Below are 50,633 nucleotides of genomic sequence, written 5' to 3'. Positions count from 1 at the left end.
TGTAGAAGTCCCTGAATTTCATCGGCACGTTGCTAGTGCGACGCGTCGATACACAGAATTTCTTGACGACCATAGAGCATTGGAACCACCTGATCCCATCCCGAACTCAGCAGTGAAACGATGCATCGCCGATGGTAGTGTGGGGTTTCCCCATGTGAGAGTAGGTCATCGTCAAGATTAAATTCCGAAACCCCTGTTTGCTAACGCAGACAGGGGTTTTGTCGTTTCAAGGGTGTAATAAACCTAGAAAAGCGAGAGCTCTCATACTGGACCTTGTACGACAACCATCTGTCGGTTTCCTACCTAAAACATAGAAACATCCTACAAATCGCTCAGTTTTGCCCTCGTCTGGCCGAAAGCCTGACGAGCCATGCGTGCACCGAAATAGAGCGGCCTAAGAAGCCGTCAGTACCCCTAATCGGAATGTTCCACTAGGCACGCTAACCCCCCTTTTGGCAAAAAGAAGTCGATGAAATGAATCTAAAGTTCAGTCATAAAATTCTGCTGGCCGCGTCAGGCGTCGTGGTTCTAGCCTTCGCGTTATTCACGCTTTACAACGATTATCTGCAGCGCAGCACCATCAAGCAGAACCTGGAGTCGTCCATTCAGCAATCTGGTGAACTCACCGCCAGCAGTGTGCAGAACTGGCTCAGCGGTCGAATACTGGTTCTCGAAAGTCTCACCCAAAACATTGCCCATCAGGGTAGTGGCGCCGACCTTCCCGGGTTGGTTGACCAAGCGGCGTTCACCTCAAACTTCCAGTTCACCTATGTTGGCCAAACCAACGGTGTATTTACCCAGCGCCCAGACGCCAAAATGCCTGACGGTTATGACCCCCGCCAGCGCCCTTGGTACAAGCAAGCTGTGGCTGCTGACAAGCCCATGCTTACGCCGCCCTATATGGCGGCAGTCGGTGGGCAGATCGTGACGATCGCCATGCCGGTAAAAAAGAACGGTGAATTGCTCGGCGTGGTCGGTGGTGACCTGAGCCTGCAAACCTTGGTGAAGATCATCAACTCAGTGGACTTTGGCGGAATCGGCCATGCCTTCCTGGTCAGCGGCGATGGCCAGGTCATCGTCAGTCCTGACCAAGACCAAGTGATGAAAAACCTTAAGGATATTTACCCTGGCACCCAGGTACGCATCGAAAAACTCAACCAAGACGTCGTTCTCAACGGCCAGGATCGCATCCTGTCATTCACGCCTATTAGTGGTTTGCCTGGCGCAGACTGGTACATCGGCTTGTCGATTGATAAAGACAAAGCCTATGCACCGTTGGGTAAATTCCGCACCTCTGCGTTGATTGCCATGTTGATTGCCGTGGTCGCGATTGCGGTGCTCTTGAGCCTGCTGATCCAGGTGTTGCTGCGACCACTGACGACCATGGGCGTGGCGATGCAAGACATCGCCCAAGGCGAAGGCGACCTGACCCGCCGCCTGGCCGTTACCAGTAAGGATGAATTCGGCGAAGTCGGCAGTGCATTCAATCAGTTCGTGGAGCGCATCCACGCTTCGATTAGCGAAGTGTCCTCGGCAACCCGCCACGTACACGACCTGTCACAGCGGGTGATGGCCTCATCCAATGCCTCGATCATCGGCTCCGACGAGCAAAGCGCGCGTACTAACAGCGTGGCGGCGGCGATCAACGAGCTCGGTGCCGCCACCCAGGAAATTGCACGTAACGCAGCCGATGCTTCACAGCACGCCAGTGGCGCCAGCGAGCAGGCTGATGATGGCCGCAAGGTGGTGGAGCAAACCATCCTGGCTATGTCGGCGTTGTCGCAGAAGATCAGCCTGTCCTGCACCCAGATCGAAACCCTGAATGCCAGCACCGATAACATCGGCCACATTCTCGATGTGATCAAAGGCATCTCCCAGCAGACCAACCTGCTGGCACTCAACGCTGCGATCGAAGCCGCACGCGCCGGTGAGGCCGGACGTGGGTTCGCGGTAGTCGCCGACGAGGTGCGCAACCTGGCCCACCGTACTCAGGAATCCGCCGAGGAGATCCACAAAATGATCACTTCGCTGCAAGTGGGCTCGCGTGAAGCGGTGACCACCATGAATGCCAGCCAAACCTCCAGCGAAGAAAGTGTGCAGGTTGCCAATCAGGCCGGTGAGCGCCTGGTCAGCGTGACGCAACGGATCGTTGAAATCGACGGTATGAACCAGTCCGTTGCCGCCGCCACCGAAGAGCAAACCGCAGTGGTCGAAACCCTCAACGTCGACATCAATCAGATCAACCTGCTCAACCAGCAGGGCGTGTCCAACCTCAATGAGACCCTCAAAGACTGTGATGCGTTGTCCCAGCAGGCGAATCGCCTGAAGCAACTGGTCGACAGTTTCAAGATCTGACCTGTGCATTGATGGGGCAGGAGCGAGCCGTCTCGCTCCTGCCGCTCAACCAAGCAGTTGGCGGACATTCTCCAGAGCAGTACGGGTGAAGGTCTGCACGAACTGTTCAAACCCGACCTGAGCGGGGTCCAACGGCTCGGCAATGACCGTCCATGTCACCCTGGAGCAATCCACTCCAAGTGCGTCCACACGGATCGCCGCCCACAACCGGGCAATACCCAGGGTGTTGTAGATCATGGTCCAGGTCATCTGCATGGCCTGCTCGTCCCGGCTATTGAGTTGCTCCACCACACAGTTGCCATCGCGGAAAAATTTCGTGCGTAAAGCGCCGATGCCTTGCCCTGTCATTTCGATACGTGTCAGGGCGGGGATAAACGCGTCGAAGCCCGAAAACTTCCCCACGATGTTCCACAAGTGGACGGCGCTACAGTCCATCACGACAGACGCCACTATCGGTTGGCCGTTGGGGTTGTAAATCAGCGTATCGGGATGCAGCGGTTTCATGAGTTGTCCTGAGGGTTCAAAGGAAGCCGATGGCCTTGAGGTAGTTGCAGCCTTTGCCGAGCAGCGCCGGGTTTTTCTCGGGATAGTGCGCGCCCATTTGTTCGACGCTGTGTCGTGCGTTGTCGTAGCGAATCATGGAGGTGTCGCAAATATCCTCATCCAGGCGACCCAGGTAAAACCCCAGCACGCCAAACAGCGCATTGTCCTCGCCTACGCTGTGCAACGCGCGTTGCCATCGAGCAATGCTCACTCGCTCGAAAACGTGGCCGGCCCGGCTAAATGCATCCAGGTAGTGCTGCCAACTCAAAGGCTGTGGGTTATGCAGGTTGAATACCCACTTCGCGGGTTCAAAGCGGGCGCCCTGGAAGGCGATGAAGCGAGCCAGGAAGTCCACCGGCATCAGGTCAAAGTTCAACTCCAGTCGAGGCACCAGGCCAAGTTGCAATGAGCCTTTGAGCATCAGCATCAAGCGATTTTTCTGCGGTTGGCAAACGCCGTTCTGGCTGTTGAAGCTGATGTTGCCGGGGCGATGGATGTTCACCCAGGCCCCGCGCTCCACAGCACGCCCCAATTGCCGCTCGGCGACCCATTTGGATAGGTTGTAGCCATTTTTGATGTACAGCGGCAGCGTAGGTGCGGCAGGTGCTTCAAGTACGCTCCCCTGGGTGTCGATGCTGCTCGAAGCCGACAGCGTCGAGACAAAATTCAGGACCTTCTTGCTGCGGGTCTCACATAGACGCAGGCATTCGAGTAGAGGGGCGACGTTGTCACGGGCCAGCGAGGCGTAGTCCATGACGTGATTGACCTGTGCCGCGTTATGCACCAGCACACCGAAGTCTTTGGCGAGCGTGTTGTACTCGTCACTGGCCAAACCCAGCCGGGGTCGGGCGATATCGGCAGCCAATACCCGCACACGGCTCAGGTCCAGATGCTCCAGGCGGTACTCGCGCAACGCCTGGGTAAATCGAGCCATTGCCGACTGCCCTGGGGTTTCACGTACCAGGCATGCCACCTCGGTTGCATTCGCGGCCAGCAGCGCCTCGACAATATGCACACCGACAAAACTGTTGGCACCCGTCACAATCACTTTGCGCGGATCGCCCGCGCGGCCCTCGGGCAATATCTCGACCCCCCACTCTTGTTGCGCATCCCTTTCCGGCTGGTCGGAGGGAGCATCGGGCCGTTCGCGTGTTTCCAAGAGTGTCGCGAGCGTACGGATCGTCGGCACTTCAATGAAGTGGCTCAGTGCGAAGCTACGACCGAATTGCTCGCGCGTGCGCAGTAACAAGGTCGACAACAAGATCGAATGGCCACCCAAGTCGAAGAAGCCCATATCGATACACACTTGCCCAACGGGCAAGGCCAACAGTTCGCTCCATAGGTGGATCAACTGTGTTTGCACAGGCGTGCGCACAGCGCTGCTGGCCACCGGCAAGACGGGCTGAAGGGGGAGTGCCAGCAACGACCCACGGTCGACCTTGCCGTTGCCGGAGTACGGCATGTTAGGCAACTCGCTCCAATAACCAGGCTGCATGTAATCGGGCAACCACTGCCGTGCATGGCGTTGCAAGTCGTTTATCGAGGCGCCCGGCTCGGGCTGGGAGACATAGCTGCGGATCCTGCTGTCGTGGTCGATCACCACCGCCACCTGGCGATACAGCCGACTGTTGCGCAAGCACTGCTCAATCTCTTGGGGCGTGACCCGGAAGCCGCGGATTTTCACCTGATCATCTCGGCGCCCGCCTAAGACGATCCCATCGGCGGTCCACTGCGCCGTGTCACCGCTGCGATAGGCTCGCAAGGCCCCGCCATCAGGCATGGTCAGTTCCACGAAAGCACTGCTCGTCTGCTGCGGTGCATTCACATACCCCAGGCTTACCCCCGGACCAACGATGTAGACCTCGCCCACCACCTGTTCATCCACCGGTTGCAGGTTGTCATCAAGGATCAGCACCTGACTGTTGGCGATGGGGCGGCCGATGTTGCGGTTGTTGTCGCTTGGACTGAACGTACGGTGGGTAACCAATACCGTGGCCTCCGTAGGGCCGTAGAGGTTGTGAACCTGGCACTGTCCCGCCAGGCGCTCGATCACATGGGGTTCGCACACATCGCCGCCAGTCAGCAGGTGTGTGAGACCCAGGGGTTGATCGAGGGGCAAGATGTTGAGCAGCGCGGGTGGTAGGAAGGCGTGGGTGACGCGTTGCAGGTGCAGCAGGGCCAGCAGCTGCCGAGGGTCGCGCCGTTGATCCGTGCTGGGCACGATCAGCTCGGCACCCGCGATCAGGGTGGGGAATATGTCGATCAGCGACGAATCGAAATCCAGCGGAGAAAACTGCAGGACACGGCTCTGTTCATCCAGGCTTATGCAGGACCTGAACCAGGCTGTGAAGTGCGCCAGGTTGCCTTGGCTGAGCGATACGCCCTTGGGTAGGCCGGTGGTGCCTGATGTGGAAAAGATCAGGCAGGGCGTGTCGAGGGCGCAGCGATGATGCACCAGCGGATGTGAAAGGTCGGTATCTTCGGCAACTGCCTCGCGAACATCCAATGAAACGAAGTTTTCGCGCAATGGGTGCCGGCCCGCATCGAGCAATAGGCGTGCGCCGGCGGCTTTGAGCAGTGCCTGATGACGATGAGGCGGCTGTTCCGGGCCGAGTGGCAGATACACCGCTCCACAACCCATTACCGCAAGCATGCTGGCGTAAAGCTCGATGGATTTTTCCAGGCACACCCCAACCACCACTGGCGTCTGCGCGATCTTCAGTAATGGGCGCAGCCGTTGCTGGATCTCCAGGGCCCGCAGGTGAAGCTGGCGGTAGCTCACAGGGTTGCCGGCGATATTCAGCGCCGACCGGTTAGCGAATGTGTAGAGGCTAGCCTGCAGCCGTTCGATCACCGGCACCTGTGCCTCCTGCATCACCGCCGGGTCTGCTGTACGGTTGAACCGGTGCAGAAACGCCAGTGCGTCAAGCCCGTTCAAGCCCTGCTCGGGCCAGTCATTGGCAACCGCGCTGGTAGAGAAATACCCAAGGTCCCGTGAGAAGTTACTGACCTGCAACGCCACCCATTGCACCAGCGCGTTCGTCACCTGTTGGCGCAGGCGCTGGCCGTTGCCGCTGGGCTCATCGGCAATATCCAGTACAGCCAGCAACCGCAGGTCGGCCACATAGGCGCGCAGTTGCAGCACGGGCAGCCCGCTGTCCGCAACCGGGCCAACACCTACGCGCAGGCTGAGTACCGGGGTGCGATCAGGGAGGATGTGGCGTGGCGCGCTGCCGTCATCCATCCACAGGTCGATATTCTCATCGCTCGAGACGTGCCCGTACTGCTCCAGCTCCTGCCGGACGGCGTGCAACGCGCTGCTCGCGCCGTTCCAGCCGATGACCAGGCGCCTCATGTCACCCTGCCTGGTACTGGCCAGCAGTCGCTCAAGGCCTGCACCACACTGGGTGTTTGCAGTAAGCCACTGTGTTGCAGAAAACCCTGGATATTGCCCATCAACGGGTGTCGGTGGGTGATGGGAAATGCCAGCGCGAGCACTTCATCGCGCAATGCATTGCGCAGGCTAGGGATTACGTCGAGGTGTTCGATCACCTGCAGGTCGAAGTCTTTTTGCAGGTCGTTCGTCAGGTAGTGCTTCAGGAACGTCGGTAGCACTTGGGCAATGTCGTCGCGATCACTCGGACTTGCGTCTTGCCAATACCGGCGCACCAGGTGCGTCCAGAATTGCGCGTGTCGACCTTCGTCAAACAGATGGTCGGCCATCAAGCCACGAATGGAGGCCTTGACGCTGTCATCCTTGGCGAAGGCTGCCACATCATGGGTCACGGTGTTTTCGGCGATGGCCACGCCAATCAGTTCTATTGCATCGTGCAGGCGGACTGGCGCCAGGGCTTGAGCCGCGGGCAGTGCACGGCTCAATTCGATTTCGGCGCGCAGGTCCAACGGTTGTATGCCGGTCGTGGCAATGGTTTGTTGCAGGAAGTCCAGCGCGACCAGCGCATGGTAGTCCTCGTCCACCACCACGGTCATCGCATCAATGCGGCAGGCAAGCGGAAAGGGCACCGAGAAGCGATTCTTGGCAATATTGCGCGCGGTCTTGTCGACGATCTCTGTTTCGAAAATCACTACGTCGTTGATGAATTTGTAGAAGCTTTGCACCAGCACGAAGTCCCGCCACTGTGGGCAGTGTTCGAGGAACGTCGCACTGAGTACCAAGGGTTGGCGGCAGAGCGGGTAAATCAGTTTTTCGTCGTTCTCCAGCAGGCGACGAGGACGTGTACGGATGGTCGCGCGGCGCTCCCAGTCGCCGAAAATGGCGGTGTAGGCGGCGGTATTCATGGCCGTACCTCCCGCAGTGAAGCCAGCACCTCGTCCAGGAACGTGATACGGCTTTCAACGGCGGCAAGGGCTGTGGCATTGGCTTGCTGTGGGTGCGCCGCGTCGGCGCTGACCAGGCGTTCGAGTAACTGCCCGGCGGCTGGCCCGTGATCTTCGGCGTCCAATTCGATGTGGCGCTTGAGATAGCTACAAAAGATGGGTGCCCGGCGATGGAGGAATTCATCCGATTGCAGGATGTGCGCGAACATCGCGGGAATGACACGCTCGCGACCGTGAAGAAACGCTGCCGCCACACAATGGGTGGGGGCGTGTGACGCAAGGTGCAACGTATCGCTGACAAAGCGGGCCACGCCGGGAGGCACCTCGACTTCACTCAAAGCCGCATGGGCTTGCATGCCTTGGCGTTGCAACGTGATGAAGTGATTGATCGGTACGGTATCTGCGCCCACTTCAGCCATGGCCTCCAGGTACAGTTCGAAGTGGCTGCAGTGGCCACTCTCGGGGTGTTCGTCCGACTCCTCACTCAGCACTATTTCGTTGATCAGGCGCGCCGCTTGCGGGTCGGCAGGTGGCAGCCAGGGTAGGCGAGTGCAGGTCAGGTCCTGTTGCAGGCGTTTGGTGAGCGTCATAAAGTCCCAAACAGCAAATACGTGGCTTTCCATAAAAAGTTGTAACTTGCGCAGGGAAGTTATTTCCGAAAATAACGAATGCCTGCATAACTTCAGTTTTGCTGTTTCGAGTAGTGATTGGTGCATGGTTGATGCCTGTAAGTTATTACGTCTGCTGCGCAAATAGCCATGAGCTGTTTGTGAACGGCAAAAGAAAAGTAGGTATAAACCAGGGCTGATGCGCGGCGCCGCCCACGGGTGTGGTGAGGCACCGGCGAATGAAGTGTCTGGTTTAGTAATAAAAGATGATAGGTGGCTTAAATAATTTAGCGAGCATATGAATGTGTTAGATGTTTTGCTAAATAATATGAGATGTCAGTAAGTTTCTTAGTTTGTGTGGGAAGTTTCGTCGGCGCGGGGCACTACACGATGTATAAAGTGCCCCATGGCGTTTAAAGGCAGAAGGGAGGCAGGCGCCTTATGGCGTGTGTTTCTTGCCGCCGGCTTCCAAGCCGTCGAGGTAGGTCGTGATGACTTCCATACCGCGCATCAAGTGATTGCGTAGCGTCAGAATGCTTTCTTCGGTTTTCTTTTGTGCCACCAGGTTCAGCAGTTCGCGGTGATCTTCCTGGGACGTCTCGCCCAACCCCATGGCTTCAAGGTTGAAACGCAGGAAGCGCTCTTCCTCGTTCAGGCCATGCTCCACCAACTTGAGCAGCCGCTGGTTCGGAGCCTTGCCATACAGCGCCATGTGAAACAGGCGATTGAGGCGACCAATCTCGGTGTAGTTTTTTTCCTGCTCAAGGGCGTTGATCAACGCATCCGCCTCGGCAATATCAGCCTCAGTGAGCAAGGGAATCGATAAGCGCAGCGCTTCAGATTCCAGCAACATTCGCAGTGCGTAGGTTTCGGCCGAGTTGTCTTCGATCAGCGGTGCCACCACGGCGCCCTTGTGTGTCACTACGTGCAGCAGTGACTGGGCTTCCAGTTGGCGCAGGGCTTCACGCACCGGCATGCGGCTGACCCCGAACAGGCTGGCCAACTCCTGTTGGCGCATGGCGGTGCCGCAGGGCAATCGACCATCGAGGATGGCATTGCGCAGGGTCTCTTCAATCACGGAGCGAGCGAGATGGGCGGGAATGGGGCCGCTGATCTTGATGCTGTTCAAAGGGGTCGGCTTCTGTGTCACGGTTACGTTATGCTCCTTATTAGTATGGGTGTATTAATTGGATCCAATGCACACTAGAGGCTGCCCCCACGCTTGTCAAACGGGCACAGTTTCGGCTTGTAAGCGTTTCAACAGGGTCGTTATGGTGCCCGCATAGGGATTTGCCAACGTCTTACATTCACGTATATCGTTATTCATTAACGGTATTTAAAATGAAGTTCTTATACCTATAAAGTCACTACCCTGTCTGACCGGGAGTGACCTCATGTCCGCCACCTCTACTGTTCCAACAGCGACCCCTACCGCCCAAGCGTTTGAGATTAGTCCACTGCCCGGCAGCGTCGGCGCCGAGATCATCGGCCTGGATTTGTCTCGACCGGTCAACGATGAAGACTTTGCGCGCATCCACCGCGCGCACCTGGACCACCACGTCGTGGTGTTCCGCGACCAACGCATCACACCCGAACAACAAATCGCCTTCAGTCGCCGCTTCGGTGTGCTGCAGATCCATGTGCTCAAGCAGTTTTTGCTGGCCAACCATCCGGAAATCCTGATCGTCTCCAACATCATTGAAAATGGCCAATCCATCGGCCTGGGAGACGCGGGAAAATTCTGGCATTCGGACCTCTCGTATAAAGAATTACCCAGCCTGGGCTCCATGCTCCATGCTCAGGAACTGCCCGCCGAAGGCGGCGACACCTTGTTCGCCGACATGCACAAAGCCTGGGACCAACTGCCCGAACACTTGCGCAAAGCCGTCGAGGGTCGCAGCGCAGCGCATTCCTATACCGCGCGTTACAGCGAGACCAAATTCGAAGGCAACTGGCGCCCCACGCTGACCCCCGAACAACTCGCGCAAGTCGCCGAAGTGGTGCACCCGGTGGTGCGCACCCACCCGGAAAACGGCCGCAAGGCGCTGTTCGTCAGCGAAGGTTTCACCACCCGTATCGTCGGCCTGCCCGAAGACGAAAGCCGTGACCTGCTGGCCCAGCTCTACGCCCACAGCGTGTTGCCGCAAAACATCTATCGCCACCAATGGCAGCCCCACGACCTGGTGTTCTGGGACAACCGCTCGCTGATCCACCTAGCCGCCGGTTGCCCAAGCCACCTGCGCCGCAAACTCTTTCGCACCACCATCCAGGGCGACGCGCCTTTCTGATTCGGAGCATGACCATGTCCAGGAAAATTCCATTTGCGCGCTTGGCCGCCACCGTCGGCCTGGGCGTCAGCCTGTTGGCCGGCAGCCTGATTGCGCCGGCTGTTGCGCAGGCCGAAGGCGAGATCCGCATCGCCGAACAGTTTGGCATCGTCTACCTGCTGCTTAACGTGGTCCGCGACCAGAACCTGATCGAGAAATACGGCAAGCAGGAAGGCATCGACATCAAGGTCGACTGGACCCAACTGTCCGGTGGCGCAGCGGTCAACGATGCGCTGCTGTCCGGCTCCATCGATATCGCCGGCGCCGGGGTTGGCCCGTTGCTGACAATCTGGGACCGCACCCACGGCAAGCAGAACGTCAAGGCCGTGGCGTCCCTGGGCAACTTCCCTTACTACCTGGTGAGCAACAACCCGAAGGTCAAGACCATCGCCGACTTCACCGAAAAAGACCGCATCGCCGTACCGGCGGTAGGTGTTTCCGTTCAGTCGCGCTTCCTGCAATACGCCGCCGCCAAACAGTGGGGCGACAAGGAATTCAATCGCCTCGACAAGTACACCGTGGCCGTTCCGCACCCGGACGCCACCGCCGCGCTGATTGCGGGCGGCACCGAGCTGACCGGGCACTTTTCCAACCCGCCGTTCCAGGACCAGGCCCTGGCCAACCCCAACGTGCATGTGGTGCTGAACACCTACGACCTGCTTGGGCCGAACTCGCCGACGGTACTGTTCGCCACCGAGAAATTTCGCAACGACAACCCAAAAACCTACAAGGCCTTCGTTGAAGCGCTGACCGAAGCGGCCCAGTTCGCCCAGAACGACAAAGGTGCTGCCGCCGACACTTACATTCGCGTGACCAAGGCCAAGATCGATCGCGCCGAACTGCTGAAAATCATCGACAACCCCCAGTTCGAATTCAGCGTCACGCCAAAAAACACCTACCCGCTGGCGGAATTCCTCTACCGCGTCGGCGCCATCAAAAACAAGCCGCAATCGTGGAAGGATTACTTCTTCCAAGACGCCAAGCCCCTGCAAGGAAGTTGAGATGAACGCGCCCTTGCAAGGCCACGAGGCCAGCAACCTGCACACCACCGCCCCGTTGCTGGCGGTGGACAAAGTCAGCCTGGAATACCGCACCCCCGAGCGCGTGGTGCGGGCCACCCACCAGGTCAGTTTCGAGATCGACCCCGCCGACCGCTACGTGCTGCTCGGCCCATCGGGCTGCGGTAAGTCCACCTTGCTCAAGTCCATCGCCGGGTTTATCAAACCCTGCGAAGGCGAGATTCGCCTGCTGGGGCAAAAGGTCGAACAACCAGGCCCCGACCGCATCGTGGTGTTCCAGGAGTTCGACCAGCTGCCACCGTGGAAAACCGTGAAGCAGAACGTAATGTTCCCACTGCTCGCCTCCAAAACCTTGAAGCGTGCCGAAGCCGAAGAACGTGCGCTGCACTACCTGGACAAGGTCGGCCTCAGCGCCTTCGCCGATGCTTATCCCCATACCCTGTCCGGCGGCATGAAAGCCCGTGTCGCCATCGCCCGGGCGCTGGCCATGCAGCCGAAAATCCTGCTGATGGACGAGCCCTTCGCCGCCCTCGACGCCCTGACCCGGCGCAAGATGCAGGAAGAGTTGCTGCTGCTCTGGGAAGAGGTACGTTTCACCCTGCTGTTCGTTACCCACTCCATCGAAGAAGCGCTGGTGGTGGGCAATCGCATCCTGCTGCTGTCGCCTCATCCGGGGCGCGTACGGGCGGAAATCCACAGCCATCAATACGACCTGCACAGCCTCGGCGGTGTGGAATTCCAGGCGTCGGCTCGGCGGATTCACCGCCTGCTGTTTGATGAAGCGCCTGAGGCCGAGCAAGAGCTGGGTTTTGCTGATATCCGCATCGCTTACTGAGGGACAACCCGTGCGCCAGGAATACGAAATACAACTCGAACCACTGCTCAGCGTCCCTGTGGAGCGCGAACTGCCCCTGCGCCAGCGTCTCTGGCAGCAGGGCTGGCTGCGCAAGGGCCTGATCCTGATCGTGCTCGCGATCCTCTGGGAAGCCGTCGCCCGCTACCAGAACAACGACCTGCTGCTGCCAAGCTTCCTGCAGACCTCCCACGCGCTTTACGACGGCCTGCTCAGCGGCGAACTGCTGAGCAAGGTGAGCATCTCGCTGGTGGTGCTGATCAAGGGCTACCTGATCGGCATCGTGCTGGCCTTTGCCCTCACGACCTTGGCGGTATCCACCCAACTGGGCCGCGACTTGCTCAGTACCCTGACCTCAATGTTCAACCCGTTGCCGGCCATTGCACTGCTGCCGCTGGCGCTGTTGTGGTTTGGCCTGGGGCAGAACAGCCTGATCTTCGTGCTGGTGCATTCGGTGCTGTGGGCGCTGGCGCTCAACACCTATTCGGGCTTTCTCGGCGTGTCCGAAACCCTGCGCATGGCCGGTCGCAACTACGGGCTCAAGGGCATGCGCTTTGTGCTGTTCATCCTGATCCCGGCGGCGCTGCCGTCGATTCTCGCCGGGCTCAAGATCGGCTGGGCCTTCGCCTGGCGCACACTGATTGCCGCCGAGTTGGTCTTCGGTGCCACCAGCGGCAAAGGTGGCCTGGGTTGGTACATCTTCCAGAACCGCAACGAGCTGTACACCGACAAGGTATTTGCCGGTTTGGCCGTGGTGATCCTGATCGGCTTGCTGGTGGAGAACCTGGTGTTTGACACCTTCGAGCGACTGACGGTGAAGCGTTGGGGCATGCAACGCTGATCTCCTGCTAGGATTGCGGCCAATTCACTCCCCACCGACCATGAGTGCTTGGCATGCAATTACCGGACATGAACCTGCTGGTCGCCCTCGACGCCCTGCTCGACGAGGGCAGCGTGGTGGGCGCCGCGCGCCGCATGAACCTCAGCCCCGCCGCCATGAGCCGCACCCTCACACGCATTCGCGAGGCGGTGGGCGATCCGATCCTGGTGCGCGCCGGACGTGGCCTGGTGCCGACGCCCAAGGCCTTGCAGTTGCAGGCCCAGGTGCGCAACGTGGTGGAGCAGGCGGCACTGGTGTTTCGCTCGGCCGATGAGGTGGACTTGAGCACCTTGCGCCGACGCTTCAGCGTACGGGCCAACGATTTTTTTATCGGTGTGTATGGTGGCCGTCTGTTCGACACCATGGAACGCATGGCGCCGCTGTGCGAGCTGTGCTTTGTGCCCGAAGCCGACACCGACGACGAAGCCCTGCGCGAAGGCCGCCTGGACCTGCGGGTGAGCAACACCATGCCCACCAGCCCCGAAGTGAAGGTGCAGAACCTGTTCTCCACCACCTTCGTCGGCCTGGCGCGGCAAGACCATCCGTTGTTTGACGAAGAAATCACCGCGGCGCGCTTTGCCAGTTACTCCCACATCAGCATTTCGCGCCGTGGTATCGCCCGTGGGCCGATCGACACAGCGCTGAACGCCCAGGGGCTGGAGCGCCGGGTGGCGATGATTGCACCGGGTTTTCACGGTGCGATGTTCATGCTGCCGGATTCCGACTTGATCCTGCCGGTGCCCAAAGAAGCGCTTTACAGCGCCAATCGCCTGAAACTGCCATTGCGCGCATTTCCATTGCCGATCTCGCTGCCAACGCTGGTCTTGGCGCAATCCTGGCACCCGCGTTTCGACAAAGACCCGGCGCACAAATGGCTGCGTGAGACCATGCGCGAAAGCTGCCATGCCACCTGGTTGGAAGCCCAGCCCACCTAAAGTGAACGCGGTCAAAATGTGGGGCTTGTTCGCGAATGCAGTGGGTCAGCTAGAACATTTTTCACTGACCCACCGTATTCGCGAGCAAGCCCGCTCCCACAGGGTTTTGTGTTGACTGTAAGCGTTGCGTCCAGCGCACTTATAACCTGCCGACATGTAACTTTTTGTCATGTGTGTGCCTGATTAAACTGCTCGGGTATTTATCACACCGAGTTACCCGTTCATGACTTCCCTCGCTGCCCCCACCCCTGCGGCCGCAGCCAAACCCGTCGCCATTACCCCGCCCGTCTTCGGCCCGCGCATCATCATCGGCCTGGTCGGTGTATTGCTGGCCGTGCTGGTTTCTGGCCTCAACGAGATGGTCACCAAGGTCGCCCTCGCCGACATCCGTGGCGCGCTGTACATCGGCTTCGACGAAGGCACCTGGCTGGTCGCCGCCTACACCGCCACCTCCGTGTCGGCCATGGCCTTTGCGCCCTGGTGTTCGGTGACCTTCTCCCTGCGTCGCTTCACCCTGTGCGCCATCGGGCTGTTCACCGTGCTGGGCATCCTGTGCCCGTTCGCGCCGAACTACGAAAGCCTGCTGGTGTTGCGCACCGTTCAAGGCCTGGCCGGTGGTGCGTTGCCGCCGATGTTGATGACCGTGGCGCTGCGTTTCCTGCCGGCCAACGTCAAATTGTATGGCCTGGCCGGCTATGCACTGACCGCCACCTTCGGCCCAAGCCTGGGCACGCCGTTGGCGGCGCTGTGGACCGAATACGTGGGCTGGCAATGGGCGTTCTGGCAAATCGTCGGCCCGTGCCTGCTGGCGATGGCCGCTGTGGCTTATGGCTTACCGCAGGATCCGCTGCGCCTGGAGCGCTTCAAACAGTTCAACTGGCGCGGGCTGCTGCTGGGGTTTCCGGCGATCTGCATGCTGGTGATCGGCATCCTGCAAGGCAATCGCCTGGACTGGTTCGAGTCGGGCCTGATCACCTTCTTACTGAGCGGCGGCAGCCTGCTGCTGGTGCTGTTCATGGTCAATGAATGGTCGCACCCGATGCCGTTTTTCAAGCTGCAGATGCTGGGCCTGCGCAACCTCGCGTTCGCCCTGATCGTGCTGGCGGGCGTGCTGATGGTGCTGACCTCGGTGATCATCATCCCGTCGAGTTTCCTCGCACAGGTGCAGGGCTATCGCCCGCTGCAAACCGCGCCGGTGATGCTGCTGATGGCGCTGCCGCAACTGATCGCACTGCCGTTGGTGGCGGCGCTGTGCAACCTGCGCTGGGTCGATTGCCGTTGGGTGCTGGGGATCGGCCTGGGCATGCTGGTGCTGTGCTGCGTGGGCAGTGCGCACCTGACGTCGGAGTGGATTCGCGACGATTTCTACGGCCTGTACCTGCTGCAGATTTTCGGGCAACCCATGGCAGTGCTGCCGCTGCTGATGCTGTCCACCGGCAGCATCCAACCCACAGACGGCCCGTTCGCGTCGGCTTGGTTCAATACCGTCAAGGGCCTGGCCGCCGTGATCGCCACCGGCGTGATCGACACGCTGACCACCCAGCGCCTGCACTTTCACTCGACCATGTTGGTGGACCGCCTGGGCAACTCGCCCCTGGCCGACGGCGACGCGCCGGGCCTGGCGCACCGCCTGCACGAGCAGGCGGTGGTGCTGACCTCCTCGGATCTCTATTACGTCATGGCCGCCGTCGCGGTGGCGTTGATCCTGCTGATTTTCTGGATGCCCACGCGGATCCTTCCGCCCCGCGCACCGACTTGATTTAAGGACTGTTCATGAAACGCAAAGATAAAATCGCCGTCTCCGTTATCGCCGTATTTGCCGTTGGCATGCTGGTGTACCTGGTCGCGCCGGGCGTGTTGGGCAACAAGCACCAGAGCACCAACGACGCCTTCGTCGCCGCTGACTTCACCCTGGTGGCGCCGCGCGTGGCCGGCTTTATCAAAGAGGTGCTGGTGGAAGACAACCAGCGCGTCAAAGCCGGGCAACTGCTGGCGCTGATCGACGACCGTGACTTTCGCGCCGCCGCCCAGGCTGCCGACGCCGACACGTTGGTCGCCCAAGCCCAGCTGAAAAACGCCACTGCGACCCTGGAGCGCCAAAGCTCGGTGATCGCCCAGGCCCAGGCTACCGTGGCGGCAGACCGCGCCGAAATGGCCTTTGCCGAACACGAACTGAATCGCTACAACCACCTCGCGGGTGTGGGCGCGGGCACCGTGCAGAACGCCCAGCAAGCCAAGACCCGCATCGACCAGGCCACCGCACGCCTGGCCAATGCCACGGCGGTGCTGGCGGCCGAGCGCAAGCAGGTCGAGATTCTCACCGCCCAGCGCGATGCGGCCGAAGGTGGGCTCAAGCGCGCCCAGGCCGCACTGGAACTGGCCAGTTATCAACTGTCGTACACGCGTATCGTCGCACCGGTGGACGGCATGGTCGGCGAGCGGGCGGTGCGGGTCGGCGCCTATGTGACGCCGGGCAGCAAGATCCTCGCGGTGGTGCCGCTGGAAGAGGCCTACGTGGTGGCCAATTTCCAGGAAACCCAACTCTCCCATATGCACGCCGGCCAAGCTGTGCAGGTGCGTGTCGACAGCCTCGACGGCGAGTTGCTCAACGGCCATCTGGAAAGCCTCGCGCCCGCTACCGGCGTGACCTTTGCCGCGGTCAAGCCAGACAATGCCACCGGCAACTTCACCAAGGTGGTGCAGCGCATTCCGGTGAAGATCGTGCTGGAGCCCAACCAGCCACTCACCGAGCGCCTGCGGGTGGGCATGTCGGTGGAAGCCAGCGTCGATACCCAACCGGTGGCGAAACAACGTGAGGTGGCCCAGCAATGAAACAAGTGGCCTGGCTCACCTTGAGCCTCATCAGCCTGAGTGCCTGCACCGTTGGCCCAGATTTCCAGAAACCCCAAAGCCCGCAAGTGACGCAGTGGAGTGAACCCCAGGGGCGTCAAGCTTCCAGCCGTGCCGTCAGCGACCCCCTGCAGGAGCGCTGGTGGGACGTGTTCCACGACGCGCAACTGTCGGCCCTCACACGCCGAGCGCTCACCGATAACCTCGACCTGAAACTGGCCAGCAGTCGCCTGGAACAAAGCCGCGCCGTACGCCAGGTGACTACCGCCGAGCGTTACCCCAACGTCGATGCGTCGGGTGCCTACCAGCGCAAACGTAACAGCGGCAAAGGCCTGAGCGACCCGTCCGGCGAGAACGGCCGTGCGGCGTTCAACCAGTGGGATGCGGGCTTTTCCGCCTCCTGGGAACTGGACTTCTGGGGCCGCGTAAAGCGCGAAACCGAAGCTGCCGACGCCACCCTGCAAGTCGCCGAAAACGACCGCCGTGCCGTGTTGCTGTCGGTGCTTGCCGAGACCGCCCAGGACTACATCCAACTGCGCGGCGTACAAAACACCCGCGCCGTGACCGAGCAAAACCTCGATGTCGCGCGCCACAGCCTCAAGCTCTCGCAGTTGCGCCTGGCCGACGGCGTGGCCACCGACCTGGACGTGGCCGAAGCTGCCGCCCAGGTCGCCGCCATCGAAGCGCGCCTGCCGGACCTGCAACAACGCCAGGACCAGTTGATCAACGCCCTGAGCCTGCTGATGGGCGAACCACCCCAAGCCCTGCACGCGCAGCTGTCCAAGGACGCCGCCGTACCGCAGACCCAACGCCAAGTTGCCATCGGCCTGCCGTCGGAACTGGCCGAGCGACGCCCGGACATTCGCCAGGCCGAAGCCCGCTTGCATGCCGCCACCGCCAACATCGGGGTGGCCAAGGGCGACTTCTACCCACGCATCACCCTGTCCGGCAGCCTGGGTTCCCAAGCCATGCAGTTGTCGGATTTCGGTTCGTGGGGCTCCCGCGCATTTGCCTTTGGCCCGCGGTTCAGCCTGCCGCTGTTCAATGGCGGGCGCCTCGAAGGCATGTTGAACCTGCGCGAAGCCCAGCAACAGGAAGCGGCGCTGGCTTACCAGCAAACCGTGTTGCGCGCCTGGCATGAGATCGACGACCAGCTGACCCGTTACAACGCCAGCCAACTACGTCGCGACAGCCTTGCCGAAGCGGTGCGCCAGAACCAGATCGCGCTGGCGACGGCGCAACATCAGTACGTGGAAGGCGTGGTGGATTTCGTCAACGTGCTCACCGTGCAAGGCGCGCTGTTGGCCACGCAAGAGCAATGGGTAGAGAGTTCCACCGGCGTGTCCCTGGCCATGGTGGGGCTGTACAAAGCGTTGGGCGGGGGCTGGGAGTCGGTGTATCCGCTGCAAACCGTCGCGCGCTGATCAACAAAGAGTTTTGTCAGTCGCGAAATAAGGTGTAATGATAATTGCTCTCAATAGTGTATCTGAGCTTTTCATGGACACCGCGACTGACGGCCAGCAACAGCTTCATCTCCTGTACCGCGACCATCACGGCTGGCTGCAAGGCTGGCTGCGCAAGCGCCTGGGCGACCGCGAGCATGCCGCCGATGTGGCCCAGGACACCTTCCTGCGCCTGCTGGTGTCCGGGCGTTTCCCCGGCGACAAGGAAAGCCGCAGCTACCTGGCGCAGATCGCGCGCAACCTGGTGATCGACCAGTGGCGGCGCTTGCGCATCGAGCGCGCTTACCTGGAAAGCATCGCGCACTTGCCGGAGCCGGAGTCGCCGTCCCTGGAAACCCGCGCGCTGATCCTTGAAACCCTGATGCAGATCGACGCCATGCTCGACCGCATGCCCGACAACGTGCGCCGCGCCTTCCTGCTGTCGCAGTTCGAAGGGCTGACCTACACGCAGATCGCCGAGCGCTTGGGCGTCACCGTCAGTTCTGTGCAGAAGTACATGACCCGCGCCATCGTCGCCTGCTACCAAGTGGTCTATGAAGAATGAGGCAGGACGCGCCCATCGCCCCGGCCGTTGTCGAGCAAGCCAGCGAGTGGTTGATGCTGCAGTGGGGTGGCGACTTGCGGGGCGAACAACGCGAGGCCTTTGCCCAGTGGCAGGCCGCTGATCCGGAGCATCGTCGCGCCTGGCAGCGCTTGCAGCACCTGCAGCAAACCCTGGGGGGCGTGCCCGCCGACAGTGCCCGCGCGGTGCTGCGCGACAGCCCGGACACTCAGCGCCGTGCCGCGCTCAAGTTGCTCGGTGCACTGTTGATCGCCGGTGGCAGCGGTTACCTGGTGCAGCGCAGTGAACCCTGGCAAGCGGCATTCGCCGAGTACCGCACCCCCACGGGTGAGATTCGCCACGTCACTCTCAGCGACGGCACGCGCCTGGACCTCAACAGCGACAGTGCGGTTGACCTGCGCTTTAGTGCCACCGAGCGGCGTATCTGCCTGATTCGTGGCGAGATCTTGTTGACCAGCGGCCACGACCCGCTGCGCCCGCTGATCGTCCAAACCCCGGCCGGTGATGTGCAGGCGCTGGGTACCCGTTTTGCCGTGCGTGAGTGGGCCGATGGTAGCCGCGTCGATCTTTACGAAGGCCGCGTGCGGGTGACCCCGGTGCACGGCCTGGCGGTGCAGATGAACGCTGGCGACAGCCTGTGGTTCAACCAACGCCAGAGCTCAAACCTGCCAGCGGTGGACGCCAATACCAGCAGTTGGACCGAGCATCGCCTGATCGCCGAGCGCCAGCCACTGGGGGCGTTCGTGGAGCAACTGAGCCGCTATCGCCCTGGGCTGTTGCGCTGTGATCAGGCGGTGGCCGGCTTGTTGCTCACCGGGGTGTTTCCGCTGAACGACACCGACGCGATCCTCGCTGCCCTGGAGCGTTCGTTGCCGGTCCAGGTACAAGCCGTCACGCGCTACTGGGTAACGATCAAGGCACGGGTCTGAAAAAAATTTCTAAACGCGTTGTCGGTTTTTGTACCCCGCTCGGGATACCTCTTGAAAGCCAATCAAGAAGCGATCTCACGGGGAGTCCTGCAATGCCGCACCACCCAATCCAACCCTTGGCCCGCGCCCTGCGTCGTGGCCTGTTTGTCAGCCTGCTGGCGACGGTGCCGCTGGTGCCGACCCTGGTTTACGCCGAGCAAAGCACCGAAGCCCTGCGTGCCTACAACATCCCCGCAGGTAGCCTGGACCAGGCGTTGAACCGCTTTGCCAGTGCCTCCGGCATCTTGTTGTCGGTAGACGCCACGCTCACTGAAGGCAAGCGCAGCGCTGGTCTGCAGGGGCGTTATGCGGTGGCGGCGGGTTTGGAGCGGCTGTTGGCGGGCAGCGGGTTGGTGGCGATGCAGTCCCAGGGTGGCTGGTCGTTGCAGGCCATTGCCCAGGGCGACACCGTGCAACTGGGCGCGACGCAAATCAGCGGCCAGCAAGCCCAGGAAAGCGCCTGGGGGCCGGTGGATGGCATCGTCGCCACCCGTAGCGCGTCCGGCAGCAAGACCGATTCGGCGCTGGTGGAAATCCCCCAGACCATCAACGTGATCACGGCCGCAGAGATCAAGGCGCGGGGTGCCCAGAGCGTTACCCAGGCGCTGCTCTACACGCCAGGCATGGCGGCTGGCGGTTTTGCCGACCGGGTCAAGTTGTTCGATGAACCGACCTCGCGGGGCTTCTCGCCCACGCCGCTGTACCTCGACGGTTTGCACCTGCCCTACGGCGGCGGCAGTACCGGCGGCGCGTTGCAGATCGAGCCGTACTCCCTGGAGCGTATTGAAGTACTCAAGGGCCCGGCCTCGGTGCTCTATGGGCAAAACCAGCCGGGCGGCATCGTCAGCATGGTCAGCAAGCGCCCCAGTGAAACCCCGATACACCAGGTGGTACTGGAAGCCGGCACCTACGAGCACAAAAGCGCGGCCATCGACCTGAGCGGCCCGCTGGATGAGCAGGGCCAGTTTCTCTACCGTCTCACCGGCCTGGCCAACGACGGGCAGGACGAAATCAACTACGTCGAAAACAAACGCCAGTTCATCGCCCCCAGCTTCACCTGGCGACCCAACGATGACACCAGCCTGACCCTGTTCGCCCAGTACCAGAAAGACAAAGGCGTGCCTGAAGCCCAAGGCCTGCCAGCGTCGGGCACGTTGTGGTCTAGCCCCAACGGCAAGATCAAGCGCGACCTGTTCCTCGGCGAGCCGGGCGTCAACCAGTACAACCGTGAGCAATACGTACTGGGCTACGAAATTTCCCACCGCCTCAACGACACCTGGACCTTCAAGCAAAACGCGCGCTACGCCGAGGTCGACGACCGCTACACCGCGCCGCTGCACGGCTACGCCTTTGTCGCCAACCCGGCCACCGGTGTGGAGGACCAACGCTACCAGCAGCGCTACGCGGTGGACTGGGCGCAGAACAACAAAGTCTTTGGCGTGGACAGCATCGCCCAGGCCGAATTCGACACCGGCGCGTTGTCCCACACGATGATTTTCGGCCTGGATTATTACCACTCCGGCTCCTTGTTCCACGGCCTTTACGACCGTACGGCGGCAGCGCTCGACCTGTTCAACCCGGTCTACGGCCAGCGCATCGACTACCGCCAACCGTACCAGTGGGACCGTACCCTGACCCAGACCGGGCTGTATGTGCAGGACCAGATCAAGTGGGACAAATGGGCGCTGGTGCTGGGCGGGCGTTATGACTGGGCCAGCGTGGTCAACAAAGAGCCGCTGCAAGGCACCCGCTTCGCCAGCAAGGACGAAGCCTTCACCGGCAGGGCAGGCCTGGTGTATCTGTTCGATAACGGCCTGGCGCCGTTTGTGAGCTACTCCGAATCCTTCCTGCCGCTGACCGGCACCGATGCCAACAGCAAGCCGTTCGACCCCTCCACCGGCAAGCAATATGAAGTCGGCGTGAAGTACCAACCGCCGGGCCAGAAGAGTTTTGTGCAGGTGTCGGTGTACCAGCTTGACCAGGAAAACGTGCTGACCACCAACCCACAGAATCCCCTGTACAGCACCCAAAGCGGCGCCATGCGTTCACGCGGCGTAGAACTGGAAGCCAAGGCCGCTATCAGCGATGCCTGGGACGTCATCGCCTCGGCCTCGCGCAACGACGTCAAGTACACCCAGGACAACGACGGCCGCGAAGGCCGCCACCCCGCTGGCATCTCGCCGCTCACTGCATCGATGTGGGTCAACTACACGGTGCTTGGGGATACGCCACTGGCCGGCCTCGGTGCCGGCCTGGGCGTTCGCTACGCGCGCCAAAGCCTGGGGGACTACTACGCCGGCGCCTTTACCGTGCCGTCATACAGCGTCTACGACGCCAGCCTGAGCTACGACCTGAGCCGCTCGCCGCTCAAGCTCAAGGGCGTGAAGCTGGCGCTGAACGTGCAAAACCTCACCAACAAGACCTACGTGTCGCAGTGCACCAGCGACCTGGACTGCTACTACGGCGAAGGGCGCACGGCGGTGTCGAGCCTGACCTACGACTGGTAGGTAATCGCGTGTAGGACGGCTCTTGATTGAGCTCGATGTAAACCTCGGGCGTCTCGCGAGCGTTAGCTTCTGGCTGGCTAACTTCGCGAGGTCTTGCCCAATGTCCATCCCCGAAGATCCGTATGCGACACCCCAATCAACCCTGAGCTGGATGCCGGCTCGCGAGCCGGTATTTTTTGTCGTGGCGCCGCGAAAACTGATGGTTATGACGCTGGTAACGCTCGGCGCGTATTTCATCTACTGGCTATACCGGCAATGGACGCTCTACCACCAGGCCAAGGGCCTGCGGCTCTGGCCGTGGGTGCGGGTGATGTTTCCAGGGTGCTACTTCTGTTCGTTGATCCTCAGCGTGATGCACGAGCTGGAACAGGGTGAGTCGGACTATCACTGGTCGCCACGCTGCCTGGCGGTGGCGGTGTTCGTGGGTGGGTGTTTGCCGTTTACGCTGTTGTGGTTGTTGTCGCCCTTTGCTGCATGGGCTGTGGTGGCCGGTATCGCCGCGTTGCTAGTGGCACTGACATTGCAGGTGCAAGCGGCGATCAATTACTTGGAATTGGATCCCCAGGGGCAGGCGAATGCACGGCTAACGGACGCCAATTGGGTTGGGATAGCGGTGGGAGTGGCTGGGTGGTTAGTGGTTATTGCGTGGGCTGTGACGGTGGCTTCTACGTCTGCAATAACATGAGGGTGACGTCGTTTGTGGTGAGCAGGGTAAGCCCGCTCACTACATCTCTGCAGTCACGGGTTCTGCAAAAACACCACATACCCCCGAAACCACTCACTCCCCCTCAAATACCCCGGCTCCTCCCACACCCCGCCCTGAATCAACCCGATCTTGAACGGTAGCCCCATCCGGTTCATGCGCGGTAAATACGCGGCGTAATCCGGAATGCTGTGCCGTCCCTGATACGTCTGCACCACCACTTCGTCCACCACGCCTTTGAGCTGGGCGATGGCGGCTGGGTCGGCATTGCTGCTCCAGTCCATCAGGCCGGTGATGCTCAGTTTCAGCTCAGCCGGTAGGCGCTGGCGCAGGTTGCGCAGGAAGCTTGTGTATTCGTGCAGGTATTGGGTGCGGGCATCGAAGTCGATCTGGATGCCCACCACCGGGTTGCCGGCGTCGCGCCAGCGTTGGACCTGGCCCAGCAGTTGGGTGTAGACCGACTCGGGCCATTTGAGGGTGTGGGCGCGGTACACCACCCAGACGTCACCCTGTGTGAGCCGGGGTACGCTGATGCCTTGGGCGATCATTCGAACACCACGCTGGGGCGCGCGGCGGGTGGCGTTGATCTGGCCCTGGAGGATGTACAGGGTCTTGGCCTGCTGGAGCACCGGCTGCGGGTTGACGCCGCTCCACAACCAGAAGGCGTCGTAGTCGCGCGCATCGACGGCGCCGAAGGCCGGGCCTGCCAGCAACAGCAAGCCTAGCCACAGCGGCTTCACCAGTAGTACTGCGCCGACTTGCCCCACTGGGTGTCGGCAAAGCCACTTTTCAACTGGCGGAACCACGCCTTGCGCACGGCGGGTGCTACGTCCTGGCCGCCGCAGCTGTTGTAGCCCGCCGGCGCGTAGCAGTTGATGGCGCGGAACAGGGCGTAGGCCTTGTCGGTTTTGGGGGCCTTGGCGTCGGCGATCACTCGCTTGTAGCCTTCGAGCCGCGAAAAGGTTTCACCTTTGAAGTCCGATGCGGTGCTGCCCAGGCTGCCAGCGGCGCGGGCTTGTTCCAGGGGCATGCCGTCCAGGTTGTTGCGCAGGATGAACTCACCGATGCAGTTCAGGCCGTGGGGGTCTTTAGCGTTGCCCTGCAAGGCCTGGGCGGTTTGCGCGATGCTGGGGCAGGCGTAGCCGGATTCGGCTTTGTCGCCATTCCACTGGAACAACGCCAGGCTTTGGCTGCTGCTGTATACGTAGCCCAGGCTGGTGCCGAGCTTGTCTTGCGGGGCTGGGGTGGGCAGTTGCTTGAGGTCATCGAGGAAGCTTTCGAACTGGCCACGCAGCAGATTTTTGTACAGCAGCACAAATTGCGCAGTTTCGCGCTCCAGCGGGTCGCTGGCCTGGGCGATCTGTTGGCGTAGCAACTCAGGACCGGCAACGTTGCGCAGCAGGATGTAGCGGACCTGCTGGGCGCCGATCGGCGAGTCGGCGGCAAACACCTTGGCCAACTGGCCGCTGCGTTCGTAGTTCAGGGCCAGGGCCAGTTCGAGCTGATCGCGTTGCAGCGGCAACTTGGCCAGCGGCAGCAGTTTCAGCCATAGCGATTCGGCACCCGACCAATCCTGTTTGTCTTCCAGGGCCAGCGCGCGCAGGGTCTGTTGGCTGAAGGCGAAGTAGTCCAGGTCCGATGGCACATCCTGGGGCAAGTGCTTCAGGGCGCTGTCGGGTTGGTGCTCGACATACAGCGCATAGGCCGCGAGCACGTAGTCATACAGCGCAGGGTCGTTGGCAAACACCACTTTTTGTTGGTCGAGGTCTTCGCGGGTCAGGCTGGGAGGGGTGTGTGCACGCATCATCATCAGGTCGCTGACCACCTGGATCATCGGCGTATCGAACGTGCCCCTGGTGACCATCAGCAGCTTCTGGTCAGCCTCTTCCACCAGTTCATCCACCGACACATTGCGCTGCGCGTCGGTGGCCTGGGTCAGTTCCCGAGCGTAGGCCGCGGCGAGTTTGTCGCTGTCGTCTGCCAGCCAATACACCCGGCGCAACAGGCCGCGTGCGGAGGCGGTGTACTCGCCCTGTGGATAAGCCTTCAGGTAGGCGTCAAAGCCCTGTTCGGCATTGGCCAGCGCGGGTTTGTCCACACGCTCAAGTTGCGGCACGCCGTAGGTGTCGTAGATGTTGGCCTGGGCCTGGTTCAGCGCGGTGCGGGCGCTCATGTACAGCGCGGTTTCTTTCAGCCATGGCGAGCCGGCATTGGTGAGGGCCGTAAAGCCGCGCTCGGCTTCGGCAAAACGCCCGCTGTAGAAGTCGGCGGCGGCTTGCAGGTAAGTGCGAAACAGTTGCCCGTCGGCAGACTGGATCTGCAGCGGCTCGTCCACTACCGGGCCTTGCCACTCGCAGGTGGCAAGCAGTTGTAGGCGCGCCTTGGCCAGCAACGTGCGTTCGGCGGCGGGCATGTCGGCCTTGACCACTTGGCTGACAAATGCGGTGGCGCTGTCATCGTCGTTGCTGCGGCAGCGGCTGCCTTCGCCACTGAGGAAGGCCTGACCTGCCGTGGTGTACTCCTCACGCTTGATGCCCAAGGGTTGGAGCAAGGTATCGAGTTCGGCGGTGCGTGAGTCGTCGGGCCCGTTGTCGGGTTCGGTGCTTGCGTCGGCGCGGGGCGTGAGGCGATACACCGGAAACGGCACCGGGCCAAAACCCTGGGACAGATCATCCTCCTGCAACGCATCTGGCGTCAGCGCCACGGCCTTTTTGTCCGCCAGCAGCAGGCGCAGGTTGGCCCGGCTGTCATTGCCAGGGCTCAGGAAGGGCAGGTTGTTGCAGGCATCAAGACTGTCCCGGGAAACCCGCCAGTCGGGGTAGCAAGAGTCGTCGGAACTGGCCAGGGCCGGCAAAGAAACACTGGCCAGCAAAGCCAGCGCCAGGGGTGACAGAAAAACGATGCGCATGACGAGTCCTTGATCCTGAGTCCTTGGAAGGCGGCAATAATAGCTTGTTCCTACGGTTGCTTCGGTGAAGCCCTACACAAATTGCTGATTCATCTGATTCCGGCAGCCAATCATGGGGTTTTGGCCTAGAGTGGCGGTGTTTGTGCAGTGGCAGGGGAATCGAGGTGCGTCGGTCTGTGGTTGAGCAAAACGAAAAGGCCGGGGCATTGCCGGCACTCAGGCCTCTGTCGTGGGACGGCGTGAGTTGGATCAGCCGACTGTGGTGGGTGCCGATCCTGGCCCTGGCCGTGGCCCTGCGCTTTTACCACCTGACATCGGCCGCGATCTGGGGCGACGAAGGCTCCAGCCTCTTGCTCAGCGAATACGCGGTGGGCGACCTGTGGTTTCACGCGGCGCACGACGTGCACCCACCGTTGTATTTTTTCTTGCTGCGCGGCTGGATCGAACTGTTCGGCGACAGCATCTGGTCGATTCGTAGCATGAGCGCCGTCCCCGGCGTGGTCGCCGTGGGCCTGGGTGTGTGGCTGACGCGACAGCTGTCCACCCGTCGCGCTGCGGTGCTGGCGGGCATCCTGCTGGCGCTGCTGCCGACGGCGGTGCGCTACAGCCAGGAAGTGCGCATGTATTCACTGCTGGCGGTATGGCTGCTGGGGGCCACGCTGGCCTTGGTGTACTGGGTAAAACAACCCGAGCGCATGCGTTACCTGGCGGTGTACGTCGTGCTGATGAGCGCCGGGTTCTATACCCATTACTTCACCGCGTTGTGCGTGCTGGTGCACTGGGCTTACCTGGGCGTGCTGTGGCGCGAACGCCTGCTGGTGCGCCCGGCGTGGTGGGCGGCCAATGTGGCGATTGTGGTGTTGTACCTGCCTTGGTTGCCGAACCTGCTGGACCTGGTGCAGCACATCGAACAGCTCAAGGTGGGCGGCGATATCGGCTGGGAAGAGCCGGTCGGCCTGCTATCTCTGCCGTCGATGATCTGGCAGTTCGTGATCCAGGACGAGGGCGTGGGTTTCTGGCCGCCGCTGTTCTGGCTGGTGCCGCTGCTGCTGGTGGCGGTGGTGGCAGTGACTGCCTGGCGCGATCGCGAGCGTCACCGGCCGGCGGTGTTGTTGGCGTTGTTTTTTCTACTGCCGCTGGCGTTGGTTTACGCGGTGTCGTTTATTTCCCCGGTGTTTATCGAGCGCTACCTCACGGTGTATGCCCTGGGCCTGCCGATCCTGATCGCCCTGGCCGTTGACCGCCGACCGTGGCTGGGCGCCGCGCTGTTCGTGCTGTTCGTCGGGATCGAACTGGTGGGGCTCAAGAACAACTTCACCGTCGACGAGCACGACCAATTCAACGTGCCCGTAGAGTTCGTCAACCGCAATTACCAGGAAGACGACCGCATCGTGCTCAGCGACATGATGTGGTACCTGAGCTACGTGTATTACGACCAGACCGACGCCCAACTGCAGCTTTACACCCCACCCAAGCCCGACGGCACGCCCACCCGGCCCAATGCCTACGGTTTCGGCACCCTGGTGGACCAGGACGGCGGCCGCATCTACCTCGACCACCTGTCGGCCTTGCCCGCCGGAACGCACCGCGTGTGGCTGATCAGCAGCAATGAAGCGCCGGATGATTTTGCCCCCCTGCCCGAAGGCTGGCGCGAACTTAGCCGCCAGGACGGCGGTGGTGCCCGCGCGCGGCTGTTTGTGTTGTGCAACGCGCCGTCGGCACAGCCCGAGGGTTGCCGCTAGACTCGGTTGAACCTTCATTTGTCAGGAGCCACACCCATGGAACCGCCTGTGCATAGTTTGCAGTCCTTGTTCAAACAGCTGGGGCTGCCAGACGACCCAGTCAGCATCGATAAGTTTTTAGCGGTGCATTCGCCGCTCAAGGCGGACCTTGAACTGGCCGATGCGTTTTTTTGGACGCCCAGCCAGCGTGCGTTTTTACGTGAGGAGAAACGCAAGGACGCGGATTGGGCGGAGTTGGTAGATGAGTTGGATGTGTTGTTGAGGAAGGGGCGGGGGGTGTAAAAAAATCTTCTCCGAAATGCTCGCACTGCCCACATTCCCCCTGCGGTCTTGCAGCAATCGCTTAGTCCGCTTAACTACCACCACCTATCCGCTAATTTGTTTCAAAACTTGACGGGTTACACTTCATCCACCATATTGATAGTTAGCAAACTAACTGTATGCGAACAATCCCGTGTCTCAATCCGTCGAACAGCTCCAGATGAACCTCACCAGCAGCATGGTGGTAGGTGCCCGTAATTGGCGCAAAATCTGCCAGACCACGCTGGTGAGCTATGGTATTTCCGAAGCCTGCGCGGTGCCGCTCTTGATGATCGGCCGCCTGGGCGACGGTGTGCACCAGGTCAAGGTCGCCCAGGCGTCGGGGATGGAAAGCCCGTCGCTGGTGCGCCTGCTCGACCAGTTGTGCAACAGCGGCTATGTGTGCCGCACCGAAGATATCCACGACCGTCGCGCCAAGGCGCTGAGCCTCACCGAGCGGGGCCGCGAGTTGGTGCAAGCGGTGGAAGTGCAGCTGGTGCGGCTGCGCAAGGAAGTCCTGGCAGACATCGCCCAAGCCGACATGGAGGCAGCGCTGCGGGTACTGCGTGCATTCGAGGTGGCGGCACTTTGAACGGATTTTTTACCGGTTTTCCGCCGGCCCGCGATTGGTTCTACGGCGTACGCACTTTCGCCGCTTCGATGATTGCGCTGTACATCGCCATGCTCATGCAAATGCCGCGTCCTTACTGGGCGATGGCCACGGTGTATATCGTCTCCAGCCCGTTTGTCGGCCCCACCAGTTCCAAGGCGTTGTATCGCGCCATCGGTACGTTTATGGGCGCGGCGGCGGCGGTGCTTTTTGTGCCGATGTTTGTGCAGTCACCTTATCTGTTGGTGGTGGTGATTGCCTTGTGGACGGGCACCCTGTTGTTCCTCTCCATGCACCTGCGTACCGCCAACAACTATGCACTGATGCTGGCTGGCTACACCTTGCCGCTGATCGCCTTGCCAGTGGTGGATAACCCCCTGGCGGTGTGGGACGTGGCCGAGGCGCGTACCGAAGAAATCTTCCTCGGCATCGCCGTGGCAGCGGTGGTGGGCGCGATGTTCTGGCCGCGCCGTCTGATGCCGGTGTTCGATGGCTCGGTGGCCAAGTGGTTTGCCGACGCCCAGGTCTACAGCCAGCGCTTTTTGACGCGCAATGTGGACCCGCAAGAAGTCAGCAACCTGCGCGGCGGCATGGTTGCTACCTTCAACACCCTGGAATTGATGATCGGCCAGTTGCCCCACGAGGGCGCTCGGCCGCAGACCGTGCGCAATACCAAGGAACTGCGCGGGCGCATGATCCACCTGCTGCCGGTTGTGGAGGAGCTTGACGATGCGTTGTACGCCGTCGAACACCGTGCGCCGCAGTTTCTGGAACACCTCACACCGCTGCTGCAAGCGGCCAACCAGTGGCTGGAAACTACCCAGCAAAACCCGTCGCTGGAAAGTTGGCGCGCCCTGCGCGATCAGATCGACGCCCTGCAACCGTCAAGTGATGCGCTGGACGAGCGCCACACCCTGCTGTTTTCCAATGCCCTGTATCGCCTGGCCGAATGGGTCGACTTGTGGCAAGACTGCCGCAGCCTGCAAGCCGCCATCGCCTGCGAAAGCCAGGACTCCTGGCGCGCGGTGTACCGCCACTGGCGCCTGGGCCGACTCACCCCGTTCCTCGACCGAGGCCTGATGTTTTACTCGGCGTTTTCCACCGTCACGGCGATCATCGTCGCCTCGGTGCTGTGGATCTTGCTGGGCTGGACCGACGGCGGCAGCGCGGTGATCCTGGCCGCCGTGGCGTGCAGCTTCTTTGCCTCGATGGACGACCCGGCACCGCAGATCTACCGGTTCTTTTTCTGGACCGCCATGTCGGTGCTGTTCGCCAGCCTCTACCTGTTCCTGGTACTGCCCAACCTGCACGATTTCCCGATGCTGGTGCTGGCGTTTGCCGTGCCGTTTATCTGCATTGGCACGCTCACCGTGCAGCCGCGTTTTTACCTGGGCATGCTGCTGACCCTGGTGAATACCTCGTCTTTTATCAGCATCCAGGGCGCTTACGATGCGGACTTTCTCAACTTCGCCAACGTCAACCTGGCCGGGCCGGTGGGCTTGCTGTTTGCCTTCGTGTGGACGCTTATCGCACGGCCGTTCGGCGCTGAACTGGCCGCCAAGCGCCTGACCCGTTTCAGCTGGCGCGACATCGTCGGCATGACCGAGCCTGCGACCCTGGCCGAACACCGGCACATGGCTGCACAAATGCTCGACCGCCTGATGCAGCACCTGCCGCGCCTGGCCCTCACCAACCAGGACACCGGCATCGCCCTGCGCGACTTGCGCGTGGCGCTGAACCTGCTCGACCTGCTGGCCTACTCGCCGCGCATCCTGGGTGTGCCGCGGGTGTTGCTCAACCAGGTGGTCGAAGGCGTGGGTGGTTACTACAAGGCCTGCCTCAAGGCTGGTGAACGCTTGCCCGCGCCCAGCGGTCTGCTGATGACCCTGGACCGCACGCGCCGCGCCCTCAACGGCCAGGGCCTGCAAGACGAAGACGACACCCGCGTGCACCTGCTGCATGCGCTGGCCGGCCTGCGCCTGGCGTTGTTGCCGGGCGTGGAATTCATTGGCGGCACCGAGATGCAAGCGCCGCTACCCGATGGAGCGCCTTTATGATCGGTGATCTGGATATCAGCGGGGTGTTCCTGCCTACGCTGCTGGTGCTGATGGGCATTACGTACGTGTTGTTTCTGGTGGTGCACGGGCTGTTGGTCCGCGTCCACTTCTATCGCCTGGTCTGGCACCGGGCATTGTTCAATGTGGGGCTCTACGCGCTGTTGCTGGGCGCGGTGGACTCACTCAGTCGATACCTGATGACATGAAAAAACCTTTTTTGACCATCGGCCGTGTAGTCCTGACGTTGTTGATCGTGAGTTTCGCGGTCGTCGTTGTATGGCGCATGGTCATGTACTACATGTTTGCGCCCTGGACCCGTGACGGCCACATCCGTGCCGATATCGTGCAGATCGCCCCGGACGTGTCTGGGCTGATCCAGCAGGTGGACGTGCGCGACAACCAGTTGGTGACCAAAGGCCAGGTGCTGTTTGCCGTGGACCAGGACCGCTTCAAGCTGGCCCTGCGCCAAGCCCAGGCCGCCGTGGCCGACCGCCAGGAAACCCTGGCCCAGGCCAACCGCGAATACAAACGCAACCGTGGCCTGGGCAACCTGGTACCCAGCGAGCAACTGGAGGAAAGCCAGTCCCGCGTAGCCCGTGCCCAATCGGCCCTCGCCGAAGCGCAGGTAACGGTGGATTCAGCCCAACTCAACCTCGACCGCTCGGTAATCCGCAGCCCGGTGGATGGCTACGTCAACGACCGTGCGCCGCGTACCCAGGAGTTCGTCACCGCCGGGCGCCCGGTGTTGTCGGTGGTGGACAGCAACTCCTTTCACATCGACGGCTACTTCGAAGAGACCAAGCTCGACGGCATCCACGTCGGCATGGGCGTGGATATCCGTGTAATCGGCGACAACGCCCGCCTGCGCGGCCATGTGCAGAGCATCGTCGCCGGTATCGAAGACCGCGACCGCACCAGTGGCTCCAACCTGCTGCCCAACGTCAACCCGGCGTTCAGCTGGGTGCGCCTGGCCCAGCGCATTCCGGTGCGCATCGCGTTTGACGATGTGCCGGCGGACTTTCGCATGATCGCCGGGCGTACCGCCACCGTGTCGATCATCGCCGACGCCGTGAAAGACGGAGACAAGCCATGAAGCAACTGCTGGCCACCGCTGCGCTGGGGTTGATGCTGTCGGCCTGCCAAATGGTGGGGCCCGATTACACGCTGCCGGACCAAGCCGCCGTCAAGCGCGCCGACCTGCAAGGCCAGATCGCCGGCGAAGGCAACAACGTGGTGTCGGCGCCGGTGCCAGCCGATTGGTGGAAGCTTTATAAAGACTCGCGCCTGGACGAACTGGTGCGCCAGGCCATGGCCTCCAACACCGACCTGCGGGTGGCCGCTGCCAACCTGCAACGCTCGCGCTATCAGGTGCAGCAAGCCGAATCCGCCGGCGGTTGGAACGCAGGGGTGAAGGCTGAAGCCCAGCGCTTGCAAGAGTCGGGCGAAGCGTTCTTGCTCGAAGATAAAGTCCCGGTGGCCAATATCGGCAGCGTCGGCATCAGCACGTCCTATCAGTTCGACCTGTGGGGCACCTTGCAGCGCGGCATCGAAAGTGCCCAGGCCAGCGCCGACGCCGCCCAGGCCGCCGCTGATATCGCGCGCATCACCCTGGTGGCGGACGTGGTGCGTTCCTACACCCAGGTGTGTGCTGCCAACGAAGAACTGGCGATTGCCAATGAGTCCCTGGCGCTGCAAGCCCAGAGCACTACGCTGACCCAACGCCTGCGCGACGCCGGGCGTGGCGATGAAACCCAGGTAACCCGCTCGCAGACCCAATACAAATCCTTGCGCGCCGACATGCCGCGCTACGAAGCGGCGCGCCAGGCCGGTTTGTTCCGCCTGTCGATGCTGCTGGCCAAGCCGGTGGACCAACTGCCGGCGGGCACCGGCACCTGCGCCGAGCTGCCGCATATCGCCCAACTGCTGCCGGTGGGCGACGGCGCCGCCCTGCTCAAGCGCCGTCCCGATGTGCGCCAGGCTGAACGCCAACTGGCGGCCGCCACCGCACGCATCGGCGTGGCCACCGGCGCGCTGTACCCGGACATCAGCATCGGCGCCACGGTTGGCACCGTGGGTATCCTCGATGACCTGGGCACCGCGCCCACCAACCGTTGGGGCTTTGGCCCGCTGATCAGTTGGTCGGTGCCGACCAACGGCGCCCGCGCCCGTATCCACGAAGCCGAAGCCGCCACCCAAGGCGCCCTGGCCCACTTTGACGGTGTGGTGCTCAATGCCATCCGCGAAACCCAGACCGGCCTGGCGCAATACACCGCGCAACTGCAACGCCGCGACGCCCTGAACGACGCCGGTGAGTCGGCCAAGGAAGCGGCGGACCAGACCCACCGCTTCTTCCAGGCCGGTCGCGCATCGTTCCTGGCCGACCTGCAAGCCACCCGCACCTACACCGATGTGCGGGCGCAACTGGCGGCGGCGAACACCCAGGTTGCCATGAGCCAGATCGATCTGTTCCTGGCCCTGGGCGGTGGTTGGGAAAGCGGACGAACGCAAGCGGCGCCAGCCAGCAAACCCTGAACGAATAGCTATGCTTTGACTGGCGGGCCCCGTGATGGCTCGCCAGTCACTGCTCGCGTTTGCTCATGGGGATTCCAATAATGAAAAACCCTTATGCTCCCGCTTTCTGGTGCGTGTTCTTCGCACTGGTGTTGTTATCGGCCGCCTACTTTTACGGCGTCATGCTCGCCCACCAAATCGACAAGGCCATGGTGTTTCTCGACAGCGCCTGCCTGGTGATCGGCACCCTGTCCATCGGCGTGGTCGCCTGGGCCTCCTACCAAAACCAACGGGTGAAGCGAAAACTGCTCGAACAGGGCAAGACCCGCGTGGCCATCTGGGACACCAAGGTTGCGCTGCGCCGCGTCGAGACCGTGTTCGACCGTTATTTCTGGGGCAGCTACTGGCAGCCGGGGCGTACCTTCCAGGAAGTCATGGGCGAACTCACCGGCACTCCCCTGGAAAAAAGCCTCGAAGCCTTGAAAAAACAATGCGTGGCCCTGGACCAGCAAGTGGCAGACGGTAGGCATTGGCTCAATAATGCGCGGGAACTGTCTGACGTCGCCACGCAAATGGCCCGTGAGCGCTACCAACTGGACTTCTGCGACCCCAAGACCGATACCCCGAGCAATGCGGTGATACACCGCGAGTTTGAGGTGCTGGTGTACACCTGGACAGCGCGCTTGAAGAGTTTCGACCACCAACTCGACGAGATCGACCTGGAGTATTCCTGAGCCTGCGGGTGAACCAACCGCACGCCTGACCCCTCTGAAAAGCTGGGCCGTTCGCGGCCGCCAGTGCTAATCTTCCCCCGCGTTCGGCGGGCTTGAGCCAACCCACACGGGTTCAAGGAAGACAGCCCACTTCTCACAGGATTTGATCAGGTCACTTCATGAATAAGCCAGCAGTCGTTCTTTTGGGTTTCGTTGTCGCCGTTGGCGTCGTCAGTGCAGGCGGCGCCTGGTACACCGGTAAGCAACTGGAGCCGGTCCTGCAAACCGCCGTGCAGGACGCCAACAAGGAACTGCAACGCTCCATGGCCGGTGTCGACGGCACCCTGGACCTGGAACTGGTGTCCCTGGACCGTGGCCTGTTCAGCAGCACCGCCCACTATCGCCTCAAGGGCCAGGGCTCGTTCTTCGGCGAAGAAAACCCCAACCCCGAACTGCTGTTCGTCGACCACATCGAACACGGGCCGCTGCCGTTCTCGCGCCTGGTGTCGCTGAAGTGGCTGCCGGTCATGGCCACCAGTCACTACGCGCTGGAAAAGAACGCCACCACCGAAAAATGGTTTGCCGCCGCCAAGGACGTGTCACCGCTCAAAGGCGTGGCCAGTATCGGCTACAACCGCTCGGTCAGCGGCAATCTTGAATTGCTGCCCCTGGAGTTCAAGGACGGCACGTCCTCGGCGAGCTTCTCCGGCGCCAACCTGGACTTCGACAGCACCGCCGAAGGCAAGAAGGTCAAGGTCAACGGCTACATGAACAGCCTCAAGTTGTCGGTGATCGATGCCAATGGCGCGCCGTTCGACGCCGAGCTCGCCGGCCTGACCGTGGCCAGCAACCTGGAGAAGTCCACCTTCGGCTTCTATACCGGGCAGAACACCGTCGAGCTGACCGACACCAAGGCCACCTTCGGTCCGCAGAAGTCTGTGCTGACCCTCAAGGGCTTCGAGCAGAAAGACACCAGCGACATCAAGGACAACCACCTGGCCGGCCGCGTCGACTACAAGATCGACGAGATCGGTTACCAGGGTAAACCCGTCGGCTCCGCCACCCTGGGCCTGAGCGTCAAGAATATCGACGTGCCATCGGGGCTGGTGCTGACCAAGCTCTACCAGGACAAGATGCAGCCGGTGCAAGCCGCTGCCGCCGCCGGCCAACCGGTGCCGGAGCTGCAATTGACCGAAGCCGAGCAGACCCTGGCCGAAGCCAACGTCAACCAATTGCTGGCCGCCAAGCCGCAAGTGGCGCTGGAAAACCTGACACTGAAAACCACCCACGGCGAAAGCAAATTCAGCTTGCTCGTGGACCTGACCAAGCCATCGTCCATGGAGTTGCCACCGGTTGAGCTGGGCAAGCAGATGATTGCCTTGCTGGATGCCAACCTGAGCCTGTCCAAGCCGATGATTGCCGACGTTTCTGCCCTGCAGGCGCAAATCGGTGGCCTCACCGACCCTAAAGCCATCGAGCAACAGTCCCAGATGGCGGCCGAAATGGTCAGCGGCCTGGCCGTCGGCACCCAGCTGGCGACCCTGGTGGGCAGCGATGTCGTGTCCAAGCTGCATTACGCCAACAATGAAGTGACCTTTAACGGCCAGAAGATGACCGTCGAACAGTTCATTGGGTTTGTCATGGCCAAGGTCGGTGGTGTGAGCCGCGCGCAGTAAATATTTCGCCGCCTCAAAAAAATAATGGGGGAGCGGGGTTGCCCGCGATCAGGGTCAAACAGTCGACACTCATGTTGACGGTCACCCGGTTATCGCAGGCAAGTACGCTCCCCCATTCATTTTTCAGATTTGCGGCCAATTCTGAACAATTGTTCTGAATTGTCCTTTTTGATACACGGCTCGGGGATAGTTCCTACAGGAAAGCTAGGTCGGGTCACTAGACGCCGACACCCTGATGCAAATTGCTCAGGACCACCTATCGTTACAGCTTTCCGTGTGTAAGGAAGCTCACGATATGCTGCGAAACCTACCACTTAGTGCATCAGGCCGGTTGCGACTGCTCATCGGTGCCGCCTTGTGCAGCCAATTGCTGATGCCGGCTTTTGCCATGGCAGATCCTGCCTATGACGCCCTGATCATCCAGGCGCGCAACGGCAACTTCACCCCTGCGCTCACCCAACTTCGTCAACTGCCTGCCGAGCGCCAAACGCCTGGCCAGGTCAGTGACCACCTGGTGATCGCCGGATGGGCCGGGCAAGACGCTGAAGTGCTCAAGGTGTATGAGGCCCAGGGCAAGAATCGCAACTTGACTACCCAGGCCCTGGCCACCGTGGCGCGGACCTATCGCAACCAGAAACAGTGGGCACAGGCCGCCGCGGTGTATCGCCAGGCGCTGGTGCGTGAGCCGAATAATGTCGACCTGCAACTGGGCCAGGCCCTGACCCAGGCCGACGGAGGCCAGCCCGCCGAAGCGGTGCAGCGTACCCGCGCGCTGGTGGCGGCCAAGCCTGATGACCCCAACCGTCGCATGGCCCTGGGTTATGCCCTGACCCGTGCCGGCTTGAATTACGACGCGCTGTTTGAATTCGACCAGGCCTTTATCCGTGCCGGTGACAAACCGGAAGTGGCCCGCGAATACATCGTTGCCCTGCAAAAGGCACGGTTGCCGGAAGCCGCCTTGCGCCTGTCGGCCAAGCGCCCTGGCTTGCTGGACCCCGTCACCCAGCGTCGCCTGGAAGGTGACCTCGCCGCCGAGCGCGTGCGCATGGCCGAGTTCGCCACGCGCTCCGAGCAAGAGCGTTATGTGATTGCCGACCGTGCCCTGGCCGACTACGACAAACTGCTCACCCGCTGGACCCCGGATGCCAGCGCCCATGACGATGTGGTGCGCTGGCGCATCGACCGCCTGGGCGCCCTCAAGGCCCGGGCGCGCACCGCCGACGTTATCCGCGAGTACGAAACCCTCAACGGCGAAGGCGTGCAATTGCCCACTTACGCCGTGCGTTGGGTGGCCGCCTCTTACCTCGACCAGCGCCAGCCGGAGAAAGCCGAGCCGCTGTATCGCCAGGCATTGAGTGCCCCAGACGCCGAGCCCGATGATCGGGTCGAAGACACCACCGCGTTGTTCTACGCCCTGAACGAGAGCGACAAAGGCGAAGAGGCGCGGGAAGTCGCCAACGGCCTGGCCAACAGTCAGAAGCCGCGTGTTGAACTCAAAGGCCTGCCGATTGGCAACCCGAATGATGCCTGGATGGACGCGCAACAACTGTCGGCCCAGGCCGGCGTCTACGGTGGCGACCTGCCGGGCAGCGAAGCCGGCCTGGAAGCCTTGGTCGCCAAGGCGCCGGGGAATGTGGGCCTGCGCCTGGCTCAGGCCGATATGTACCGCGCCCGCGATCTGCCACGCCGTGCCGAAGGCATCCTCAAGGAAACCGAAGCCCAGTCCCCGCGCGACATTGGCCTGGAAGTCAGCCAGGCCTACACCGCGATGGATTTGCAGGAGTGGCGTCAACTCGACGTGCTCACCGATGACGTGCTCGCCCGCAACCCGGACAACCGTCAGGTACAGCGCTTGAGCCGCTTGCGGGATGTGCACGACATGGCCGAATTGCGGGTTGAAGCCTACACCGGCAAAAGCTTCGGTGGCGGCAGCGACAACGAGGCCGGCGCCGTGTCAGGTAACCGTGACTGGGGCATTGAAAGTCGTATCTACACCCCGCCCATCGACGAGGACTGGCGCCTGTTCGCCGGTGCCGGCTATGCCCGCGCCGATTTCGAAGAAGGCACTGGCCAGCACCGTTGGCAGGTGGTTGGGGTAGAGCGGCGTACCCGCGACATGACGGTGGAAGCCGAAGTCTCCAACCATTCCTACGGCGATGGCACCAAGCAAGGCGCTGCCGTGTCGATCGCCCGCGACATCAACGACAACTGGCAATACGGCGGCAGCCTCGGCTACCTGCTGTCCACCACCCCACTGCGGGCGTTGAATGCCGGCATCACTGCCAACGGCGGCAGCGGCTTCGTCCGCTGGCGCGCCAACGAGAGCCGCGAGTGGAAGCTGACCCTCAGCCCGTCCCATTTCAGCGACGGCAACGACCGCTTCGAAGCCTTGCTCAGCGGCCGCGAGGGCCTCTACAGCTCATCACGCGTGCAGGTGGACCTGGGCCTTGAAGTCGGCGCCAGCCGCAACAGCAAGGAAGACACGATCTACTTCAACCCCAAGTCAGACTTCACCGTGTTGCCCGTTCTCAACATCAACCATGTGCTCTATCACCGCTACGAGACCCAGTGGAGTCAGCAGTTCCAGGTCGGTGCGGGTACCTATAGCCAGCAGGATTATTCCACCGGTGGCATTGGTCTAGTGGGCTACGGCCAACGCTATCGCTGGAACGATGTGCTGGAAGCCGGCGCCAACCTGAGCCTGATCAGCCGACCTTATGACGGCGATCGCGAACGCGATCTGCGTCTGCTCGTCGACCTCACTTACCGTTTCTAGAAGAGCCTGACCATGACCGTCCTCAGCCGTTGCTTGTTGATCCTGGGCGTTATGCTGGCCAGTGCCTGTGCCCAGCAACCCGCGCCATTCACTCCACCCGCCGAGCGGCCTGTTCCGGCCAATGAAGCGCCGTGGCCGAAAAACCATTTCCTGGGCATTGCCTACCACGACGTCGAGGACCGCGACCCCGACCAAGCGGTGGTGGCCGTGCGCACCGAACGTTTGATTGAACAGCTGGCCTGGCTGCGTGAGAACGGCTACCAGGCAGTCAGCGTCGACCAGATTCTCGCCGCTCGCCGGGGCGGGCCGCCGCTGCCGCCCAAAGCCATCATGCTCAGTTTCGATGACGGCTATTCGAGCTTCTACACCCGCGTGATGCCGATTCTGCGTGCCTACCATTGGCCGGCCCTGCTGGCGCCAGTGGGCTACTGGATCGACACACCGTTGAACAAACCGGTGGACTTTGCCGGCTCACCTCGGCCGCGTGGGGAGTTCCTCACTTGGCAGCAGATCCGTGAAGTGTCCCAATCGGGCCTGGTGGAAATCGCCGCGCACACCGATGCCAGTCACACCGGGATCCTGGCCAACCCCCAGGGCAACCTGGAGCCGGCGGCCACCTCGCTGCGTTATGACCCGGCCACCGGCCGCTACGAAACCGAAGCGCAGTTCCAGGCGCGGATGCGGGCGGATGTCACGGCAATCACCAATAAGATTGCGGCCGTGACCGGCAAGAAACCACGGGTTTGGGTATGGCCATACGGCGCCGCCAAGGGCACCTCGCTGGCGATCGTTGGCGAGCAGGGCTACCAGATGTCGCTGACCCTGGATGACGGCCTCGACAACCTGAACAACCTGATGAACAGCCCACGCTTCCTGGTGGCTTCGGACCCGGATGGCGAGCATTTCGCCAACAGCATCGTCGCGGCGCAAACCCAGGCGCCGCTGCGGGTGCTGCATGTGGACCTGGACAACGTCTATGACCCGGACCCGGCCCAGCAGGCGCGCAACCTCGACCAGTTGGTGCAGCGAGTGGTGGACATGGGCGCCGGTACCGTATTCCTGCAAGCCTTTGCCGACCCCAAAGGCGACGGCCTGGTGCATTCGGTGTACTTCCCTAACCGCCACTTGCCGGTGCGTGCCGACCTGTTCAACCGCGTGTCCTGGCAGTTGCACACCCGTGCCCACGCCGCCGTGTATGCATGGATGCCAGTGCTCAGTTTCGCCCTCGACCCCAAGCTGCCACGCGTGACGCGTTGGGACCCGAAAACCGGCCAGGTTGGCCTCGATCCGGACCAGTACAAACGCCTGTCGCCGTTCGATCCGCAAGTGCGCAAGATCATTGGCGAGATCTATGAAGACCTGGCGCGCAACAATGCCATCGATGGCGTGCTGTACCACGACGATGCGGTGTTCAACGACTTCGAAGACGCCAGCCCCGCCGCGCTCAAGGCCTACGCCGCCAACGGCCTGCCGGACAACATTGCGGCCCTGCGCGCCGACCCGGCAGTGATGCAGCGCTGGACCCGGTTCAAGAGCCGCTACCTGATCGACTTCACCAATGAACTGACCGCCAAGGTCCGCGCCATTGGCGGGCCGCAGGTACAGACCGCGCGCAATATCTTCGCCGAGCCGATGCTCAACCCGGCCAGCGAAGCGTGGTTCGCACAGAACCTCGACGATTTCCTCCAGACCTATGACTGGACGGCACCCATGGCCATGCCGCTGATGGAAGGCCAGGAGTACAAGACCTCCAATGCGTGGCTGGAAAAGCTGGTCGCGACGGTCAAGGCTCGACCTGGCGCCATGGAACGCACGGTGTTTGAACTGCAAGCCAAAGACTGGCGCACCAAGGAAGCCCCGGACATCGACGGCGCGCAAATGGCCGAATGGATGGGTGTGCTCAAACGCCAGGGGGTCACGAGCTTTGGTTACTACCCGGATAACTTCCTGGAAAACTCCCCGGACTTGAAGACAGTACGTCCGGCCATTTCCAACCAATGGAACCCTTGACCATGTTCGATAGAATCCTGGCTTTATTCGTGCTGGCATTGGTATTGGGTGTGCCCCTGGGCCTGATCTTCCTGGTCACCGGGCAGTTCCTGATGGACTTCGTGTTTTTCTACCCGCTGTTCATGTCGGCACTGTGGATCGCGGGCGGCCTGTACTTCTGGCTGCACTGGGAGCGTCACTGGCCGTGGAAAGAAGACACCCCCGCGCCGACCCTGGCTGGCAATCCGCTGATCTCGATCATCATCCCTTGCTACAACGAAGGGGATAACGCTGCCGACACCATCCACGCAGCGCTGGACCAGCTGTACCCCAACATTGAAGTGATCGCTGTCAACGACGGCTCCAAGGACAACACCGCCGCCGTGCTCGACGCCCTGGCCCTGGAGCACCCTCGTCTGCGCGTGCTGCACCTGGCGCAAAACCAGGGCAAGGCCGTGGCCCTGCGCATGGGCGCCGTGGCGGCACGCAGTGAATACCTGGTGTGCATCGACGGCGATGCGTTGCTGGATAAAAACGCGGCGGCCTACATGGTTGCGCCGATGCTCGACAACCCGCGCCTGGGCGCCGTCACCGGCAACCCACGTATCCGCACACGCTCGACCTTGATCGGCCGGGTGCAGGTGGGCGAGTTCTCCTCGATCATCGGTTTGATCAAGCGTACGCAGCGGGTGTTTGGCCGGATCTTCACGGTGTCGGGTGTGGTGGTAGCGTTCCGTAAAAAGGCGCTGGACCGCATCGACTACTGGAGCACCGACATGATCACCGAGGACATCGATGTCAGTTGGAAGCTGCAGCTCGATCACTGGAGCATCTTCTACGAACCTCGCGCCTTGTGCTGGATCCTGATGCCGGAAACCGTCGGCGGCCTGTGGAAACAACGTTTGCGCTGGGCCCAGGGTGGCGCCGAAGTACTGTTCAAGAACATCCGTGGCATCTGGCAATGGCGTCATCGCTACCTGTGGCCGCTGCTGTTCGAGTACTGCCTGTCCACTGGTTGGGCATTTACCTTCCTGCTGTCGGTGATCTTCTACGTATTGGGCAAGTTCATGGTGCTGCCGCCGGCGATTGCCGTGGACTCCCTGGTGCCTCCGGCGTTTACCGGCCTAGTGCTGGCGATGGTGTGCCTGGTGCAGTTTGCCGTGAGCATCCTGATCGACCGGCGCTACGAGAAGGACCTGTGGAAAACCCTGTTCTGGACCGTGTGGTACCCGATGGTGTTCTGGCTGGTCAGCCTGTTTACCACCTTGGTCAGTTTCCCCAAGGTGCTGTTCAACCAGCATCAGAAGCGTGCGCGCTGGGTCAGCCCGGATCGCGGTATCAAACCTGCTGAAGAGGAGGCGTGATCATGAAACTTGTCAGAACTCGCCAACGGTCCATCATGTGGATCATTGATGTGCTGTTGACCCTCCTGGCCTGGGCCGGGTTGGTCTGGCTGTTGGTACGCGGGATCACCTCGATGCTGGAAACCCACGGTGGGCCGCGCATCGAAGCGCCGATCTTCGCGGCGCTCAATACGTTGCAGGTCTATATGTGGATTGCGTTGTTCAACGCCGTGATCCTCGTTAGCTGGGCACGTTACCAGCAACGTAAAGGCCGCAAGTTTGCCCAGCGCCGGGCGCAAGCCAATGCATTGAGTGACCAGAACCTGAGCGAGAGTTTCAGCCTGGGCGAAGGCGACCTTGAGCAGTTGCGTCGGCCTGGGGTGCTGGTGATCCACAATGACGAGGAGGGCGGTGTGGCCGAGGTAAAATCCCACGTCTCCCGCGACGTGGAAAAACCGGGCTTGACCCTGGTGCCTGGCAAGGATCAAAACAAAGACGCCAGCTGAGCCCTTTTCTCGCGCCCACCTATTTGGAATACGGTCAAATGTGGGAGGGGGCAAGCCCCTCCCACATTTTGCTCTGTGTTAGGCGACAGATCGGATTCTGGCCGCCAGTTCCGCCAACCCGTCATCATCCGCCCGCACATGATCGTGGGACGAGATATACCCCTCATACGCCTCGAAGAACTTATCCACCTTCGAGCTCAAAGGCTTGAACGTACTGTCCCCCCCGGTCCCATGCATGGGAAACAACTTCGCATGCAGATGGTCCACCCCATACCCCTCCATGATCAGCCCCGTACGCGCCACATCCGGAAACGCCCGGTCGATCTGCAACGCCGTCCTCTTCGCCGCCACCGCCAACGCGGCCAGCACTTCATCCGACTGCGCAAACGCATAGCTGCCGTAATGCTGCTTGGGGATCACTACGCTGAAACCGGGGGTGTTGGGGAAGATTGAGAGGAAGGCCATGTGCTGGTCGTCTTCCCAGAGGATGTGGGCTGGGGAGGTTTTGTGGACGATGTTGCAGAAAATACAATCCATTCCAATCACCGCTTACTCGTCATAACAAAACTTGGTAGAAAACTCAGTCGGGACCACCGCAGCGTCCCACTCAATATAACTGGATCGTGCATTGCCAAAAATAGATGATGCAAGAAACGTTAACACCCCGGCGGATAGCAACGACGCTATTGTAAAATTTAAAGGGCCGAAGCTCGGCATTATTGATCCTGGCAATTTCTCCCAGTCCATATCGAACCCCTGTTCGTTAGGGATATTTCGAATATCATTACCGGAATAAAAGCTCGCAATACAATGACTGTGTAAATACCCGCCACTAACAACCGGAATCTTGAGTATTGATGCCAGCTCTTCAGCCCGAGGAACCAATGTGGCGGGATTATCTGCGGTGATCACCACGACTGAAAACTCACCTGAAGAAGCCAGTTCAACTATTCCGTAAAAATCCAGCTCCTTCTTAATAATTGAAACCTGCACCCCATCAAACCGCGCCTGTATTTCTCGGTCCAATATTGAAACTTTGCTTTTTCCAACATCCAGCTTACGCCAAAAAAGCTGCCGATTTAAATTGCTTAGCTCAACGACATCAGGATCAACTAAAGTTAAACTCCCTACCCCGCCACCGGCCAACAACAGTGCCGCAGTACTACCTATACCTCCGCAACCAATCAAAAGCACGTTAGCATTTTTGATCTTTTTGAAAACAGAAATTATATCAGCACACGTTTTTGCCTTACATAAAAAGAAACTCGCAGTACGGCTGGTTTCAGGATCTTTCAAATACTCACAAACCTCAGCAACCTCGTTGGAGGACCCAGGGACCAAGGCTCCTGAGCGTAAAAGACCCTCCGTAAGCGCCGGTAGAGTCTGTTCTGTAAGCCGCACCGTCGCATGCGGCCCACTAATAACGGTTTGTTCGTTTACGCGGGAATGAAAAGTTGAGGGCGCAACCACTCCAATAGCGCTGCCAGAGGAATCATAAAAGCAGAAGTCGCTAAAGTTCTCAATCATATACTGGCTTCCTTTTCTCAGTTCAAGTGACGGCGTCAAACATCACGCCGCCCCCCTAAACGACAATCTTAATTGCAGCGTCTGCTCGTGCGCGAAATCACACCACCATCACAACCAGAACCGACAAATGCAATCGTCAGCGGAGCCGCATTAGTTTGAGCCGGCAGAGCAGATGGAGGCTGAGTAACTACAGGCGATGGATCAGTTATTACGTTCGCCTCAGCAACTGCAGAAACTCCCAAAAGCACTGCTGCAATACCAATTGCATTTTTACCCATAACAAAACTCCTTCTTCGAACAATTAAAATTGTGCTGCACCGCCAATGTAAAATCAGAGACCCGCAAGACGTCAAAAGAATTTTATATTTTCAGAAATTTCCTAAGATACTTTGGATCTCTGTAGGAAACCTCTTGCTTAACGGGTTTTTTCGCACAGGACACATACATCTAATCCTTCAGAAAGTACCTCGCCCACCCCAGAAATAAGGCGGGCACACAAAACCATTGCCGCTTAATTTAAATATGATTAACTTTTTAATACAGGTGTCTAATAAAACTAATGCCGCAAGCGAATGAGCATCACCGCTTACTCAATAGAAAGTCACAGGTCTCGAAAGCTTCTTCAGCGCTAGGACCACTTGGAGGCGTCAACTTTCCGCTAGCCCCGTTTCTATCGAGTTCAATGCGTACAGAGAGAATATTCCGACAGCGTTTTAGGCTTGCCCCTCGGAAGATGGCTGCCTAATCTTCGGCGGTCGCTGCAAATTCAGCGACCGGGTTTCGCAGCCCGGTTAAACTCTAGACGCACAGCGTCCTCCTCAGATAGCTGGCGCTTTTTTATGCCTGATGTTATGGCGGCTGTGCGCGGGATACCTCCGGGTATGCCGGGTTCCTAGAGTCCCGGTCTGCGAACCTGCGTACAGCTGCCACCCGGGTATCGTTTCGCAGCGATGGGGGCGGCTCCAATACTCTAGGAGCTTTGTCGTGATTAAAGACAGTCCGAATCCGCCGTCAGATTCAACCGCATTTCACACCGCCGCTCATCGAGCGATTAACCACTATCTGAATCCGTCTGAGAAACCAGAGCCTTCTGCTGAAGGCCATGGCTTGTTTACCGTGCGTGAAGGCTTAGACGTCGAAACGCTGTTGACCAACGCATCGGAGGATCTTGAGTCAGTTCAAGCACTGGCCAGCCATTTGGCTTTTGAGGTCGACGGTAATCCTCGCAGCGTGGCGCTGGGAATTTCCCGAATGCTGGAGGGAATTCAGTTGTTGGTCGAGAAGGCACTAACCCTCAAACAGGCCTGACGGCGGGCACGGTAAAAAATGTGGGAGGGGCGGTGCGACGATTCGACTTGCTCCCGATGAGAGGGTGTCAGCTACAGATTTATTAGCTGCCACACCGCTTTCGCGAGCAAGCCCGCTCCCACAGGGGATTGGCGGTGTGCCCGTATTTCGAGCCTGGCGCAGGATCAGATGTTGAGGGCAGGCTTGTCCTGCAACGTAGAATCTCCCACATCCACACAAAAGCCCTTTACCCCTCTTTGTCATCCAATCCCATAAATGGGATCCAATTCACAAAATCTCCGCGAACTTTTCTGCTTTTTCCGGTACTAACCTGTCTCGGAAACAACTTGCTGGCCAACTAATGGCAACTTTTAAGTTATCCGACGAATCGCTATCAAAAGACTTGCCGCTTGTCGGAATAATATTCCAGCTGACAGGCTATAGACTTTTTTGATAATTTTTTATTGTTATTAATCAAGTGGTTGCGTGAGTAGCAGGCACGAAAGTCCAACTAACTCAGTTGCTTGGGTTGTGGGAAGTTCGATGTTAGTTTGCCGCCCCTTGATTTTCGACGGATCGAACATGTCTTTGTTATTGCCACGGACTCGGTATTTTTTGTGCACTTTGCTGCTCGCTTACTTGAGCCTGAACAGTGCCATGGCGGCCCCGACGCCAGGGGACCAAGACCTGATTCGCGACCGTCAGAACCGTCTGCTCGAAGAGCAGCGTCGGCGCCTCGACGAGCTGCAAGACCTGCCCGGCAAAGGCTCCAAGCCCCAGGCCCCTGCGGCCCCCGTGGATACCCGTTGCTTTCCCATCCAGGACATCGAACTCAAGGGCGCCGACAGCCTGTCTGTCGCCGACCGTGCGCGCCTGCTCAAACCCTATATCGGCCAGTGCCTGGGGGTTGTGCAGCTCAATCAACTGCTCAAGGCCATCACCGATGACTACATCGACAACGGTCGCGTGACCAGCCGTGCGTACTTGCCGCAACAAGACCTGTCCAGCGGCCACCTCCAGGTGCTGGTGGTAGAGGGCAAGCTCGAAGGCTTGAAAGGCGCCAACGGCAGCACGGTCACCGATCGCGAGTTGGCCATGGCGTTTCCCGGCAAGGTGGGCGAGGCGCTGAACCTGCGGGAAGTCGAGCAATTGGTGGATCAACTGAGCCGTTTGCCGTCCCGTCAGGCCCAGATGGCGCTGACGCCCGGCAGCCAGATCGGCGGCAGTGAGGTGGTGGTCAAGAACGTGCCGCAAAAGCCCTGGCGCGCCAGCCTGTCGCGTAACAACGACGGCCAGAAAAGCACCGGCGAACAACAGTGGGGCGCGGGCCTGGAGTGGGATAGCCCCCTGGGCCTGGCCGATCAGTTGATATTGCGTGGCGGCCACGACGCCGTCAGCGACCACCAGAAAACCTCGAAAAACAGCATGCTCTACTACAACGTGCCGTGGGGCTGGTGGAACTTCAGTTACCTCTACAGCGAGAGCGACTACCGCACCTTTGGCGTGACCGACGACTTCAAATACAAGCAGAACGGTGACAACCAGACCCACCAACTGCGCGCCGAGCGGGTGATTCATCGCGACGATCTCAGCAAGACATCGGTGAACGTCGGCGTCACGCACCTGCGCACCAACAACTACATCCTGGATACGCGCACTGCAGTGAGCAGCAACCGGCTGAGTGAGTTCCAGGTGGGCATCAACCATGGCCGGCGCATCGCCAATGCATTCGTCAACCTCGATTTGGGCATGCAGAACGGTATCGGTTTGCTGGATGCCCAAGCCCAGGACGAACGCGACCAGTACGGCAACCGCCAGGCAAATTCGCGCTACCGCAAATACACCGCCACCGTCAGCTATTTGCAGCCATTCACCCTGTGGGGTGAGTCATTCAGTTTCACCAGCCTAGCCACCGGCCAACGCAGTGAAGACATCCTGTTCAGCCCGCAACGTATGAGCCTGGGTGGCTCGGCTTCGGTGCGCGGGTTCAAGGACCAGCAACTGACGGGCGACAGCGGCGGCTACTGGCGCAATGACCTGCGCTGGGCCCGCCCGGTGACCGTGGACTGGTTGCGCCCGGCGTTTTTCGAGTACGGCGCGAGCGTCGGCTATGACCAGGGTGTGATCAGCCATGGCCGCTACAACGACGAAGTGCATGGGCGGGTATCGAGCAACTCCCTGGAGCTGTTTGCTCGCGGCAAGCACGTCAGCACCAGCGTGACCTTTGCCCACTCCCTGGAACGCCCGGCCGTGATGAGTGAGCGCGAAGCGCCGATCTATTTCCGCATGGATTTCTACCTGTAATTCAACGCCCCGCCTTGAGAGTCTGAATATGGACGTTCGCCCCGTAGTTGCCCTGAAAACCCTCTGCCGGCGTGGCATCGCGCTGATCCTGGCCAACGCGCTGTTCTGGCAGCCGCTGCTGGCCCAGGCCGAAGGCATTGTGGTCAGCGCCCCAGGCACCACGGTGGGCCAGGCGGGCAACGGCGTGCCGGTGGTGAACATCGCGACCCCCAACGGCAGCGGGCTGTCCCATAACCAGTTCAAGGACTACAACGTCGGCCCCAATGGCGTGATCCTCAACAACGCCACCGGCGCGGTGACCAACACGCAGTTGGGCGGCTACATCATCGGCAACCCCAACCTCAAGGGCGGCGCCGCCAACGTCATCCTCAACGAAGTCAACGGCGGCAGCCCCAGCCAGTTGCGCGGCTTCACCGAAGTGGCCGGGCAGTCGGCCAAAGTCATCGTCGCCAACCCCTATGGCGTGACCTGCAACGGCTGCGGGTTCATCAATACGCCAAGCGCCACGTTGACCACCGGCAAGCCTGTTATCGACAAGGTGGGTCGCCTGGACCACTACCAAGTGGATGGCGGCGCTGTGACCATCGACGGCCAAGGCTTGAACGCCAGCAACGTCGACCACTTCGAGATCATCACCCGTTCGGCCAAGATCAATGCGCAGATCAATGCGCGGGAACTGACGGTGATCGCCGGGCGCAACGACGTCGATGCCCAAAGCCTGAAAACTACTGTGCGCGCCGATGACGGCAGCGCCAAACCTGAACTGGCCATTGACTCCTCGGCGCTGGGCGGCATGTACGCTGGCGCGATCAAACTGGTGGGCACAGAGGCAGGCGTTGGGGTGAAACTCGACGGCACGCTGGCGGCCAGTGGCGGTGATATTCAACTCGACGCCAACGGCCGCCTGAGCATGGCGCAGGCCACCACCACCACCGGGAATATCAAAGCCACCGCGCAGCATATCGAGCTGACCGACAAGGTCTACGCCGCCCGCAATGTAGAGCTGACCAGCGCCCAAGCCCTGGTCAACCAAAAGAGCGTGGCGGCCGGCCAGCGCATTGAACTCAACGCGGCCACGGTCACCAATGCGGGCGTCATCGAGGCGGGTGTACAGGCGGACAACAGCCGCAACGCCAGCGGCGATCTGGTGGTGAATGCGCAAACCGTGAATACCAGTGGCAACCTCCTGGCCAGCCGCAACCTGGCGATCACCGCCGCGCAGGCGCTGACCAACCAAGGCGCGGTGATTCAGGGCAAGACCGTCAGCGTGAATACCGCCAAGCTGACCAATCAGGGCGAGACCGCCCGGTTGTACGGCCTACAGAACCTGACGATCAGCGCACCGGCCATCGTCAATATGGGCGGGTTGATTCGTTTCGGTGAAGGCCAGGTCGCCACCCTCGATAGCGTGTCGGTGGATAACCGTGGCGGGCAAATCGTCGCCAGCGACCTGACCGTCACTGCCGACGCGATCAACAACCGTGGCGGCGCCTTGCATGGCCAGGAGCAACTGACCCTCACCGGCAATACCCTGGATAACAGTGCCGACGGTCAGATCAGCGGCAAGCGCCTAAACCTGACCGCCCGCGACACCTTCACCAACCAGGGCGGCCTGGTTGAAGCCAGCGAGGGTTTTGCCCTTGCCGGTGGCCATGTGGATAACAGCACGGGCGGGCAATTGCGCGGCCTGGGCGCGACGGGCAATAGCATCAACGCCACCCGCCTCGATAACGGCGGTGAAGTGGTCAGCGGTGGTGACCTGGACATCACCCTGAGCGGCGACATGACCAACAGCGGTCGTGTGTCGGCCCTGCAGAAGCTCTCGGTGGTGGCCAACAACGTCAGCCAGAATGGCGGGCGCATGGCGGCCATCAACACTCAGCTCAACCTGAGCGGCACCCTCGACAACCTCGGCTTCCTCACGGCGCGCCAGCAGTTGGACATCGCAGCGGCGCAGATCAACAACCGCGGCACCCTTGGCGCCCTGGGGCCGGTGAACCTCACCGCCACCCAAGGCATCACCAATGGCGCCGATTCGCTGTTGTTCAGCGGTAGCGACCTGACCCTGCGCGGCAACAGTTTCAGTAACGCTTATGGCGACGTCTACACCCAAGGCAACCTGACGTTTGCCGCGCAGGACGGCGGGCAGGCGGCGGTGTTCAGCAACCTGTCCGGTACGGTGGAAGCCGAAGGCGCTATCGGCATCAACGCCGCCTTTGTGGAGAACGCCAAGGCCGAGTTCGAGCTGGTGAAAACCGTGACCGCCGGCACCGTGGAATGGCGTTGCGGCCAGCATTGCGGCGGCCATGACTGGTTCAAGCGTGGCCAGGTGAATATCAACCAGACGCTCCTGGAATCGGCGATCAAGGACTCGGCACCGGCGCGTCTTCTCGCGGGCAAAGACCTGTTGATCCAGGGCGACAACGTTCAGAACCGCTACAGCCTGCTGGCGGCTAACGGCAACCTCGCCATTGTCGCCAATAACCTGCTCAACCAGGGCGCCGGCACTCGCACCGGGCAAAACAGCATCGTCCTCGGCACACTCGGCAAGATCGCGCGCACGGAATGGGACCAGATGGAGTACGAGGACATCCCGGCCTTCAATGCCCTCGGCGAGTTCGATGCGGCGAAGTTTGCTGCCCTCAAGGCCAGGTCCTCCGATAGCCGTTTCGAAGAGCAGAGCAATGTCACGGCATGGACCGTCAACGATGGCCTCGCCTACAGCGCCACCCTGCAAGCCGGTGGCACCGTCGACCTCTCCAAAGTCGCCAACAAGGTGCAAAACGGCACGTTGCTGGAAAACCAGAAAGAACAACTGACTGGCAGCCTCGACAACGACCAGACCGGCATCCCTGCTGGCGGCATCGATATCAACCTCAACAAGCATGCCGACGACACTGGCGCGGCGTTCACTGCGGTCGACCCCACCACCTCGCCTTACTTCCAGTTGCCCAAGGGCGATTACGGGATGTTCGTCAAAAACGTCGACCCCACCAGCCACTACCTGATCGAGACCAACCCGGCGTTCGCCAGCGCGGCGGGCTTTTTCAGCTCCGACTACATGCTCGGCAAGCTCGGCTACAGCGCGGACACCGCTTGGCGCCGCCTGGGTGACGGGCAATACGAAACCCGCCTGATTCGCGACGCCGTACTGGCGCGAACCGGCCAGCGTTTCCTCGACAGCGACCTGCAAAGCGACGCCGACCAGTTCCGATACCTGATGGACAACGCCCTCGCCAGCAAAGACGCCCTGAGCCTGAGCGTCGGCGTCTCCCTCACCGGCGAGCAAGTGGGTGCGTTGACCCACGACATCGTGTGGATGGAAAACAGTGTGGTCGACGGCCAGAGCGTACTGGTGCCGGTGCTGTACCTGGCCCAGGCCCAATCGCGCAACGTGCGTGGCAGCAGTCTGATCCAGGGGCGCGACCTCAACCTCGTCACCGGCGGCGACTTGCTCAACGTCGGCACCCTGC

At 61.0% G+C, this 50,633-nt stretch carries 39 protein-coding genes and 1 rRNA gene (1 of these 40 only partly in view); 30 read left to right on the top strand and 10 right to left on the bottom strand.

The features are described 5' to 3' along the window. Positions 1-61: 61 nt before the first annotated feature. Both rrf and DYL59_RS16105 read left to right on the top strand, forming a co-directional pair. Positions 62-177, top strand: a 5S ribosomal RNA gene (gene rrf / locus DYL59_RS16110). 297 nt (positions 178-474) lie between these two features. Then, positions 475-2,355, top strand: a complete 1,881-nt coding sequence (locus tag DYL59_RS16105; RefSeq protein WP_135290077.1) for a methyl-accepting chemotaxis protein — start codon at positions 475-477, stop codon at positions 2,353-2,355. 45 nt (positions 2,356-2,400) lie between these two features. Here the strand turns inward: DYL59_RS16105 and DYL59_RS16100 are convergent, their stop codons facing one another. The 5 genes from DYL59_RS16100 to DYL59_RS16080 all read right to left on the bottom strand — a co-directional run bounded on the left by DYL59_RS16100 (position 2,401) and on the right by DYL59_RS16080 (position 8,994). After that, positions 2,401-2,859, bottom strand: coding sequence for an SRPBCC family protein (locus DYL59_RS16100; protein WP_135290076.1), 459 nt, complete (start codon positions 2,857-2,859; stop codon positions 2,401-2,403). A gap of 16 nt (positions 2,860-2,875) precedes the next feature. Next, positions 2,876-6,253: an amino acid adenylation domain-containing protein gene (locus tag DYL59_RS16095; protein WP_135290075.1), complete on the bottom strand. Its 3,378-nt coding sequence runs from the start codon at positions 6,251-6,253 to the stop codon at positions 2,876-2,878. Beyond that, positions 6,250-7,197 (bottom strand): diiron oxygenase, encoded by a 948-nt coding sequence (locus tag DYL59_RS16090; RefSeq protein ID WP_135290074.1) that lies wholly within the window; start codon positions 7,195-7,197, stop codon positions 6,250-6,252. Before DYL59_RS16090 ends, DYL59_RS16095 begins: the two co-directional genes overlap by 4 nt. Continuing rightward, on the bottom strand, positions 7,194-7,952 hold the full coding sequence (locus tag DYL59_RS16085; protein WP_135290073.1) for a DUF3050 domain-containing protein: 759 nt from the start codon (positions 7,950-7,952) through the stop codon (positions 7,194-7,196). Before DYL59_RS16085 ends, DYL59_RS16090 begins: the two co-directional genes overlap by 4 nt. A 331-nt stretch (positions 7,953-8,283) precedes the next feature. Beyond that, complete coding sequence (locus tag DYL59_RS16080) at positions 8,284-8,994, bottom strand: GntR family transcriptional regulator (protein ID WP_135290072.1); 711 nt, start codon at positions 8,992-8,994, stop codon at positions 8,284-8,286. A 244-nt stretch (positions 8,995-9,238) separates the two neighbouring features. Between DYL59_RS16080 and DYL59_RS16075 the strand changes: the two genes are divergently transcribed. The 12 genes from DYL59_RS16075 to DYL59_RS16020 all read left to right on the top strand — a co-directional run bounded on the left by DYL59_RS16075 (position 9,239) and on the right by DYL59_RS16020 (position 22,893). Further along, positions 9,239-10,132, top strand: a complete 894-nt coding sequence (locus DYL59_RS16075) for a TauD/TfdA dioxygenase family protein (RefSeq protein ID WP_135290071.1) — start codon at positions 9,239-9,241, stop codon at positions 10,130-10,132. Between the two features lie 14 nt (positions 10,133-10,146). Beyond that, positions 10,147-11,172, top strand: coding sequence for an ABC transporter substrate-binding protein (locus tag DYL59_RS16070; protein ID WP_135290070.1), 1,026 nt, complete (start codon positions 10,147-10,149; stop codon positions 11,170-11,172). Between the two features lies 1 nt (position 11,173). Beyond that, on the top strand, positions 11,174-12,025 hold the full coding sequence (locus tag DYL59_RS16065) for an ABC transporter ATP-binding protein (protein WP_135290069.1): 852 nt from the start codon (positions 11,174-11,176) through the stop codon (positions 12,023-12,025). A gap of 10 nt (positions 12,026-12,035) precedes the next feature. Next, the gene (locus DYL59_RS16060) at positions 12,036-12,884 is read left to right on the top strand and encodes an ABC transporter permease (protein ID WP_135290068.1); all 849 of its coding nucleotides are present in this window, start codon (positions 12,036-12,038) and stop codon (positions 12,882-12,884) included. Positions 12,885-12,937: 53 nt separating this feature from the next. Continuing rightward, positions 12,938-13,858: a LysR family transcriptional regulator gene (locus DYL59_RS16055; RefSeq protein ID WP_135290067.1), complete on the top strand. Its 921-nt coding sequence runs from the start codon at positions 12,938-12,940 to the stop codon at positions 13,856-13,858. A 223-nt stretch (positions 13,859-14,081) separates the two neighbouring features. Next, complete coding sequence (locus tag DYL59_RS16050; protein WP_135290066.1) at positions 14,082-15,617, top strand: MFS transporter; 1,536 nt, start codon at positions 14,082-14,084, stop codon at positions 15,615-15,617. Positions 15,618-15,631: 14 nt separating this feature from the next. After that, a complete protein-coding gene (locus DYL59_RS16045; protein WP_135290065.1) occupies positions 15,632-16,690 on the top strand; it encodes an HlyD family secretion protein in 1,059 nt (352 codons plus the stop codon). After that, the gene (locus DYL59_RS16040; RefSeq protein WP_135290064.1) at positions 16,687-18,132 is read left to right on the top strand and encodes an efflux transporter outer membrane subunit; all 1,446 of its coding nucleotides are present in this window, start codon (positions 16,687-16,689) and stop codon (positions 18,130-18,132) included. Before DYL59_RS16045 ends, DYL59_RS16040 begins: the two co-directional genes overlap by 4 nt. Before the next feature lie 73 nt (positions 18,133-18,205). Beyond that, on the top strand, positions 18,206-18,715 hold the full coding sequence (locus tag DYL59_RS16035) for a sigma-70 family RNA polymerase sigma factor (protein ID WP_135290063.1): 510 nt from the start codon (positions 18,206-18,208) through the stop codon (positions 18,713-18,715). Then, positions 18,712-19,662 (top strand): FecR domain-containing protein, encoded by a 951-nt coding sequence (locus DYL59_RS16030; protein ID WP_135290062.1) that lies wholly within the window; start codon positions 18,712-18,714, stop codon positions 19,660-19,662. Before DYL59_RS16035 ends, DYL59_RS16030 begins: the two co-directional genes overlap by 4 nt. A 92-nt stretch (positions 19,663-19,754) precedes the next feature. Beyond that, positions 19,755-22,208, top strand: a complete 2,454-nt coding sequence (locus DYL59_RS16025; RefSeq protein ID WP_135290061.1) for a TonB-dependent siderophore receptor — start codon at positions 19,755-19,757, stop codon at positions 22,206-22,208. Between the two features lie 100 nt (positions 22,209-22,308). Then, positions 22,309-22,893: a hypothetical protein gene (locus DYL59_RS16020; RefSeq protein WP_135290060.1), complete on the top strand. Its 585-nt coding sequence runs from the start codon at positions 22,309-22,311 to the stop codon at positions 22,891-22,893. Positions 22,894-22,946: 53 nt separating this feature from the next. On the opposite strand, the gene DYL59_RS16015 is transcribed toward DYL59_RS16020, so the two are convergent. Together DYL59_RS16015 and DYL59_RS16010 are read right to left on the bottom strand one after the other, a co-directional pair. Beyond that, the gene (locus DYL59_RS16015) at positions 22,947-23,651 is read right to left on the bottom strand and encodes a DUF3142 domain-containing protein (protein ID WP_135290059.1); all 705 of its coding nucleotides are present in this window, start codon (positions 23,649-23,651) and stop codon (positions 22,947-22,949) included. Beyond that, a complete protein-coding gene (locus DYL59_RS16010; RefSeq protein WP_135290058.1) occupies positions 23,648-25,819 on the bottom strand; it encodes a PA5441 family protein in 2,172 nt (723 codons plus the stop codon). The genes DYL59_RS16015 and DYL59_RS16010 overlap by 4 nt, the downstream gene beginning before the upstream one ends. Before the next feature lie 164 nt (positions 25,820-25,983). Between DYL59_RS16010 and DYL59_RS16005 the strand changes: the two genes are divergently transcribed. The 13 genes from DYL59_RS16005 (at position 25,984) to pgaD (ending at position 42,042) form a co-directional block, all read left to right on the top strand. Further along, positions 25,984-27,561: a glycosyltransferase family 39 protein gene (locus tag DYL59_RS16005; RefSeq protein ID WP_135290057.1), complete on the top strand. Its 1,578-nt coding sequence runs from the start codon at positions 25,984-25,986 to the stop codon at positions 27,559-27,561. Positions 27,562-27,597: 36 nt separating this feature from the next. Further along, entirely contained in the window at positions 27,598-27,843 is a 246-nt protein-coding gene (locus tag DYL59_RS16000; RefSeq protein ID WP_135290056.1) for a DUF2789 domain-containing protein, read from the top strand. 199 nt (positions 27,844-28,042) lie between these two features. After that, complete coding sequence (locus DYL59_RS15995) at positions 28,043-28,453, top strand: MarR family winged helix-turn-helix transcriptional regulator (RefSeq protein WP_135290084.1); 411 nt, start codon at positions 28,043-28,045, stop codon at positions 28,451-28,453. Further along, a complete protein-coding gene (locus DYL59_RS15990) occupies positions 28,450-30,528 on the top strand; it encodes an FUSC family protein (RefSeq protein ID WP_135290055.1) in 2,079 nt (692 codons plus the stop codon). Before DYL59_RS15995 ends, DYL59_RS15990 begins: the two co-directional genes overlap by 4 nt. Next, positions 30,525-30,734: a DUF1656 domain-containing protein gene (locus DYL59_RS15985; RefSeq protein ID WP_135290054.1), complete on the top strand. Its 210-nt coding sequence runs from the start codon at positions 30,525-30,527 to the stop codon at positions 30,732-30,734. The genes DYL59_RS15990 and DYL59_RS15985 overlap by 4 nt, the downstream gene beginning before the upstream one ends. Continuing rightward, entirely contained in the window at positions 30,731-31,621 is an 891-nt protein-coding gene (locus DYL59_RS15980) for an efflux RND transporter periplasmic adaptor subunit (protein WP_135290053.1), read from the top strand. Before DYL59_RS15985 ends, DYL59_RS15980 begins: the two co-directional genes overlap by 4 nt. Continuing rightward, the gene (locus DYL59_RS15975; protein WP_135290052.1) at positions 31,618-33,060 is read left to right on the top strand and encodes an efflux transporter outer membrane subunit; all 1,443 of its coding nucleotides are present in this window, start codon (positions 31,618-31,620) and stop codon (positions 33,058-33,060) included. The genes DYL59_RS15980 and DYL59_RS15975 overlap by 4 nt, the downstream gene beginning before the upstream one ends. 80 nt (positions 33,061-33,140) lie before the next feature. Next, positions 33,141-33,773 (top strand): NADH:ubiquinone oxidoreductase subunit N, encoded by a 633-nt coding sequence (locus DYL59_RS15970; RefSeq protein WP_135290051.1) that lies wholly within the window; start codon positions 33,141-33,143, stop codon positions 33,771-33,773. Positions 33,774-33,931: 158 nt separating this feature from the next. Continuing rightward, positions 33,932-35,428, top strand: a complete 1,497-nt coding sequence (locus DYL59_RS15965) for a YdgA family protein (RefSeq protein WP_135290050.1) — start codon at positions 33,932-33,934, stop codon at positions 35,426-35,428. Positions 35,429-35,723: 295 nt separating this feature from the next. Continuing rightward, positions 35,724-38,204, top strand: coding sequence for a poly-beta-1,6 N-acetyl-D-glucosamine export porin PgaA (gene pgaA, locus DYL59_RS15960; protein ID WP_135290049.1), 2,481 nt, complete (start codon positions 35,724-35,726; stop codon positions 38,202-38,204). A gap of 12 nt (positions 38,205-38,216) precedes the next feature. Beyond that, positions 38,217-40,214 carry a poly-beta-1,6-N-acetyl-D-glucosamine N-deacetylase PgaB gene (pgaB, locus tag DYL59_RS15955; protein ID WP_135290048.1) on the top strand — a complete coding sequence of 666 codons (1,998 nt, stop codon included), beginning with the start codon at positions 38,217-38,219 and terminating at the stop codon, positions 40,212-40,214. A gap of 2 nt (positions 40,215-40,216) precedes the next feature. Next, a complete protein-coding gene (pgaC, locus tag DYL59_RS15950) occupies positions 40,217-41,557 on the top strand; it encodes a poly-beta-1,6-N-acetyl-D-glucosamine synthase (protein WP_135290047.1) in 1,341 nt (446 codons plus the stop codon). Between the two features lie 2 nt (positions 41,558-41,559). Then, entirely contained in the window at positions 41,560-42,042 is a 483-nt protein-coding gene (gene pgaD / locus DYL59_RS15945) for a poly-beta-1,6-N-acetyl-D-glucosamine biosynthesis protein PgaD (protein ID WP_135290046.1), read from the top strand. A 78-nt stretch (positions 42,043-42,120) separates the two neighbouring features. On the opposite strand, the gene DYL59_RS15940 is transcribed toward pgaD, so the two are convergent. The 3 genes from DYL59_RS15940 to DYL59_RS15930 form a co-directional block, all read right to left on the bottom strand. Beyond that, positions 42,121-42,579 (bottom strand): HIT family protein, encoded by a 459-nt coding sequence (locus DYL59_RS15940; RefSeq protein WP_135290045.1) that lies wholly within the window; start codon positions 42,577-42,579, stop codon positions 42,121-42,123. A 12-nt stretch (positions 42,580-42,591) separates the two neighbouring features. After that, the gene (locus DYL59_RS15935) at positions 42,592-43,569 is read right to left on the bottom strand and encodes a HesA/MoeB/ThiF family protein (RefSeq protein WP_135290044.1); all 978 of its coding nucleotides are present in this window, start codon (positions 43,567-43,569) and stop codon (positions 42,592-42,594) included. Positions 43,570-43,637: 68 nt separating this feature from the next. Further along, complete coding sequence (locus DYL59_RS15930) at positions 43,638-43,847, bottom strand: hypothetical protein (RefSeq protein ID WP_135290043.1); 210 nt, start codon at positions 43,845-43,847, stop codon at positions 43,638-43,640. A gap of 706 nt (positions 43,848-44,553) precedes the next feature. Between DYL59_RS15930 and DYL59_RS15925 the strand changes: the two genes are divergently transcribed. From DYL59_RS15925 to DYL59_RS15915, 3 genes are all read left to right on the top strand, one after another. Beyond that, positions 44,554-44,877 carry a DUF6124 family protein gene (locus DYL59_RS15925; RefSeq protein ID WP_135290042.1) on the top strand — a complete coding sequence of 108 codons (324 nt, stop codon included), beginning with the start codon at positions 44,554-44,556 and terminating at the stop codon, positions 44,875-44,877. A gap of 561 nt (positions 44,878-45,438) precedes the next feature. After that, the gene (locus tag DYL59_RS15920; protein ID WP_135290041.1) at positions 45,439-47,160 is read left to right on the top strand and encodes a ShlB/FhaC/HecB family hemolysin secretion/activation protein; all 1,722 of its coding nucleotides are present in this window, start codon (positions 45,439-45,441) and stop codon (positions 47,158-47,160) included. 28 nt (positions 47,161-47,188) lie between these two features. Beyond that, positions 47,189-50,633, top strand: the 5' portion of a protein-coding gene (locus DYL59_RS15915) for a two-partner secretion domain-containing protein (protein WP_135290040.1). Its footprint extends 3,242 nt past the window's final position; 3,445 of the gene's 6,687 nt are visible here — the first part of the coding sequence; the start codon lies at positions 47,189-47,191; its stop codon lies beyond the right edge, outside the window.

Source organism: Pseudomonas kairouanensis, assembly GCF_004682055.1.
Lineage (GTDB): Bacteria > Pseudomonadota > Gammaproteobacteria > Pseudomonadales > Pseudomonadaceae > Aquipseudomonas > Aquipseudomonas kairouanensis.
The sequence above is the reverse complement of the archived record's forward strand: the minus strand, read 5'-3'. Positions and strand labels throughout refer to the sequence as shown.

Excerpts from the sequence above, each read along its gene's own strand:
- DYL59_RS16105 (WP_135290077.1), top strand. The coding sequence starts at position 475 with ATGAATCTAAAGTTCAGTCATAAAATTCTGCTGGCCGCGTCAGGCGTC.
- DYL59_RS16100 (WP_135290076.1), bottom strand. The coding sequence starts at position 2,859 with ATGAAACCGCTGCATCCCGATACGCTGATTTACAACCCCAACGGCCAA.
- DYL59_RS16095 (WP_135290075.1), bottom strand. The coding sequence starts at position 6,253 with ATGAGGCGCCTGGTCATCGGCTGGAACGGCGCGAGCAGCGCGTTGCAC.
- DYL59_RS16090 (WP_135290074.1), bottom strand. The coding sequence starts at position 7,197 with ATGAATACCGCCGCCTACACCGCCATTTTCGGCGACTGGGAGCGCCGC.
- DYL59_RS16085 (WP_135290073.1), bottom strand. The coding sequence starts at position 7,952 with ATGCACCAATCACTACTCGAAACAGCAAAACTGAAGTTATGCAGGCAT.
- DYL59_RS16075 (WP_135290071.1), top strand. The coding sequence starts at position 9,239 with ATGTCCGCCACCTCTACTGTTCCAACAGCGACCCCTACCGCCCAAGCG.
- DYL59_RS16070 (WP_135290070.1), top strand. The coding sequence starts at position 10,147 with ATGTCCAGGAAAATTCCATTTGCGCGCTTGGCCGCCACCGTCGGCCTG.
- DYL59_RS16065 (WP_135290069.1), top strand. The coding sequence starts at position 11,174 with ATGAACGCGCCCTTGCAAGGCCACGAGGCCAGCAACCTGCACACCACC.
- DYL59_RS16055 (WP_135290067.1), top strand. The coding sequence starts at position 12,938 with ATGCAATTACCGGACATGAACCTGCTGGTCGCCCTCGACGCCCTGCTC.
- DYL59_RS16050 (WP_135290066.1), top strand. The coding sequence starts at position 14,082 with ATGACTTCCCTCGCTGCCCCCACCCCTGCGGCCGCAGCCAAACCCGTC.
- DYL59_RS16045 (WP_135290065.1), top strand. The coding sequence starts at position 15,632 with ATGAAACGCAAAGATAAAATCGCCGTCTCCGTTATCGCCGTATTTGCC.
- DYL59_RS16040 (WP_135290064.1), top strand. The coding sequence starts at position 16,687 with ATGAAACAAGTGGCCTGGCTCACCTTGAGCCTCATCAGCCTGAGTGCC.
- DYL59_RS16035 (WP_135290063.1), top strand. The coding sequence starts at position 18,206 with ATGGACACCGCGACTGACGGCCAGCAACAGCTTCATCTCCTGTACCGC.
- DYL59_RS16030 (WP_135290062.1), top strand. The coding sequence starts at position 18,712 with ATGAGGCAGGACGCGCCCATCGCCCCGGCCGTTGTCGAGCAAGCCAGC.
- DYL59_RS16025 (WP_135290061.1), top strand. The coding sequence starts at position 19,755 with ATGCCGCACCACCCAATCCAACCCTTGGCCCGCGCCCTGCGTCGTGGC.
- DYL59_RS16020 (WP_135290060.1), top strand. The coding sequence starts at position 22,309 with ATGTCCATCCCCGAAGATCCGTATGCGACACCCCAATCAACCCTGAGC.
- DYL59_RS16010 (WP_135290058.1), bottom strand. The coding sequence starts at position 25,819 with ATGCGCATCGTTTTTCTGTCACCCCTGGCGCTGGCTTTGCTGGCCAGT.
- DYL59_RS16000 (WP_135290056.1), top strand. The coding sequence starts at position 27,598 with ATGGAACCGCCTGTGCATAGTTTGCAGTCCTTGTTCAAACAGCTGGGG.
- DYL59_RS15995 (WP_135290084.1), top strand. The coding sequence starts at position 28,043 with ATGAACCTCACCAGCAGCATGGTGGTAGGTGCCCGTAATTGGCGCAAA.
- DYL59_RS15985 (WP_135290054.1), top strand. The coding sequence starts at position 30,525 with ATGATCGGTGATCTGGATATCAGCGGGGTGTTCCTGCCTACGCTGCTG.
- DYL59_RS15980 (WP_135290053.1), top strand. The coding sequence starts at position 30,731 with ATGAAAAAACCTTTTTTGACCATCGGCCGTGTAGTCCTGACGTTGTTG.
- DYL59_RS15975 (WP_135290052.1), top strand. The coding sequence starts at position 31,618 with ATGAAGCAACTGCTGGCCACCGCTGCGCTGGGGTTGATGCTGTCGGCC.
- DYL59_RS15970 (WP_135290051.1), top strand. The coding sequence starts at position 33,141 with ATGAAAAACCCTTATGCTCCCGCTTTCTGGTGCGTGTTCTTCGCACTG.
- DYL59_RS15965 (WP_135290050.1), top strand. The coding sequence starts at position 33,932 with ATGAATAAGCCAGCAGTCGTTCTTTTGGGTTTCGTTGTCGCCGTTGGC.
- pgaA (WP_135290049.1), top strand. The coding sequence starts at position 35,724 with ATGCTGCGAAACCTACCACTTAGTGCATCAGGCCGGTTGCGACTGCTC.
- pgaB (WP_135290048.1), top strand. The coding sequence starts at position 38,217 with ATGACCGTCCTCAGCCGTTGCTTGTTGATCCTGGGCGTTATGCTGGCC.
- pgaC (WP_135290047.1), top strand. The coding sequence starts at position 40,217 with ATGTTCGATAGAATCCTGGCTTTATTCGTGCTGGCATTGGTATTGGGT.
- pgaD (WP_135290046.1), top strand. The coding sequence starts at position 41,560 with ATGAAACTTGTCAGAACTCGCCAACGGTCCATCATGTGGATCATTGAT.
- DYL59_RS15940 (WP_135290045.1), bottom strand. The coding sequence starts at position 42,579 with ATGGATTGTATTTTCTGCAACATCGTCCACAAAACCTCCCCAGCCCAC.
- DYL59_RS15935 (WP_135290044.1), bottom strand. The coding sequence starts at position 43,569 with ATGATTGAGAACTTTAGCGACTTCTGCTTTTATGATTCCTCTGGCAGC.
- DYL59_RS15930 (WP_135290043.1), bottom strand. The coding sequence starts at position 43,847 with ATGGGTAAAAATGCAATTGGTATTGCAGCAGTGCTTTTGGGAGTTTCT.
- DYL59_RS15920 (WP_135290041.1), top strand. The coding sequence starts at position 45,439 with ATGTCTTTGTTATTGCCACGGACTCGGTATTTTTTGTGCACTTTGCTG.